Source organism: Actinoplanes palleronii (assembly GCF_016862315.1).
GTDB lineage: Bacteria > Actinomycetota > Actinomycetes > Mycobacteriales > Micromonosporaceae > Actinoplanes > Actinoplanes palleronii.
Genome location: NZ_BOMS01000086.1, coordinates 1 through 46,011 on the forward strand (window position 1 = coordinate 1; position 46,011 = coordinate 46,011).

The 46,011-nt window shown below is 72.8% G+C and carries 39 protein-coding genes and 1 riboswitch; of the genes, 15 read left to right on the forward strand and 24 right to left on the reverse strand.

Annotation, left to right across the window (positions count from 1 at the left end):
• Nucleotides 1-69: 69 nt before the first annotated feature.
• The 3 genes from Apa02nite_RS27300 to Apa02nite_RS51975 all read right to left on the reverse strand — a co-directional run bounded on the left by Apa02nite_RS27300 (nucleotide 70) and on the right by Apa02nite_RS51975 (nucleotide 4,620).
• Nucleotides 70-417, reverse strand: a complete 348-nt coding sequence (locus tag Apa02nite_RS27300) for an MmcQ/YjbR family DNA-binding protein (RefSeq protein ID WP_203827515.1) — start codon at nucleotides 415-417, stop codon at nucleotides 70-72.
• Between the two features lie 38 nt (nucleotides 418-455).
• Nucleotides 456-779 (reverse strand): hypothetical protein, encoded by a 324-nt coding sequence (locus Apa02nite_RS27305; RefSeq protein ID WP_203827516.1) that lies wholly within the window; start codon nucleotides 777-779, stop codon nucleotides 456-458.
• A gap of 1,015 nt (nucleotides 780-1,794) precedes the next feature.
• Nucleotides 1,795-4,620 carry a helix-turn-helix transcriptional regulator gene (locus Apa02nite_RS51975; RefSeq protein ID WP_203827517.1) on the reverse strand — a complete coding sequence of 942 codons (2,826 nt, stop codon included), beginning with the start codon at nucleotides 4,618-4,620 and terminating at the stop codon, nucleotides 1,795-1,797.
• A gap of 116 nt (nucleotides 4,621-4,736) precedes the next feature.
• Here Apa02nite_RS51975 and Apa02nite_RS27315 point away from each other — a divergent pair, with 116 nt between their 5' ends.
• A complete protein-coding gene (locus tag Apa02nite_RS27315; RefSeq protein ID WP_067684348.1) occupies nucleotides 4,737-4,985 on the forward strand; it encodes an SCO4226 family nickel-binding protein in 249 nt (82 codons plus the stop codon).
• A gap of 56 nt (nucleotides 4,986-5,041) precedes the next feature.
• Here Apa02nite_RS27315 and Apa02nite_RS27320 read toward each other — a convergent pair whose 3' ends face one another.
• A complete protein-coding gene (locus Apa02nite_RS27320) occupies nucleotides 5,042-6,061 on the reverse strand; it encodes an intradiol ring-cleavage dioxygenase (RefSeq protein WP_239164607.1) in 1,020 nt (339 codons plus the stop codon).
• A gap of 184 nt (nucleotides 6,062-6,245) precedes the next feature.
• Here Apa02nite_RS27320 and Apa02nite_RS27325 point away from each other — a divergent pair, with 184 nt between their 5' ends.
• From Apa02nite_RS27325 to Apa02nite_RS27335, 3 genes are read left to right on the forward strand one after another with little or no spacing between them, the layout of a single operon-like run.
• Nucleotides 6,246-6,782: an ArsR/SmtB family transcription factor gene (locus Apa02nite_RS27325; protein WP_203827518.1), complete on the forward strand. Its 537-nt coding sequence runs from the start codon at nucleotides 6,246-6,248 to the stop codon at nucleotides 6,780-6,782.
• A 19-nt stretch (nucleotides 6,783-6,801) separates the two neighbouring features.
• Nucleotides 6,802-8,061: an MFS transporter gene (locus Apa02nite_RS27330; protein WP_203827519.1), complete on the forward strand. Its 1,260-nt coding sequence runs from the start codon at nucleotides 6,802-6,804 to the stop codon at nucleotides 8,059-8,061.
• A 5-nt stretch (nucleotides 8,062-8,066) separates the two neighbouring features.
• A complete protein-coding gene (locus tag Apa02nite_RS27335; protein WP_203827520.1) occupies nucleotides 8,067-9,317 on the forward strand; it encodes an ABC transporter substrate-binding protein in 1,251 nt (416 codons plus the stop codon).
• 321 nt (nucleotides 9,318-9,638) lie between these two features.
• Here the strand turns inward: Apa02nite_RS27335 and Apa02nite_RS27340 are convergent, their stop codons facing one another.
• From Apa02nite_RS27340 to Apa02nite_RS27350, 3 genes are all read right to left on the reverse strand, one after another.
• Nucleotides 9,639-12,389 carry a putative bifunctional diguanylate cyclase/phosphodiesterase gene (locus tag Apa02nite_RS27340; protein ID WP_203827521.1) on the reverse strand — a complete coding sequence of 917 codons (2,751 nt, stop codon included), beginning with the start codon at nucleotides 12,387-12,389 and terminating at the stop codon, nucleotides 9,639-9,641.
• An 87-nt stretch (nucleotides 12,390-12,476) separates the two neighbouring features.
• Nucleotides 12,477-13,121 carry a response regulator gene (locus Apa02nite_RS27345; RefSeq protein ID WP_203827522.1) on the reverse strand — a complete coding sequence of 215 codons (645 nt, stop codon included), beginning with the start codon at nucleotides 13,119-13,121 and terminating at the stop codon, nucleotides 12,477-12,479.
• Between the two features lie 8 nt (nucleotides 13,122-13,129).
• Nucleotides 13,130-14,200, reverse strand: coding sequence for a sensor histidine kinase (locus Apa02nite_RS27350; RefSeq protein ID WP_239164608.1), 1,071 nt, complete (start codon nucleotides 14,198-14,200; stop codon nucleotides 13,130-13,132).
• 124 nt (nucleotides 14,201-14,324) lie between these two features.
• Here Apa02nite_RS27350 and Apa02nite_RS27355 point away from each other — a divergent pair, with 124 nt between their 5' ends.
• On the forward strand, nucleotides 14,325-14,846 hold the full coding sequence (locus tag Apa02nite_RS27355) for a hypothetical protein (RefSeq protein ID WP_203827524.1): 522 nt from the start codon (nucleotides 14,325-14,327) through the stop codon (nucleotides 14,844-14,846).
• 27 nt (nucleotides 14,847-14,873) lie between these two features.
• Here Apa02nite_RS27355 and Apa02nite_RS27360 read toward each other — a convergent pair whose 3' ends face one another.
• From Apa02nite_RS27360 to Apa02nite_RS27380, 5 genes are all read right to left on the reverse strand, one after another.
• On the reverse strand, nucleotides 14,874-15,839 hold the full coding sequence (locus Apa02nite_RS27360) for a DNA polymerase domain-containing protein (RefSeq protein WP_239164612.1): 966 nt from the start codon (nucleotides 15,837-15,839) through the stop codon (nucleotides 14,874-14,876).
• Nucleotides 15,839-16,249 carry a hypothetical protein gene (locus Apa02nite_RS27365; protein ID WP_203827526.1) on the reverse strand — a complete coding sequence of 137 codons (411 nt, stop codon included), beginning with the start codon at nucleotides 16,247-16,249 and terminating at the stop codon, nucleotides 15,839-15,841. Before Apa02nite_RS27365 ends, Apa02nite_RS27360 begins: the two co-directional genes overlap by 1 nt.
• Before the next feature lie 29 nt (nucleotides 16,250-16,278).
• Entirely contained in the window at nucleotides 16,279-16,617 is a 339-nt protein-coding gene (locus Apa02nite_RS27370; protein WP_203827527.1) for a hypothetical protein, read from the reverse strand.
• 84 nt (nucleotides 16,618-16,701) lie between these two features.
• On the reverse strand, nucleotides 16,702-17,079 hold the full coding sequence (locus Apa02nite_RS27375; protein ID WP_203827528.1) for a DUF2809 domain-containing protein: 378 nt from the start codon (nucleotides 17,077-17,079) through the stop codon (nucleotides 16,702-16,704).
• A gap of 32 nt (nucleotides 17,080-17,111) precedes the next feature.
• On the reverse strand, nucleotides 17,112-17,546 hold the full coding sequence (locus Apa02nite_RS27380; protein ID WP_203827529.1) for a TIGR03618 family F420-dependent PPOX class oxidoreductase: 435 nt from the start codon (nucleotides 17,544-17,546) through the stop codon (nucleotides 17,112-17,114).
• Between the two features lie 34 nt (nucleotides 17,547-17,580).
• Between Apa02nite_RS27380 and Apa02nite_RS27385 the strand changes: the two genes are divergently transcribed.
• Nucleotides 17,581-18,459: a TIGR03619 family F420-dependent LLM class oxidoreductase gene (locus tag Apa02nite_RS27385; RefSeq protein WP_203827530.1), complete on the forward strand. Its 879-nt coding sequence runs from the start codon at nucleotides 17,581-17,583 to the stop codon at nucleotides 18,457-18,459.
• Between the two features lie 33 nt (nucleotides 18,460-18,492).
• Nucleotides 18,493-19,119, forward strand: coding sequence for a carbohydrate-binding protein (locus tag Apa02nite_RS27390; protein WP_203827531.1), 627 nt, complete (start codon nucleotides 18,493-18,495; stop codon nucleotides 19,117-19,119).
• 18 nt (nucleotides 19,120-19,137) lie between these two features.
• On the opposite strand, the gene Apa02nite_RS27395 is transcribed toward Apa02nite_RS27390, so the two are convergent.
• The gene (locus tag Apa02nite_RS27395; protein WP_203827532.1) at nucleotides 19,138-19,536 is read right to left on the reverse strand and encodes an Hsp20/alpha crystallin family protein; all 399 of its coding nucleotides are present in this window, start codon (nucleotides 19,534-19,536) and stop codon (nucleotides 19,138-19,140) included.
• 204 nt (nucleotides 19,537-19,740) lie between these two features.
• Between Apa02nite_RS27395 and Apa02nite_RS27400 the strand changes: the two genes are divergently transcribed.
• The 4 genes from Apa02nite_RS27400 (at nucleotide 19,741) to Apa02nite_RS27415 (ending at nucleotide 24,874) form a co-directional block, all read left to right on the forward strand.
• On the forward strand, nucleotides 19,741-22,263 hold the full coding sequence (locus tag Apa02nite_RS27400; RefSeq protein ID WP_203827533.1) for a family 78 glycoside hydrolase catalytic domain: 2,523 nt from the start codon (nucleotides 19,741-19,743) through the stop codon (nucleotides 22,261-22,263).
• A 9-nt stretch (nucleotides 22,264-22,272) separates the two neighbouring features.
• Nucleotides 22,273-23,451 carry a DNA polymerase IV gene (gene dinB / locus Apa02nite_RS27405; protein ID WP_203827534.1) on the forward strand — a complete coding sequence of 393 codons (1,179 nt, stop codon included), beginning with the start codon at nucleotides 22,273-22,275 and terminating at the stop codon, nucleotides 23,449-23,451.
• Nucleotides 23,452-23,476: 25 nt separating this feature from the next.
• Nucleotides 23,477-24,229, forward strand: coding sequence for a precorrin-6A synthase (deacetylating) (gene cobF / locus Apa02nite_RS27410; protein WP_203827535.1), 753 nt, complete (start codon nucleotides 23,477-23,479; stop codon nucleotides 24,227-24,229).
• Between the two features lie 186 nt (nucleotides 24,230-24,415).
• The gene (locus tag Apa02nite_RS27415; protein WP_203827536.1) at nucleotides 24,416-24,874 is read left to right on the forward strand and encodes a carboxymuconolactone decarboxylase family protein; all 459 of its coding nucleotides are present in this window, start codon (nucleotides 24,416-24,418) and stop codon (nucleotides 24,872-24,874) included.
• Between the two features lie 48 nt (nucleotides 24,875-24,922).
• Here Apa02nite_RS27415 and cobN read toward each other — a convergent pair whose 3' ends face one another.
• Nucleotides 24,923-28,483, reverse strand: a complete 3,561-nt coding sequence (gene cobN, locus Apa02nite_RS27420; protein ID WP_203827537.1) for a cobaltochelatase subunit CobN — start codon at nucleotides 28,481-28,483, stop codon at nucleotides 24,923-24,925.
• A gap of 37 nt (nucleotides 28,484-28,520) precedes the next feature.
• Nucleotides 28,521-28,662: riboswitch (cobalamin riboswitch) on the reverse strand.
• Between the two features lie 76 nt (nucleotides 28,663-28,738).
• Between cobN and Apa02nite_RS27425 the strand changes: the two genes are divergently transcribed.
• From Apa02nite_RS27425 to Apa02nite_RS27440, 4 genes are all read left to right on the forward strand, one after another.
• Nucleotides 28,739-29,965 (forward strand): ferredoxin-like domain-containing protein, encoded by a 1,227-nt coding sequence (locus Apa02nite_RS27425; RefSeq protein ID WP_203827538.1) that lies wholly within the window; start codon nucleotides 28,739-28,741, stop codon nucleotides 29,963-29,965.
• Complete coding sequence (locus Apa02nite_RS27430; RefSeq protein WP_067684304.1) at nucleotides 29,965-30,582, forward strand: precorrin-8X methylmutase; 618 nt, start codon at nucleotides 29,965-29,967, stop codon at nucleotides 30,580-30,582. Before Apa02nite_RS27425 ends, Apa02nite_RS27430 begins: the two co-directional genes overlap by 1 nt.
• On the forward strand, nucleotides 30,579-32,117 hold the full coding sequence (locus Apa02nite_RS27435; protein ID WP_239164609.1) for a precorrin-2 C(20)-methyltransferase: 1,539 nt from the start codon (nucleotides 30,579-30,581) through the stop codon (nucleotides 32,115-32,117). Before Apa02nite_RS27430 ends, Apa02nite_RS27435 begins: the two co-directional genes overlap by 4 nt.
• A gap of 184 nt (nucleotides 32,118-32,301) precedes the next feature.
• Nucleotides 32,302-33,885, forward strand: coding sequence for a cellulase family glycosylhydrolase (locus Apa02nite_RS27440; protein WP_203827539.1), 1,584 nt, complete (start codon nucleotides 32,302-32,304; stop codon nucleotides 33,883-33,885).
• Here Apa02nite_RS27440 and Apa02nite_RS27445 read toward each other — a convergent pair.
• The 10 genes from Apa02nite_RS27445 to solA all read right to left on the reverse strand — a co-directional run bounded on the left by Apa02nite_RS27445 (nucleotide 33,825) and on the right by solA (nucleotide 45,952).
• Nucleotides 33,825-35,030, reverse strand: a complete 1,206-nt coding sequence (locus tag Apa02nite_RS27445; RefSeq protein WP_239164610.1) for a glycosyltransferase — start codon at nucleotides 35,028-35,030, stop codon at nucleotides 33,825-33,827. The two genes, Apa02nite_RS27440 and Apa02nite_RS27445, sit on opposite strands and share 61 nt — an antisense overlap.
• The gene (locus Apa02nite_RS27450; RefSeq protein WP_203827540.1) at nucleotides 35,005-36,246 is read right to left on the reverse strand and encodes a glycosyltransferase family 4 protein; all 1,242 of its coding nucleotides are present in this window, start codon (nucleotides 36,244-36,246) and stop codon (nucleotides 35,005-35,007) included. Before Apa02nite_RS27450 ends, Apa02nite_RS27445 begins: the two co-directional genes overlap by 26 nt.
• On the reverse strand, nucleotides 36,243-37,505 hold the full coding sequence (locus Apa02nite_RS27455; RefSeq protein WP_203827541.1) for a lipopolysaccharide biosynthesis protein: 1,263 nt from the start codon (nucleotides 37,503-37,505) through the stop codon (nucleotides 36,243-36,245). The genes Apa02nite_RS27450 and Apa02nite_RS27455 overlap by 4 nt, the downstream gene beginning before the upstream one ends.
• Entirely contained in the window at nucleotides 37,499-38,698 is a 1,200-nt protein-coding gene (locus Apa02nite_RS27460; protein ID WP_203827542.1) for a hypothetical protein, read from the reverse strand. The genes Apa02nite_RS27455 and Apa02nite_RS27460 overlap by 7 nt, the downstream gene beginning before the upstream one ends.
• Entirely contained in the window at nucleotides 38,695-40,674 is a 1,980-nt protein-coding gene (locus Apa02nite_RS27465) for a putative glycosyltransferase family protein (RefSeq protein ID WP_203827543.1), read from the reverse strand. The genes Apa02nite_RS27460 and Apa02nite_RS27465 overlap by 4 nt, the downstream gene beginning before the upstream one ends.
• Complete coding sequence (locus Apa02nite_RS27470; RefSeq protein WP_203827544.1) at nucleotides 40,671-41,849, reverse strand: glycosyltransferase family 4 protein; 1,179 nt, start codon at nucleotides 41,847-41,849, stop codon at nucleotides 40,671-40,673. The genes Apa02nite_RS27465 and Apa02nite_RS27470 overlap by 4 nt, the downstream gene beginning before the upstream one ends.
• Nucleotides 41,846-42,691, reverse strand: coding sequence for a glycosyltransferase family 2 protein (locus tag Apa02nite_RS27475; RefSeq protein ID WP_203827545.1), 846 nt, complete (start codon nucleotides 42,689-42,691; stop codon nucleotides 41,846-41,848). The genes Apa02nite_RS27470 and Apa02nite_RS27475 overlap by 4 nt, the downstream gene beginning before the upstream one ends.
• A gap of 142 nt (nucleotides 42,692-42,833) precedes the next feature.
• Nucleotides 42,834-43,610 (reverse strand): L-type lectin-domain containing protein, encoded by a 777-nt coding sequence (locus tag Apa02nite_RS27480; protein ID WP_067684468.1) that lies wholly within the window; start codon nucleotides 43,608-43,610, stop codon nucleotides 42,834-42,836.
• Nucleotides 43,611-43,694: 84 nt separating this feature from the next.
• Nucleotides 43,695-44,816 carry an aromatic ring-hydroxylating oxygenase subunit alpha gene (locus Apa02nite_RS27485; protein ID WP_203827546.1) on the reverse strand — a complete coding sequence of 374 codons (1,122 nt, stop codon included), beginning with the start codon at nucleotides 44,814-44,816 and terminating at the stop codon, nucleotides 43,695-43,697.
• Entirely contained in the window at nucleotides 44,813-45,952 is a 1,140-nt protein-coding gene (solA, locus tag Apa02nite_RS27490) for an N-methyl-L-tryptophan oxidase (RefSeq protein WP_203827547.1), read from the reverse strand. Before solA ends, Apa02nite_RS27485 begins: the two co-directional genes overlap by 4 nt.
• Nucleotides 45,953-46,011: the final 59 nt, after the last annotated feature.

The following is a 46,011-nucleotide window of genomic DNA, read 5'->3' on the forward strand; positions in this document are numbered from 1 at the left end:
GGAGGCGACCGTTACTTCACACGCTCGGAACCCGCCGTGAACGCCGGCGGGGCGAGCGGCTATGGGGAGTCAGGCGAGGCGGGGCAGGTAGGCGGACCAGACTTTCTTGGGGACGGTCATGCGCCACGCTTCGAGGACGAGCTCGGGCATCTCGTCCTCGTCGAGGTGGGACAGGTGGGCCTGGACCCAGTTGAAGCGCAGGTCGGACTCGCGGGGCAGGTGGAAGGTCCGCGGGTTGGCGGCGATCAGGGCGTCACGCTCCTCCTTGGGAAAGCCGAAACCCATGATCGTCTCGTCGCGGGAGAAGGCGACATAAACGATTTTGCCGACGCGGAACTTCACTCTGTCCCGGATCAGGTGTTCCTCGCTGCGTGGCAGATCCCGGGCGATCCGCCGGACGTCATCGACGGTGACCATGCCGGAAATCTAGACCCGGGGTCTGACAGAAACCCGGATCAGAGACCTCGCGGACGAGGCACCGGCGGCCGCCCGCCCGGTTCCGGCGACGATGGCGACGTGGGCCGGGCGGAGGACGGGGCGGCGTTCGCCGGCGCGGGGGCGGCGTCGTCCGGGCCGATGACCTTGGCGCGGGCCACCCGGTCGGCGGCGAGCTTGTAGGTGGCTGCCCGCACCAGTTCGTCCGGCACGGTGTGGCGTCCCGAGCTCTCCACCTCGACCACCGGCTCCGACGGGTCGACGGGTTCGCTCGCCGTCCCGGGATAGAGCGCGGGAACCGGCTCGGCATACCGCCAGCCCGCGGCCTGCCTGCCCGGCTTCACCTCCGGCTCCCGCTGCGCGGGAAGCGGCCCGGACCGCACGGAAGGCTGGCCGGCGTCCCGAAGCCCCGAATGAAGACCCGAACGCGGAGCCGACTCCCACCCGGAGACCGGCGCGGAGTCCGAACCGGAACGCGGGGCAGAGGACGGAACGGAATGCGGGCCGACGAGCGGAGCGGGATGCGGCGCGGAGTCCGGGCTGGGATGCGGAGCGGAGAGCGGCGCGGAAGCCGGGCCCGGGAGCGGCGCGGAAGGCGGGGTGGGGAATGGCGGCTCGGTAACCAGGTCCTCCTGGCCTGCCCAGCGCGGATCCGGCAGCTCCGAATAGTTCACCCCGCCGTCCGCGGGCGGCTCCGGGACGCCCGGCACGACATGTGTCGGCGCGGGGAAGCCGACCTGCGGAAGTGCCGACGCCCTCGGCCCCGGCCGGGCAGCTGCTCTGCGACGGCCCGGCACCGGCGCCAACTCTGCTGCTGCCGCCGCGGCCGAACCCCCCGTTCGCGAGAGCGCTTCCCCCGCCGGGGCAGCCGCCGCCCAGGACACTGCCGGAGACACCCCGGAGGCCGCAGACGGCGGCACCGGCACAGAATCCGCGGGAGACACCGCAACCCCGGACGGAACGGAGGCCGGGAAGGTCACCGCGGACGGGATGGAGGCTGCGGGAGGCACCGGAGGCGGGGATTCACTCGTACGGGAGACACCCGTCCGTGAGCTTCCCGCCTCGCCACCCACCACCGCGGACGCCCGCACCGCCCCTCGCCGCCGCGGCCCGGCGACCCGGGCCGCCAGGCTGAACACGCTGCGCGCCGCGTGGTCGTAGCCGCTCTGGTACGCCTCCTCACGCTCCTCACCCCCCTCCCGGCGCTCGTGGAGCCGCCCGGCCACGTACCCCACGCACGCCACGAAGACCGTGAGCAGGATGAGCAGAATGACGGAGTTGCCGGGCGCGTTCATGCCGCGAATTGTGCCGAGCTTGATCGACCGTTAGCTATGGCCCGTTTGACGTACCCCGATGGAATTAACTCGAAAGATCACTGGCGAGCCAGCCGGCGATCTGGGTGCGCCGGGCCACCCCCAATTTCGTACGGATGTGTTCGACGTGCGCGGCCACCGTCCGCGGTGAGATCACCAGCTGCCCGGCGATCTCCCGGTCGGTCCGGCCCGCCGCGACCAGGCGGGCCACCTCGAGCTCCCGCGCGGTGAGCACCCTGGGCTGCGCGCCGGCGTTCCCGGTGCCGTCCAGCCACACCGCGGGCGGCTCGGCACTTCCGAAGGCACTTCCGAAGGCACTTCCAGAAGCGCTTCCGAAGGCACTTCCAGAAACGCTTCCGGAGGCGCTCCCCAAGGTGCCCCCGAGCGCCGCACCCCACGCCGCGCGCGCCGCCGTGACCAGCGCCGCCGCCTCACCCGGCCGCCGGGACCGGTGTGCGCACCGCGCCTGGTCGAGCAGCACCGCGGTGCCCTCCCAGAACCGGCGCCGACCGGCCCAGAACCCGGCCGCGGCGTCCAGGGCCAGACGCGCCTTCCCGGTCTGTCCCTCCGCCAGGCTGATCAGCCCCCGGGCGTGGTCGAGCGCGCCCAGGGTGCCCGGGATCCCCCGCTCGACGAGCAGCTCGGTGACCCGGGCGAGCCACTCGCGGGCCTGCGTCGGACCCGACCCGGCGAGGTACGCCCGGGTGCCGGTCACCACGTACGGAAAGAGGTAGGAAGCGTCCCGGACAGCGGCCGAGGCCGCGTAGCCCGCCTCGCACCGGGCGATCGCCGCGTGGTGGTCGCCGTCGAGAACCGCGAGTTCGGCGAGGCCCCACCAGGCCGGCGAGACCCGCTGCAGCTCACGCATCGACCCGCCGAGCTCGGCCGCCTCGGTCAGCGCGGCCCGGGCGGCCGGCGGGTCGGCGCCGAGCGCGGTGTAGCCGAGCACGTGCAGCGCGGTGATCCGGGTGGTGATGCCGCCGCGCCCGTCGGCCAGCGCGGCCTGGGCCTGTGCCCGCGCGCCCGCCACGTCACCGGTCGCCCAGCGGACGTGGGCCAGGTGCGCGGCCATGTAGTGCCGGTCGTTGACCAGCTCGGCCCGTTCCGCGTAGGCGATGCCCTCGGCCAGCCACCGCTGTGCCCGCGGATATTCGACGAGCACCGAGGTCGACGAGCCGAGCATCCGGTACGCCCGCGCCGCCGACCGTTCCCGATCAGCCGCCACGGCCCTGGTGATCACGCTTTCCAGGAGCGCGCACCCCTCGTCCAGCCGGCCCAGGAAGAGCAGCACCGAGCCGACCGTGGCGTCCAGGTCGTGATCGGCGGCCGAGCTGAGCGCGCGAGCCCGTACCCCGTGCTCGAGGGCCTCGGTGAGCCGCCGGTCCAGCATGTACGCCGCCGCCAGCGCCGCGTGCAGCCGGGCCAGCACCCCGCTGTCACCGGCCGCGAGCGGCAGCCCGGCCCGCAGCGCCGCGGTACGCCGGTCCAGCCCGTCGCCGAGCAGGTGCCGGACCGCCACCCACTCCGGGAGCAGCGCGGCCGCGGCGAGCCGGTCACCATCGGCGAGCCGGAGCCGGGACGCCTCCGCGTACGCCCGGTCGGCCGCGGCGTTGTCGTCGATCGCGGCCAGCTCGCCGGCCAGCGCGGTCAGCACGGTGGCCCGGTCGCCGGCCGGGTCCATGGTGCGCAGTGCCCGCCGGTACAGCCCGGCAGCCTCCTGGTGCGCGGAGAGCGCGGCGGCCTCCTCGGCGGCGGCCATCGCGGACGGGAACGCCTCGCCCGGACGCTGCGCCCGCTCGAACTGGTCGCTCACGAACGCGGCCGCGAAACCCGCCGCCCGTGCCGCCTCGGCCGCCCGCCCGTGCAGGTCACGTCGCCGCAGCGGTGGCAGGTCGGCGTAGAGCGCGTCGCGGATCAGCGCGTGCCGGAAGTCGTACCCGGTGCCGTCGCCGCGCGGCTGCACGAAGAACCGGTCGCCCAGCTCCCGCAGCGCCGCGTCGATCGTCTCCGGCGGGTCACCGGTGATCGCCACGATCAGGTCCAGGTCGAACGACCGGCCCAGCACCGACGCGGCACCGGCCAGCCCCCGCGCGTCCGGGCTGAGCTGCTCGGCGCGGAACAGCACGGCGTCGGCGAGGGTGTCCGGCACACCGGCGGCGGCCGCCAGGAACTCCTCGACGTGCAACGGGATCCCGTCACTGCGGTCGAAGAGACCCGCATGGGTACGACCGGAGATCGCCTCGGCCAGCGCCGCGGTGTCGGCCCGGCTCAGCCTGGGCAGCCGGGACTCCTCGGCGAGCCGCTGGGTGAGCAGCCGGGCCCGCCAGGAGCGCAGCGGCACCCGCGGGTACAGCTCGTCGCTGCGGTACGTGCCGGCCAGCAGCAACGGCAGCTTCCGGGCGCGCGGCGCGAGCCGGGCCAGCAGGTCGAGGGTCAGGTCGTCGGCCCAGTGCAGGTCCTCGAGGGTGATCAGGATCGGCCGCGCGGCGACCTGCTCGATCATCTCGACCAGGTCGGCGACCAGCAGCCGGCGGTACCGGTCCGGGTCGCCGTCGGCGCTCTCCCGCAACCGCCCGGTCATCCGCTCGCCGATCGCCGCGGTCGCCGGGTCCCGGCGCAGCTCGGTGCCGAGATCACCGGCCAGCGCGCCGGCCACCTCGGTGTCGCCCGGCGCCGCCGCCGCGCCGATCACCGCGAATCCGGCGACGGCCGCCCGCCGGCTGATCTCGCGCAGCAGCCGGGTCTTGCCGATGCCCGCCTCGCCGGCCAGCAGGAGCAGTCCGCCCTCGCCGCCGGCGGCCGCGGCCAGCCGCCGGTCGGCCAGGTCGAGCAGGTCGTGCCGTCCGATCAGGACTCCGCTGGTGAGCGCCACAGCGGAACTTTAGGAGCCGCCGCCGCGCTTCCTAGGTGTTATGACCGATGTCCGACGGCGCGGCCGGGAGCACGCTGAGCGAGTCGGTTACCACCGCACCACCGGGAGAGTTATTGATGGCGAAGTTCATGGACGTCCACGACGGGTTCTTCGGCGTCACCGCGGAGCAGTTGAACGCCGCGCACGACGCCGACCTCAAGATCGAGGGCGAGGAGGGCGTGCACTTCGAGCGCGCCTGGCTCGACCCCGAGGCCGGCAAGGTGTTCTGCCTGAGCACCGGGCCCAGCAAGGAGGCGGTGATGCGGGTGCACGAACGCGCCGGTCACCCCACCAGCCAGGTCTTCGAGCTGACCGCCGAGGTCTGAGCGCCGGCGGGGTCTCGGGTTTGCTTGGGGGCCGGCCCGAGACCCCGCTGGCGTTCTCACCAGGAGAACGGGTTCCACCAGTGGCGGTCCTTCTTCTTCTGCGGCTGACGCGGTTTCGGCACGGCCGCGGTGGTCGTCGCGCTGGGACTGACGGAGGCCGACGCGGACGACGACGCGCTGGCGCTGGGACTGACGCTGGGACTGACGGACGGAGCGCCGGACGGCGGCGCTCCCGACGGCGGGGTGCCTCCGCCGCTCTCCTCGGTCCCGCTCGGATCCACCGCCGCCGTCAGGGTGGCGACGAACCCCGCCGTGACGCTGCCGGTGACCGTCGCCAGCTCCCGCGCCGCCGAGTCCTCGCCGAACACGTTGTCGGTGGCCAGGGTGATCTGACCGAGGTTGGTGACGCTCTGGCTGTAGCCGTCCGTCGCGTACACCAGATCCGCGACGTCCTCCGGGATCGCGATCTGCGACGTCTTCACGATCGGTCCCGCGCCGCTCGTCGCGTTCGCCACCGACGAGTACACCTCGAAGTGGATGTGCGGCCACCGCCCCGAGTAGCAGGCCGGGAAGATGCTGGTGAAGGTCGCCGTCCCGGTGTCGTCGGTCTCCTGGATGCCGCGCAGGTAGTTCTCGTCGGTGATCCCGGTCGAGTAGAGCGAGTAGTTGCCGTCCCGGTCGCAGTGCCAGGCGTAGACCGCCGCGCCGGCCAGGGGCGTGCCGGCCAGGTCGACGAGGGTCAGCGCGAAGGTCAGCGGGATGCCCTCGGCCACGGTCGTCGAGGTGCCGAACGACGACCGGATGTCGCTGCGGACGATGCCGGACTCGGTGCGCACGTCGACGCCGTTGGAGCCGTCCGCCGGGTACGGCCCGGCCGTCTCCGACTCGACCTCCTCCAGCGCGGCCAGCGCGGGAGAGGCGGTGCCGAGCAGCGTGCCGGTGGCCATCACGGCAGCGCCGGCGCCGCCGATCAGGGTGAGCATCCGGCGCCGGTTCATCGTGCCGAGGTCGAACGCCAGGCCCTTGTCGTGGACTTCACGGACGTACGCCGCGTTGTCCAGGTGTGGCTCAGTCAAGATTGCCGCCCTCCTGAGTGGATTGGTGTCCGGGAGAGAAGACCATCGACGGTTGTGCACGCACTGTCGGTGACCTATGCGCGGGGTAAGGCCGCCGTGGACAGCTTTGTCAACAATCGCGCCGACGACGCCCGCTGAGTAAAGAACTGTTGCGCAACAGCTCTTTACCTAGCATGCTGGGTGCATGACCGAGATCAGGGACGAGGCCGTTCTCAAGGCGCTCGCCCACCCCCTGCGCCGCCGCCTGCTCGACACGCTGCGGGTCGACGGGCCCTCGATGCCGAGCGCGCTGGCCCGCGCCACCGGCCAGGCCGTCGCGAACGTCAGCCACCACCTGCGGGTCCTCGCCGACGCGGGGCTCATCCAGGAGGCGCCCGAGCTGGCCCGCAACCGCAAGGAGCACTGGTGGCGGATGAACGACCCCCGGCTGAGCTGGAACCCGGCGCACTTCCCGCAGGAGGCCGCGGACGCCGCCGAGGCGATCGGGTTCCAGCGGCAGATCGACCTGGTCAACACGTGGCTGGGCAGTCCCGCGTCCCATACCGAACCGTGGGTGACCAGCGCGTTCGCCAGCGACGCCTGGCTGCGCCTGTCCCCCGAGGAGCTGACCGAGCTGGGCGACGAGCTGCTGGAGCTGATCGGCCGCTACCGGGACCGGCCGGAGCGCGAGGACCGCGTGCCGGTCTTCGTCCTGGGCCGAGGTTTTCCCGCCCGACCGTGATCACTCGAGGAGGCATGTGATGAGCACCGGCATCACCACCGACCCGGATTTCCGCAAGCTCTGGGGCGGCCTGACCGTCAGCCAGCTGGGCACCTCGGTCGCCTCCGTGGTGACCCCGCTGATCGCCCTGCAGGTGCTGAACGCGAGCGCGTTCACGGTCAGCCTGCTCACCGCCGCGGCCTGGCTCCCCTGGCTGCTGATCGGCCTGCCGGCCGGCGCCTGGGTGGACCGGGTGGCCAAGCGCCCGGTGCTGCTGGCCTGCGACGCCGCGAGCGTGCTGCTGGTCGCCAGCGTCCCGGTGACCGCCTGGCTGGGCCGGCTCACCGTCGCCCACCTGCTCGTGGTCGCGCTGCTGACCGGGGTCGCGTCGGTGTTCTTCGAGGTCGCGAACACCGGGTTCCTGCCGGCCATGTTCGAGTCCGGGCAGCTGGTGCGGGCGAACGCGCTGGTGCAGGGCAGCACCTCGGCCGTACAGATCGGTGGTCCGGCGCTGGCCGGCGCGCTCGCCGCGACCCTCGGCGCGGTCACCGGCCTGGTCGTCGACGCGACCAGCTTCGCCGTCTCGTTCCTCGGGCTGGCCCTGATCCGCCGCCCGGAACGCCCGGTCGCCCGCGCGCCCCGCAAGCACCTCGCGCACGAGATCCGCGACGGCGTCCGCTGGCTGCTGCACGACCGCTACCTGCGGAACCTCATGCTGCAGGGCGCCACCGCGAACCTCGCACTCACCGGATACGGCGCGCTCACGGTGGTCTTCCTGGTCCGCGACGTCGGCGTCGGCGCCGGCACCGTGGGGCTGCTGATGTCCGCTTCTGGTCTCGGCGGCGTCGCCGCCGCAGGAGCAACACCGTTTCTGGTACGACGGTACGGCGCGGCCCGCGCCATGCTCGCCTGCAAGCTCGCCGCCGGGGTGTCCGCGCTGCTGATCCCGTTCACCGGCCCCGGGCCCGGCCTGATCGCGTTCGTCGCCGGCACCGCCCTGGTCGCCGCGTTCGTGGTGGCCGGCAACGTGATCGCGGGCAGTTTCCGGCAGGCGTACGTGCCCGCCGAGCTGCTCGGCCGGGTGTTGACCGCGATGCAGTTCGTCAACCTGGGCACGATTCCGGTCGGCGCGGTTCTCGGCGGGGCGCTGGCCACCGCGTACGGATCACGGGTGGCCATCGCCGTGATGACCGCGACCTACGCGCTCTCCGGTCTGATCCTGGTCGTCGGCCCGTTCCGGAGCCGGCGGGATCTCCCCGTGCTCGACGGCGGCGCTTCCTCCCGTTCGGTAATAGTCTGAGCATCATGCGAATGGTGGCCGTTCTCGCCGTGGCCGCGGTGCTGGGCGTCGCCGCCTGCGGCTCCGGGGGCGACGACGACGTGACCGCACCCAGCACCGTCGAGGTGTTCACCTGGTGGGCCGAGGGCGGCGAGAAAGCCGGACTCGACGCGCTGGTCGCCCGGTTCGGCGCGGACTGCCCCGGCCAGCGGTTCGAGAACGCCGCGGTGGCCGGTGGCGCCGGGGTGAACGCGAAGCAGGCGCTCGCCGACCGGATGGCCCGCAAGGACCCGCCGGACACGTTCCAGGCGCACGCCGGCGCCGAACTGACCGAGTACATCGACGCCGGCCGGGTCCAGGATCTGACCGGCTATTACGACGCGTGGGGTCTGCGCGCCGTCCTGCCCCGAGGCCTGATCGACGACCTGACCGTCAACGGCAAGATCTATTCGGTCCCGGCCAACATCCACCGCGCCAACGTGATCTGGACGAACCCGGCCGTGCTGGCCCGCGCCGGGATCACCGGCCCGCCGAAGGACCTGCCCGCGTTCATGACCGATCTGGCCCGGCTGAAAGCCGCAGGCGTGGAGGCACCGCTCGCCCTGGGCCGCGACTGGACCCAGCTGATGCTCCTCGAAGCGGTGCTGATCAGCGACCTGGGTGCGGAGAAGTTCGCCGGGCTGTTCACCGGCGCCACCCCGTGGACCGGTGCGCCGGTGACCACGGCGATCACCGACTTCGTCCGCCTGCTCGGATATGCCAACCTGGACCGCGACAGCCTGGACTGGCCGCAGGCGGAGCGCCTGCTGATCGACGGCAAGGCCGGGTACCAGCTGATGGGTGACTGGGAGGCGGCCGACCTGACCGCCAAGGGCCTGCCCGGGTACGGCTGGTTGACGTTCCCCGGCAACGGCACCACGTTCCAGTGGCTCGCCGACTCGTTCACCCTGCCCACCGGCGCGCCGAACGCGACCGGTACGACCTGCTGGTTGAAGACGGTCGGCTCGGCCGCGGGGCAGCAGGCCTTCAACACCGCGAAGGGCTCGATACCGGCGCGCACCGACGTGTCACCGGCCGGGTTCGCGCCGTACCAGCGGGCCGCGATGACCGATTGGAAGACCGCGGTGCCGGTGCCGTCGTGCGCACACGGCTCGGCCTGCTCCCAGCCCTGGCAGAGCGCGATCAACGCCGCGTTGACGGCGTATGCCACCGGCCACGACGCGAGCACCCTCCAGGCCGACCTGGCCACCGCCGCCGACCAGTTCGTCCGCCCCTGACCTGCCCGGTGCGACGCCAGCGCCGCGCTCCCCGAGGCAGCCACGCGCGTCCCGACCGCAGCTGGCCCTGACGGTCCTTAAGCCGGCCCATAACGGCCGCCACGGCCAGCCCGAGCTTCTTGGCTGGGCCTCACGGCCCTTGAGGCGGGCCGATAAGGGCCGTGAGGCCCAGCCGGGGCCGGGAGCGGACCGGCTACCGGGACCGGCCGCGGCCTGGGCGGTGACCAAACAGAATCGCCCGGCGCGCGCCGGGCGATCCGAGGCACCCGCTGCGTCGCGTGCGCCGCCCGGGACTCTGCCCAGGTCGTACAAAAAAGGGGTTTACAGCATGGCTTCCAGCGGGGTGTCGGCGCCTTCCATGAAGAGGCGACCGGCCTCGGCGGCCGGGACCGGGCGGGAGAAGTAGTAGCCCTGGGCGAACCCGCAGCCCATCTCCCGCAGCGCGGCCAGCTGGCCGAACTCCTCGATGCCCTCGGCGACCGTCGCCATGCCCAGGCTCTTGCCGAGGCGGACGATGGTGTCGGTGAGGGCGGTGTCACCGGTGAGGACGCCGCCGAGGCGCTCGACGAACGAGCGGTCGATCTTCAGGGTGTCGATCGGGAAGCGGCGCAGGTAGGCGAGCGAGGAGTAGCCGGTGCCGAAGTCGTCGATGGCCAGGGTGAGGCCGAGGGCCTTGAGCCGGACCAGCTGCTCCAGGTTGGCCTCGGTGTCGGTCATCAGCACCGACTCGGTCATCTCCAGGCAGAGGCAGTCGGCCGACATGCCGGTTTCGGCGAGCACCGCGACAACGGTCTCGGCGAAATCGGTCTGGTCGAACTGGCGGACCGAGACGTTGACGGACATCTTCAGCGGGCGGCCGCCGGCCTCGGTGCTCCACTCGACCGCCTGGCGGCAGGCCTCGTGCAGGACCCACTTGCCGAGCGGCACGATCAGGCCGGTGGCCTCGGCCAGCGGGATGAAGTCGAGCGGGTTGATCATGCCGCGGGTCGGGTGCGGCCAGCGGACCAGGGCCTCGAAGCCGATGACCTCGTTGGTGTCCAGATCGATGGTCGGCTGGTAGTGCAGGCGCAGGGCGTTGCGCTCCAGCGCGTCCCGCAGGTCGTTCTCGAGTTCGAGGCGTTCGACCAGTCCGTCCCGCATGTCCGGCCGGTAGCTGGTGAAGACGCTGCCGCCGGCCGCCTTGGCCGCGTGCATGGCCAGGTCGGCGTTGCGCAGCAGTTGCTCGGCGCCTTCCACCGGGCCGTCGGCGAGGTCGGCCTCGCCGAGCAGCGTCGCCACGGCCAGGCCGATGCTGGCCCGGATGTGGATGCTGCGGTGACCGACTTCGATCGGCTGGTCCAGGTCCGCGAGGATGCGGCGGGCCACGTTCTCGGCCTCGTCGGTGGAGGCCGACTCGATCAGCACCGCGAACTCGTCGGCGCCGAACCGGGCGACCACGTCCTCGGCCCGCACGCAGGCCTTCATCCGGTCGGCGACCTGCACCAGCAGCTGGTCGCCGGCCAGGTGGCCGAGGCTGTCGTTGACCCGCTTGAAGCCGTCCAGGTCGAGGTGCAGCACGGTCAGGTCGGTGGTCCGGGCCAGCGCCGCGGCGGCCCGGTCGCGGAACAGCGCGCGGTTGCCGAGCTGGGTGAGCGAGTCGTGGTACGCCTCGTGCACCAGCTGTTCCTGCAGCTCCTTGCGGTCGCTGATGTCCCGGGTGTTCAGCACGTAGCCGGCCACGTGCGGGTCGTCCACCAGGTTCGTGATGATCACCTCGGACGGGCGCTTCCGGCCGTCCTGGTGGGTGTGCACGACCTCGAGGGTGACCGTCGAGTACGGCCGGGCCGCCACCTGCCGCATCGCCCGGGCCAGCCGCATCGCCACCTCGTCGTCGACCAGTTCGATGTAGCGACGGCCGACGAACAGCTCGTGGCCGTACCCGAAGACCCGCTGCATCGACTCGCTCTGGAAGGTGATCGTCCCGTCCGCGTCGATCACCGTGACCACGTCCGAGCTGTGCCGGATCAGCGCGTGGAACTGCTGCTCCCGGGCGTAGAGCTCGGCGGTACGGTCCTCGACCCGGGCCTCCAGCGTGCCGGTCAGCTCCCGGTTCTCCAGCAGCGTCAGCACCTGCCGGCCGATCAGCAGCAGGATCAGCAGCGACCGGGTGTACGCCACGAACGGGCTGCTGTGCCCGGACGTGATGTGGAACAGCACGCTGGCGAACAGGGCCGCGCCCACCGCCACGTACGGCAGCATCACCGCGCCGAACCGCATCCGGGGGCTGAACTCGCTCTTCAGCGGCTCGGCGTCCTTGGACCGGGCTGCGCCGACGATGACCAGCCCGAAGCCGAAGATCCAGCCGAGGTCGATCACCGAGCCGGACTGGTAGTCGTGGACCATCCGCAGGTAGGCGTAGCCGATGTCGGAGATCGCGAAGGCCGCCACGCCGAGCCCGACGAACATCAGGTCGGCCGAGCAGCGGTAGAGCGCCCGCCGCTGCGGCAGCATGTAACCGATCATGGTGGCGATCACGATGTCGCCGAGCGGGTAGAGCAGGGTCAGGTAGAAACCCAGTCCGTCGTCACCCGGCTGGATCCGCGGATCGACCACGAACACCCAGCCGACCAGCACCAGCGACGCCGCGACCAGCAGGCCGTCGAGGACGCTGCGGGCCCGGTTGGCCAGCGGCTGCGAGGCGCTCGGCAGGATCAGCAGGCCGATCGGGATCAGCAGCAGCAGGCCGAGGTAGCCGACGTCGGCCGGGGACGGGATGTCCAGGTCGCCGCCGTGCGGGAAGGTCTGCGCCAGCGTGTAGGCCTGTCCCGCGCCCCAGCTCAGCAGCCCGGCGGCGATGACCATCCAGCCCCAGCGGCCACGGCCGGTGAAGAGCCGGCTGCGCCACAGACAGGCGCCGGCCGCCGCGGTCGGAAGGACGACGAGCGCCCAGGTGGATACGTCGTTAGCGATGTCAGGACCGCCTACCTCGGCGCCGAGCATTACGGCGAGAACTACGAGGACCGAAAAGACGGCGAGACACACCCGGAGCCACCGGCGGATGTCCACCGGTCCTTCCGCGTTGTTGAGAGTCATCTCGACGCCTCCGCCCTCAAATTGTGATCAACCGGGGCTATCGGGTCGCAACGCTGCGGTATGAGGAAGAGGCCGGGAGCAAAGCGGTTACACCAGGCCGTCCTGGTACGCGACGATCACCAGCTGGACCCGGTCGCGGACGCCGAGTTTGGCGATCGCCCGGGTGATGTGGGTCTTCGCGGTCAATGGACTGATCACCAGACGGGCGGCGATCTCGTCGTTGGAGAGCCCGGTGGCGACCAGGGCGACCACCTCGCGTTCCCGTTCGGTCAGCGCGGCCAGCCGATCGCCGCGCTCGGCCGACCGGACCGGCCGCTGGGCGAACTCACCGACCACCCGGCGGGTGACGCTCGGGGAGAGCAACGCGTCACCGGCCGCGACCACCCGGACGGCGGCGCGCAGGCCGTCCGGGTCGATCTCCTTGGTCAGGAAGCCGCTGGCACCGGCCGCGAGGGCGGCGAAGACGTACTCGTCGGTCTCGAACGTGGTCAGAATGATGATCTTGGAGGTGGCGAACTCGAGGATCTTCCTGGTCGCCGCGATGCCGTCCATCCCGGGCATCCGGATGTCCATCAGGATCACGTCCGGGCGCAGGCTCCGGGCGGTGCGGACCGCCTCCTCGCCGGTCGACGCCTCGCCGACGACCTCGATGTCCCGGCCGCGGCGCAGCAGACTGCGGAAACCGGCCCGGACCAGGTGCTGGTCGTCGGCGAGAAGCACGGTGATCGGCATGGGTCTCCCTATCCCCGCAGGGGGAGGCTGGCTCGGACCGCGAAGCCCCTGTCCCCCGGACCCGCGGTGAGCGCGCCGCCCAGCGCGGCCACCCGCTCCCGCATGCCGGAGATCCCGTGCCCGTCGACGATCGGCGCCGCGCTGCCCGGGCCGTCGTCCTGCACGTCGACCAGGACCCGGTCCGGGGCGTACCGGATGGTGACCGTGGCCCGGGTCGCGCCGGCGTGCCGGACCGTGTTGGTCAGCGACTCCTGCACCACCCGGTAGACCGCGGCGGCGACCGGCGCGGGCACCTCGACCGGGTCGCCGAACTCGTTCAGCGACACCGCCAGCCCGGACGCGCGGATCTGCGCGACCAGCCCCTCCAGGCTGTCCAGGCCCGGCAGCGCGCCGCTGCGCAGCACACCGACCAGGGTCTTCAGGTCGGTCATCGCCCGGCCGCGGACCTCCTGGGCGAGCCGCAGCGAGGCCCGCGCCTCGGCCGGGTCGTCGTCGAAGGCGTCGAGTGCCACGTTGAGGTGCACGCCGACCACCCCGAGCGTGTGCGAGACGACGTCGTGCAGGTCCCGGGCGATCTCCACCCGCTCCTCGACGTGCCGGTGCAGGCTCTCCTGGGACACCCGCTGGGCCAGCTCGTCCCGCCAGCGCCCGGTGTTGCGGTAGGCCACCGCCGCGGCCAGCGCGGCGATCAGCCACAGCCCCTCGCCGCCCAGCCGGGAGAACACCCACGCGGAGGTGTGCTGCTCGACCGCACCGTCCCAGGCGACCCCGAAGGCGAGCAGGATTACGGAGGTGATCACGGCGGTGCGCAGGTGACCGGTGAGCGCGACGACGACCAGGGCGGCGGTGGCCGGCCAGACCCAGCCGGACTCGATCAGGTGAGCGGTGTGCCAGGCGCCGACGATCGACACCGACATGACCAGGGTGGTGCGGGGCCAGCGGCGGGCGGCGAACACCAGCCCCGCCATGGTCACCGCTAGTGAGACGGTCATCACAGTGTCGGCGTCACCGCCGGTCATGGCGAGCCCGGCGGGCACGCCGAGCAGGGTCGCCAGCGCGGCGAGATAGATGAAGTTCATGGTCAGGACGCTAGGGGCCGGGGCCGGTGCGGCGCGTCGTCCGGCCGTTGTCACCCGCATGGACTCCTCCCGCGTACGAGCTACACCATTCGATGTATGCGGTCTCGCTGGTTAAGGTAGTCCCGTGACCGCCGCGGAACTGCTCGCCGCCTCCGGACGCTTCACGATCGCGCCCGGACTGACCGATCGTGAGGTCGCCGACCTCGAGGCCGAGTTCGCCTTCACGTTTGCCCCCGACCACCGAGAGTTCCTCAAGGCCGGCCTGCCCACCGGCATCGGCTGGCCCGACTGGCGCGGCGGCGACCGCCCCTCGCTACGGTCGGCGCTGGCCGGGCCGGTCGAGGGTGTGCTGTTCGACGTGGCCGAAAACGATTTTTGGTACGAGGGGTGGGGCGCCCCGCTCGGCGACCGGGTCAGCACCGCCCGCGCGGGCCTGATGATCGCGCCGCGGATGATCCCGCTCTACGCGCACCGGTATCTGCCGGCCGTCATCCCCGGCCACCCGGTGCTGTCGATCTACCAGAGTGACGTGCTCTGCTACGGCGTGGACATCAGCGACTGGGTGAACCGCGAGTTCGGCCTCGGCGAGCCGGCCAACCGGCGGGTGCGCCCGACCGTGCCGTTCTGGAGCGCCCTGGCCTCCTGAGCGGGGTTGGCCGCGCCGCCAGGCGCCTCAGCTCTCCGCCGCGTCCCGCTTGGCCTTGGCCCGGCGTTTGCCTTCGTGCATGGCCTGCACCCGGGCCACCGGAATGGTGTGCCCCTCCTCGATCAGCCCCGCGCTCAGCTCCTGCGCCGCCGGCATCCCCGCCACCCACGGATCCCGGTCGCCCAGCAGTTCCGCCGCGTTCAGGATCGTGAAGTCGCCGGGTGTCACGTCGTCCAGGTCGTCCCAGCCGAGCGGGAACGACACCGGCACCCCCGGCCGGATCCGCGGGCTGTAGGCCGCCGCCACCGTCGCCCCACCGGCCCGGGTCGCGTCCAGGAACACCTTGCCGTTCCGGTCCTCCCGGATGAACGCCGTGGTGGCCAGCTCCGGGTCGATCCGTTCGGCGCGGGCCGCGACGGCGCGCTGCGCGGCGGCCACGTCCTCCGGCGCGGGATCACCGGCCAGCGGGACGAAGACGTGCAGCCCCTTCGAACCGCTGGTCTTCACCGCGCCGCTCATCCCGGCGTCGGCGAGCGCCTGCCGGACCAGCCGGGCGGCGCTGACCGCCACGGCGAAACCACCACCCTCCGGCGGGTCCAGATCCATGATCAGGTGGGTCTGCCGGTGCGGGGTCGCCGCCAGGGCCAGCGCCGGATGGAACTCGACGGCGCGCTGATTGCCGAACCACAGCAGGGTGCGGCGGTCGTTGCCGAGGGCGTAGCTCACCTCGCGCTTCGACGCCTCGGCCCACACCGTGGTGCGCGGCACCCAGTCCGGCGTGTATTTCGGCAGGTTCTTCTGCATGAACCGGTCCTGGCCGCGCAGCACCCGGATCACCGAGAGCGGCCGGTCCCGCAGCACCGGGATCAGCCGGTCGGCGACCACGTCGAGATAGTCGATCAGGTCCCGCTTCGTCGCACCCGCACCCGGGAACAGCTCCTGATCCAGATTGGTCAGCGGCACACCGTCGCGCTCATCGGCCATGCCGTCCATCATCCCCCGGGGCAGCGGGTGTCGCCGCCGCTGAGCTCCACACAATGTCGCGCGGGTGTCGTCGCGACGACCGGCGCCGGTTTCTCCACCAGCCCGGTCTCCCGCAGCCCGCTGAGCGCGATGAGTCCGCCGGCGACCAGGCCGGCCAGGCTGAGCACGGCGCAGACGGTCGCGTAGATCTTCCGCTGGTGGCGTACCCCGATCCCGGTCGCGGTCAGCGGTGCGGCGACCAGCAACACCGCGCAGGCCAGCAGGAACCAGCCGCCCCGCACCGGATGCGCCGGCTCGGTGTCGGCAAAACTGAACAGGTCCCGCAGCGCGAGCAACGACAACACCGCCCCGCCGACCCCACCGCCCACCAGCAGCCCGGTCATCCAGGCAGCCGGATCCCGCTCCCGAGTCCCTCTCACGCCGCCGACTGTAGATCCCCCGCTTCACTTCAGGTCGCGGCGAACCTCGCGGCGATCTCCCGGTGCCGGGCCACGGCTTCCCGCCCGTCCTCATGCTGGACGGCCACTCCCGGCATCCGGAACATCGTCTCCAGCTGCTCCGCGAACACCCGATGCTGCTCGCTCGCGAACTCCCGGCACGGCAGGCACGTCACGCTCCGCGGATGCGGCGAGGTCATCACCCGCGCCACCCGCTGCCCGCACCCGGTCTCCACCTCCGCCGGCAGGTCCCCGACCAGCCCGAACGTGGCCGCCAGCAGGTTACGAACATCCGCACCGGAGCGCACGAGACCCACCTCGACGTGCACATGGGGATCGATGCCGCTCACCCCCGCAGCGTCCCACAACCCCAAAGATCAAAACCACTTTCCGGTACGACCGGAGCCCGCCCCGCCCAGTCACCGCCGGAGGGGTCAGCGGGCGCGGCGGTGGAGCCAGGTCAGGAGCAGGGCCGGCGGGACGATGCCGGCCAGGTACCAGAACAGGTCGGCCGGGTCGAAGCTGACGCCGAGGATCAGGCGGGCCGCCAGGCTGCGCGCGGCGAGCGCGGCCGGGATCGGGCTGAGCTGCAGGAACTCGACCGCCCAGCAGTACCCGGCGGCGATCAGCGCGACCCACCCGGACGCCAGCCGGGGCCACAGCGCCACCACCCCGGCGAAGACGGCCGCCGCGTACAGCGCGGTCCCGGACGCCTGCTCGACCAGGCCGTTGCTCAGCAGCGGGCTGCCGGTGAAGCGCCGGATGCCGAATGCCAGCACCACACAACCCACCGCCGCGACGAGTGCGGTCACCCGCCGTCCGAAGTCCGCAACAGGCTGGACGGTCAGGGGTAGACCCGGGTCGGGGTGATCAGGACGGCGGCGCGGCGGTCGTCGGCCATCGTCCGGTCGTACGCGGGCCAGTCGTCGTGGGTGCCCCCGGCCGCCGTGAAGATCTCGCGGAGCAGCAGGCGCAGGCGTTCCGCGTCGAGCCACGGCTGCGGGTCGTCCGGGCCGGCCAGTTGTGCCCGCCCCTCCACGGTCGCGTACCGCCAGCCGCTGCGGAAGGCCACCGCCAGATCCGGTCGCTCCCGCAGGTTGCGCAGCTTCACCGGCCCGTACGTGACGAACGCCAGCACCGGGGTCCCGTCGCCGGGATGGCTGATCAGACCGGTGTTGACCAGCGTGGACTGCACCGTGAGATCGGCGCGCGCGGTGGACACCACGGCCAGCCCGGTCTCGCCCCGGCTCAACTCCCAGGCACCTTCGAGTGTGGTCACCCGGCCCACGCTACCCGGTGACTAACCTGCCCTCATGCTGATCAGTTTCGGGTGCCCGGTGTCCGGCGCGTGGGCCCAGCCGGAAACACTCACGTCGATCGCCCGGCAGGCCGAGGAGCTCGGTTATCACGGGCTCTGGGCGTTCCAGCGGCTGCTCGCCGGCCGTGATCAGGACCTGGCCCCGAGCTATCAGAGCGTGCTGGACCCGATCGTCGCGCTGACCTGGGCCGGCGCGGCCACGTCCCGGATCCGGCTGGGCGTCTCGGTGATCAACCTGCCGTACCTGTCGCCGGCCTACCTGGCGAAACAGGTGAGCAGCCTGGACCGGCTCACCGGCGGCCGATTCGACCTGGGCCTGGGCACCGGCTGGTCGGAGCCCGAGTTCGTGGCCACCAACGCCGACCCGCGTCCGCGCGGCCGCCGGACCGAGGAGTACCTCGCGGTGCTGCGCACCCTGTTCACCGGCGAGGAGACCGCGTTCGAGGGCGAGTTCTACCGGGTGCCGCCGAGCCGGATGCTGCCGCGCCCGGTGCAGCCCGGCGGCCCGCCGATCCTGCTCGGCGGGACCGCGGAGGTCGCGTTGCGCCGGGCCGGGCGGATCGCGGCCGGCTGGGTGAGCAGCAGTCGCGCCAGTCCGGCCGAGGTCGAGCGCGGGGCACGGATCGTCCGGCAGGCCGCGGCCGAGACCGGCAAGAACCCCGATGACGTACGGGTGGTGGTCCGGGCCGCGGTCGACTCCGGGACGGAGTCCTGGGATCAGATCCGGACACGCGCCCGGCAGTACGCGGACGCCGGCGCCACCGAGCTGTTCTACGAGCCGAACTGGGACCCGCGGATCGGTGGCCCGGATGCGGATCCGGACGCCGCCGCCACGCTCGGTAGTGAGATGCTCGTCAATCTCGCACCGGTGTGATCACCGGCGGATCAGGGTGTTTACCCTTGCCGGGTGGACCAGCCCTCTCCGTCCGTCTACCGGACCCGCGCCTGGACGAACCGCAACCGGGCAGTGGCCGGCGCCGCCGGTCTCGGCCTGCTGTTCGTCGGCTATCTGATCGGCCGCTGGCAGGACACGCCCGCCGAGACCCCGGTGCCCGCGTCGATGGCCTCGACCGTGCCGTCCGCCGCGCCGACCACCCCGTCACCGGCGCCGACCACGCCCGCGCCGACCCCGGTGAAGTACCCGCTGCTGCAGGCCGAGTCGGCGAACGAGCTGAAGGGCCTCGAGGCGCAGGACACCGAGGACGAGGGCGGCGGGCAGAACGTCGGCTGGATCAACCGGGGTGACTACCTGCGATTCGACAACTTCGTGTTCGGCGAGGTGCCGGCGACGAAGGCGAAGATCCGGGTGGCGTCCGACGCCGGGGTGGCCGGCCGGGTGCAGATCCGGCTGGACGCGGCGGACGCCGCCCCCGTCGGTGAGCTGTCGGTGAGCAACACCGGCGGGTGGCAGAACTGGCGTACCGACGTCGCGGCGCTGACCCCGGTGACCGGGACGCACACGGTCTACCTCACGTTCACCGCGGGCGACGACAGCGAGTTCATGAACGTCAACTGGATCCAGTTCGAGCACTAGGCCGCGGCGGGCCGGTGCTCAGCGGGCCGCGGCGACCTCGGCCTGGCGGGGCTGGCGCTCGTCGACGACCGGGATGCTCAGGGTCAGCACGCCCTGGTCGTAGCGGGCCTCCAGGCGGTCGGTGTCCAGCAGGTCGGCGAGCTGGACGTCCCGGCTGAAGCCCACCGGGCGCTCCGCGATCACGTACTGGACGTCGGCACCGGCGGCACACTTGCGCTCGGCGCGGATCGTCAGCACCTTGCCCTCGACGGTGATGTCGATCGACGCGGCGTCGTAGCCGGGCAGGTCGATGTCGATGAAGAAGTTGGCGTCGTGGCGGTACGCGTCGATGCGCGCGCCCGCTGTCCGGGTCGAGTTCTCCAGGACCCGGGCGGTGAGACGCTCGAGGTCGCGCACGGTGGGGGTGGTGAGCAACATGGGTGGTTCCTCGATTTCACGTGAGCGTGGGTGACTCGATTCTAAAAACCGAGATTTCCAGGACGCGATTCCCTCGCTTTTTGTGACCGCCGTCGCGTTTTGTCCCCTCAGCAACGGGAACATTTGGGGCCCTTTGCGAGGTGAACCCGACGGGAAGATCGGGAAGTGCTGGAGCGGGTGATCGACCTCTCATAGGGTCGCCGCATGAAGCCGCGGGTCGAGCACCTCGAGGAAGCGTTCGGGATCGGCGAACGGTCGCCACGGTTGTCCTGGCGGCTCCCGCCCGGCGCCGACGCGCAGTCCGCCTTCCGGGTGCGGACCACCGACGGCCAGGACACCGGCTGGCTGCCCGGCACGGACCACGTGCTGGTGGCGTGGCCGTTCGCCGCGCTCGGCCCGGCGCAGCGGGTCACCTGGCAGGTCCGGGTCCGCACGTCACTCGGCGAGAGCCCGTGGTCGGAGCCGTGCGCAGTGGAGACCGGGCTGCTCTCCCCCGCCGACTGGAGCGCCCGGTGGATCCGCCCGGCCGAGGACAGCGTCGCGCCGGCCGGGCAGCGCCCCGGGCACGAACTGCGCGGCGAGATCGTCTGCGCCGGGCCGGTGGGCTCGGCCCGGCTCTACGCCACCGCGCACGGCCTCTACGAGGCCTTCGTCAACGGGGTCCGGGTCGGCGATCAGGAGCTGACCCCGGGTTTCACCCAATACGCTTCGCGTCTCCAGACCCAGACGTACGACGTGAGCGCCCTGCTCCGGCCCGGCGTCAACGAGATCACCGTGCTGCTGACCGACGGGTGGTTCCGGGGGCAGGTCGGCCTGCTGCGGGCCGCCGACCAGTGGGGTGCGGCGACCGCCTTCCTGGCCCAGGTGCACGTGGACGGCCGGGTCGCCGGGGGCACCGGGGACGGCTGGACCAGCCGGGTCTCGGCAGTGCGGGCGGCCGACCTGATCGAGGGCCAGCACGCCGACCTCGCCGCCGGGCCCGGGCCCTGGTCTCCGGCCCGGCTCGCGCCGGAGCTGGGCTTCGACGGGCTCGTCGGCGCGGTGGCGCCGCCGGTGCGCCGGATCGAGGAACTCCGGCCGGTGGCCATCACCACGCTCGCGCCCGGCCGGCGGGTGGTGGACCTGGGCCAGAACATCAACGGGTGGGTGCGGCTCACCGGCCCGGCCGGCGCCGAGGTGACCCTGACCCACGGGGAGGCGCTCGGCGCGGACGGCGACGTGGACATGACCCACCTGGCGCCGGCGCTGCCCTTCCTGCCGCATCCGCTGTCGGCCGGGCAGGTGGACCGGGTCACCTTCGCGGGTGCCGGCGTCTTCGAGCCGCGGCACACGACACACGGCTTCCGCTACGTACGGATAACTGGTCTTGCGGATTTTTCGGCCGACGACGTGACCGGCGTCGTGGTGCACTCCGACCTGACCAGGACCGGCTGGTTCAGCTGCGACGACGAGCGGATCGAGCGGCTGCACGAGGCGGCCGTGTGGAGTTTCCGGGGCAACGCCTGCGACATTCCGACCGACTGCCCGACCCGGGAACGGGCCGGCTGGACCGGGGACTGGCAGGTCTTCGTGCCGGCCGCGGCGTTCCTCTACGACGTGGCCGGGTTCAGCACCAAGTGGCTGCGCGACCTGGCCGCCGACCAGTGGGACACCGGGGTGGTCGCGAACATCTCGCCGACCCCGCCGGCCGAGGGACGGCACGGGCCGCTCGGCGGATGGAACGGGTCGGCCGGGTGGGGCGACGCCGCGGTGATCGTGCCGTGGGAGGTCTACCGCGCCTACGGCGACGTGCGGCTGCTCGCCGAGCAGTGGGACTCGATGCGGGCGTGGCTCGGGTTCGTCGAGCGATCCGCGGCCGCCGGTGCGCACCCGGACCCGCACCTCTGGGACTCCGGCTTCCACTGGGGTGAGTGGCTGGTGCCCGGTGACGTGATCGGGGACATGGCGACCTACCAGGCGCGGGACTTCACCGACGTGGCCACGGCCTACTTCTACCGCTCCGCGTCCCTGATGGCAGAGATCGCCGCGGTGCTCGGCCACGACCCGGCGCCGTACGCGGAACTCGCCGAGCGGGTCCGGGCCGCGTGGCAGGCCGAGTTCGTCGCGGCCGACGGCCGGATCCGGCCGGACACCCAGGCCAACCTGGTCCGGGCGCTGGCCTTCGGACTCGTCCCGCCGGAGCACACCCGGGCCGCCGCGGACCGGCTCGCCACGCTGATCCGGGACGCCGGGACGCATCTGGCCACCGGGTTCCTGGCCACCGCGGACCTGCTGCCGGTGCTGGCCGAGCACGGGCACGCCGCCCTCGCCTACGACCTGCTGGCCCAGGACACCGAGCCGTCCTGGATGACCATGCTGGATCGCGGCGCGACAACGGTCTGGGAGTGGTGGGACGGGGTGAACGCCGACGGGGTGGCGCGGGACTCGCTGAACCACTACTCGAAAGGGGCGGTGATCGGCTTCCTGCACCGTTACACGGCCGGGATCCGGTGCCTGGAGGCCGGTTATCGGCGCTTCCGGATCGCCCCGATTCCGGGTGGCGGGCTCACCCGGGCGTCGGCGACGCACGACAGCCCCTACGGCCGGATCCGCTCCTCCTGGGAGATCACCGACGGCGTCCTCCGCCTGACCGTCGAGGTGCCGCCGGGGACGTCTGCCGAGGTCGTCGTGCTGTCGACGACAGAGGACGTCGGCCCGGGCACTCACCTCTTCGAACATGCGTACTAATATGGCGTCGTGATCCTGCACGCGGACCTGGACTCCTTCTACGCGTCGGTCGAGCAGCGCGACGATCCTGCGCTGCGCGGCCGGCCGGTCCTGGTCGGCGGCGGCGTGGTGCTGGCCGCGTCGTATGAGGCGAAGGCGTTCGGCGTGCGCACCCCGATGAGCCTCGGCCGGGCCCGCGCGCTGTGCCCGCAGGCGGTGGTGGTGCCACCCCGGATGGGGGCGTATGCCGCGGCCAGCGAGGCGGTGTTCGCGGTGTTCCGAGACACCACGCCGATCGTCGAGCCGATCTCCATCGACGAGGCGTTCCTCGAGGTCGACGGGCTGCGGCGGATCAGCGGCACGGCCGAGCAGATCGCCGCCCGGCTGCGGGCCGAGGTGCGCCGCCGGGTCGGTCTGCCGATCACGGTCGGTGTCGCGGCGACGAAATTCCTGGCCAAGGTCGCCAGCGGCGTCGGCAAACCGGACGGGCTGCTGGTCGTGCCGCCCGGGCAGGAGCTGGCCTTCCTGCACCCGCTGCCGGTCGAGAAACTCTGGGGTGTCGGCCCGAAAACCGCGGCCAAGCTGCGCGAACGCCAGATCCACACGGTCGGGCACGTCGCCCGGGTGGGTGAGGCCGCGCTCGTCGCGATGCTCGGCGCGCACGCCGGCCGGCACCTGCACGCCCTGGCACACAACCACGACCCGCGCCGGGTCACCACCGGCGCCCGGCGCTCGTCGATCGGGGCGCAGTGCGCGCTGGGCCGGGGCCGGCGCTCGTTCGCCGACGTGGAGGCGGTGCTGGCCGCCCTCGTCGACCGGGTCACCCACCGGCTGCGCGGGGCGAAACGGGCCGGGCGGACGGTCACGGTGCGGCTCCGCTTCGACGACTTCGCACGGGTGACCCGGTCGCGCAGCCTGCTCAAGGCCACCATGCAGACCGGTGCGGTGCTGCGGGTCGCGGTCGACCTGCTGCGCGAGGCCCAGCCGATGATCGACCAGCGCGGCCTGACCCTGGTCGGCGTCGCGGTGAGCAACCTGGACGGTGAGGGCAGTGTCCAGCTCGAGCTGCCGTTCGAGCCGCCGCGGGCGGACGGGCTGGACGCCGCGGTCGACCGGGTCCGCGACCGTTTCGGCGCCGCCTCGCTCCAGCGCGCCGACATGATCGGCCGGACCCTGCACCCCTCGGTGCCCCTGCTCCCCGACCCCTAGGGCCCGGTGAGGCAGACTGCACTGCGTGCGGAAGATCTACGTGATCGGGATCGGCGCGGGCGACCCGGACCATCTGACCCTGCAGGCGGCCAAGGCGATCGGCCGGACCGACGTGTTCTTCCTGCTGGACAAGGGCGAGACCAAGCAGAGCCTGGTCGACCTGCGGGAACGGATGATCCGCGGGTATTCGACCCCGCGCCGGCGGATCGTCGAGGGCCGCGACCCGGACCGCGACCGGGCCCCGGCCGACTACACCGGGACCATCGCGGACTGGCGGACCCGCCGCTCCCAGGTGATCGAGGACCTGATCACCGAGCACCTGAAGGACGAGGAGACCGGGTCGTTCCTGGTCTGGGGCGACCCGTCGCTCTACGACTCGACGATCGCCATCCTGGACGAGATCCTCGGCCGCGGCGCGATCACTTTCGAGTACGAGGTGATCCCCGGCGTCAGCAGCGTCTCCGCCCTGGCCGCCAAGCACCGGATCGGGCTGAACCGGGTCGGGCAGCCGTTCCAGGTGACCACCGGCCGGCGGCTGGCCGAGGGCTGGCCGGAGGGCGCCGACGACGTGGTCGTGATGCTCGACGCCCAGCAGGCGTTCACCGGCCACCCGGACGCGGAGATCTACTGGGGCGCCTACCTCGGCACCGAGGACGAGCTGCTGGCCTCGGGCCGCGTCGCGGACGTCGCCGACGAGATCCTCACCACCCGCGCCGAGGCCCGCGAACGCCACGGCTGGATCATGGACACCTACCTCCTGCGCCGCCACCCCGACTGACCCCGCTGTTCCCGGCTGGCTGTCAGGGGTGCCTCACACCCCCGGAGACACCCCTGGAGACCAGCCGGGCACTACCGGGCGGCGGTCGCCGGCACACGTGAGCCGGGCCACATCTGTCACATCCGCGCGCCGCCGCGCGTCACCTCCTCGACGGAGCAACACCGACGGATGTGACGGGAGACGACGATGGAAGCACGGATCACCAACCCGGCCGGGCTGCTGCCGGACGCGGTGCAGGCGGTCAACCTGCTCTACAAGGCGGCGCACTCGGCCGGCGTGCCCAGCACCATCCTCGAGCTGGTGCACCTGCGGGCCAGCCAGATCAACGGGTGCAGCCCGTGCGTCGACTCCGGCGCCCGGGCCATGCGGAAGAGCGGCGAGTCCGACGACCGCCTGTTCACCGTGCCGGTGTGGCGGGAGACGCCGTATTTCACCGAGCCGGAGCGGGCCGCGCTGGCCCTGGCCGAGTACGCGACCCGGCTGGCCGACCGGCCCGACCCGGTGCCGGACGAGATCTGGGACGAGGCGGCGAAGCACTTCGCCGAGAAGGAGCTGGCGGCGATCGTCCTGTGGATCGCCACCACCAACTTCTTCAACCGGATCAACGCGGCCACGAAGCAGCCGGCCCCGCAGAACTGGGGCTGACCCGCACCACCGAGCGTGTGACGTCCGGGTGCGGAGCGCACCCGGACGTCACACAGCCGGCGACACGCTCGCCGGGCCGGAATCCTCGAGGTCGCCCTCGGTCTCCAGGTAGAGCTGCTGGAGCGCCGCCAGGGTCGCCGGCTCCGGCGAGTCCCACAGCTTGCGCTCGGCGGCCTCCAGCAGACGCTCGGCGATGCCGTGCAGCGCCCACGGGTTCGACTGCCGCATGAACTCCTGGTTCTCCGGGTCCAGCGCGTAGGACGCGGCGACCTGCTCGTACATCCAGTCGGTGACCACGCCGGCGGTCGCGTCGTACCCGAAGAGGTAGTCGACGGTGGCGGCCAGCTCGAAGGCGCCCTTGTAGCCGTGCCGGCGCATCGCGGCGATCCAGCGCGGGTTGACCACCCGGGCGCGGAAGATCCGCGCGGTCTCCTCGGTCAGGCTGCGGGTCCGCGTCGCGTCCGGGTTGGTGGAATCCCCGATGTACGCGGCGGGAGCCTTCCCGGTCAGCGCCCGCACCGTGGCGATCATGCCGCCGTGGTACTGGAAGTAGTCGTCGGAGTCCATGATGTCGTGCTCGCGGGTGTCGATGTTCTTGGCCGCGATGTCCATCCGCCGGTACGCGTTCTCCATGTCCGCGCGGGCCGGTACCCCGTCCAGGTCCCGCCCGTACGCGAAGCCGCCCCACACCGCGTACACCTCGGCCAGGTCGGCGTCGTCGCGCCAGTTCCGGCTGTCCAGCAGCGGGAGGATGCCGGCGCCGTACGCTCCCGGCCGGGACCCGAAGATCCGCATGGTGGCGCGCCGCCAGTCGCCGTGCTCGCCCTGGTCGCGCAGTGCGTGCTCGCGGACGTAGTTGTCCGGCTCGTCGAGCGCCGCGACGAGTGTGAACGCGTCGTCGAGCATCGCCACCACGTGCGGGAACGCGTCCCGGAAGAACCCGGAGATGCGCACCGTCACGTCGACCCGCGGCCGGCCCAGCTCCTCGCGGGCGATCGGCTCGAGGCCGGTGACCCGCCGCGACGCCGGGTCCCAGATCGGGCGGACCCCGATCAGCGCCAGGATCTCGGCGATGTCGTCACCGGCGGTGCGCATGGCGCTGGTCCCCCACGCGGACAGCCCGACCGATTTCGGCCAGTCGCCGTAGTCCTTGCGGTACCGCGCCAGCAGCGAGTCGGCCATCGCCTGGCCGGTCTCCCAGGCGAGCGAGCTGGGGATCGCCTTCGGGTCGACCGAGTAGAAGTTGCGGCCGGTGGGCAGCACGTTGATCAGGCCGCGCAGCGGGGAGCCGCTGGGACCGGCCGGGACGTACCCGCCGTCCAGGGCGTGCAGCACGTTGGTCAGCTCGTCGGTGGTGCGGGCGAGCCGGGGAACGATCTCGGTGGCGGCGAAGGACAGCACACGCAGAACATCCGGATTATCGGACAAATCCGAGAAATCGGCAGTGGGCCAGCCGCGCTCCTCCATCGCGATGATCAACGCGCGCGCCGTCGCCTCGACCGCGTCGGTCTCCGACGTCGACGCGTCCTCCGCCAGGCCCAGCGCCTCCCGCAACCCGGGCAGCGCGGCCACCTTCCCGGCCCACATCTGCCGGGCCCGGAGCATCGCCAGCACCAGGTTCACCCGGGCCTCGCCGACCGGAGCGGCGCCGAGCACGTGCAGCCCGTCCCGGATCTGCACGTCCTTGACCTCGCACAGCCAGCCGTCGATGTGCATGATGAAGTCGTCGAACTGCTCGTCGTCCGGCCGGTTCGCCAGGCCCAGGTCGTGGTCCATCTTCGCGGCCTGGATCAGCGTCCAGATCTGCGCCCGGATGGCCGGCAGTTTCGCCGGGTCGAGCGCCGCGATGTTGGCGTGCTCGTCGAGCAGCTGTTCGAGGCGGGCGATGTCACCGTACGACTCGGCCCGCGCCATCGGCGGGATCAGGTGGTCGACGAGGGTCGCGTGCGCGCGCCGCTTGGCCTGCGTGCCCTCGCCCGGGTCGTTGACCAGGAACGGGTAGATCAGCGGCAGGTCACCGAGTGCCGCGTCGGTGCCGTCCGACGCGGACATCCCGACGTTCTTGCCGGGCAGCCACTCGAGGTTGCCGTGCTTGCCCACGTGCACCACGGCGTGCGCGCCGAAGTCGTCGGCCAGCCAGCGGTACGCGGCCAGGTAGTGGTGGCTCGGCGGCAGGTCCGGGTCGTGGTAGATGGCGACCGGGTTGGCGCCGAACCCGCGCGGCGGCTGCACCATCACCACGATGTTCTCGTCGCGCAGCGCGGCCAGCACGATGTCGCCGTCGTGGGTGTAGAGCTCGCCGGGCGGCGGTCCCCAGTGCTGCACGATCCGGTCGCGGAAGTCCTCCGGCAGCGTGTCGAAGAACGCCTGGTAGGACGCGCCGGAGATGCGCACCGGGTTGGCCGCCAACTGCTCCTCGGTGAGCCAGTCCGGGTCCTGCCCGCCGGCCGCGATCAGCGTGTGGATCAGCCCGTCGCCGTCGTAGGAACCGAAGTCACCGATCCGGTAGCCCTGTCCGGCAAACGCCGCCAGCAGCGCCACCGTCGAGGCGGGGGTGTCCAGGCCGACCGCGTTGCCGATCCGCGAGTGCTTCGTCGGATAGGCCGACAGCATCACCGCGATCCGCCGCTCAGCCGGCGGGGTGTGCCGCAGCCGGGCGTGCGCGACCGCGATCCCGGCCACCCGCAGCGCCCGCTCCGGGTCGGCCACGTAGACCGACAGCCCGTCCCGGTCGATCTCCTTGAACGAGAACGGCACCGTGATGATCCGGCCGTCGAACTCCGGGATGGCGACCTGGGTCGCGGCGTCCAGCGGGCTCAGCCCGTCGTCGCTCGCCTGCCAGGTGGCCCGCGAGCTGGTCAGGCACAGTCCTTGCAGGATCGGCACGTCCAGGTCGGCCAGCACGCCGACGTCCCACGCCTCGTCGTCGCCACCCGCGCCCGCCGTGGCCGGCTTGGTGCCGCCGGCCGCCAGCACCGTCACCACCAGCGCGTCCGCCTTGCGCAGCTCGGCCAGCAGCTCCGGCGCGGCGGTCCGCAGCGAGGCCGTGAAGATCGGCAGTGGGCGGGCGCCCTTGGCCTCGATCGCGTCGCAGAGCGCGTGCACGAACGCGGTGTTGCCGGCCATGTGGTGCGCGCGGTAATAGAGCACCGCGACGGTGGTCCGCACGTCGGCGGCCACTTCCGGCCGGGGCAGCAGGCCCCACTGCGGGCTCTCCACCGGCGGCGCGAACCCGTTGCCGGTGAGCAGCACGGTGTCCGAGAGGAAGTCGTGCAGCGCCACCAGGTTGTCCGCGCCGCCCTGTGCCAGGTAGGTGTGCGCGTCGGCGGCGATGCCGGCCGGGACCGAGGAGAGCTTCATCAGGTCGGCGTCCGGCAGCATCTCGCCGCCGAGCACGAGCACCGGGAGGTCGCCGCCGAGCAGCGCGTCCAGGCCCTCTTCCCAGGCCCGGCGGCCGCCGAGGATCCGGACCACGACCAGTTCGACCCCGTCGAGCAGGGCCGGCAGGTCGTCGACTCCGGTGCGGGCCGGGTTGGCCAGCCGCCAGGCCGAGCCGCTGGCCCGGGCGCTGAGCAGGTCCGTGTCGGACGTCGACAGCAGCAGAAACACGCGTGCGCTCCCCTCGGGGTCCGCGCCCCGGGTAGTGGTGAGAAAACGGCGACCGGAGTTCCTGGCTCCCGGGCTCGGTGCAAGCCCGGTGACAGTGGCGGGACCGCGCCGGACTCGCACCGGCTTCCTCCGCGGCGTCGCCGCTCGATTTCGTCTGTTCCGGTACACGGTACTGGAGGCCCGGAACCGCTCCGGTTGTGATGCTGCCGACCCGAGGATGTGATCGCGCCGGAGCCCGCCCGTAGTATCCGGGCCGTGACACCCCTCCGTCAGTCCGACACCGACGCCTGCCCCGGCGCGCTGCGGCTGCATGCCGCCGCCGACGGGCTGCTGGCCCGGGTCCGGCTGCCCGGTGGCTCGCTGACCGGCGCCCAGCTGCGCTCGCTGAGCGCGCTCGCCGCGGAGTTCGGCGACGGTCGCCTGGAGCTGACCTCCCGGGCGAACCTCCAGATCAGAGGCCTCCAGCAGGACCACGCGGAGACGGTGGCGGTCCACTTGCGCGCCGCCGGTCTGCTGCCGTCGACAACCCACGATTCTGTACGGAACATCGCCGCGCCACCCCTCGCCGACATCGGCACCCGTCACCTGGTGACCGCTCTGGACGCCGCCCTGCTCGCCGAGCCGGCGCTCGTCGCGCTGCCCGGCAAGTTCCTGTTCGCGATCGGTCACGTGCCGCTCGCCGCGGACGTCGCCGCCGTGCCGGACGGTCCCGGGTTCGCGATCCGGTTCGCCGGCCACGACACCGGCCTGCGGGTGGCCGCCGGCCGGGTGGTGGCCACGCTGATCGCCGCCGCGCACGCGTTCCTGGCCGAGCGTGCGGCGCAGCGCGACGACCGGGCGGCCGGGGCGGCCTGGCGACTGCGGGAACTGGCCGACGGACCGGCGCGAGTCTCGGCCCGGGTCACCGCGGCGACCGGGGTGACCGCGGTGGACGTGCCCGCGGCGACGCCGGTCGAGACGGTGGAGCCGAGCTCCCTGGTCGGCGTCGTGACCGGGAGTGGTCAGAGCGCTGCCGGCGCGTTGGTGCCGCTGGGCCGGCTCGAGAACGTACAAGCAAAGGTGTTGTCGGACGCGGAGCGTCTGGTTGTCACGCCGTGGCGTGGGGTCCTGGTGCCGGACCTCACCGAGGCCGCGGCCGCCGCCTGGACCGACCGGATGGCCGCGACCGGCCTGGTGGTCACCGCGACCTCGCGCTGGACCGGGGTGAGTGCCTGCGCGGGCCGGCCCGGATGCGCGAAATCGCTCGCCGACGTGCGGGCCGACGCCGGGAACGCGACCCGGTTCGTGGCCGGGCTGCCGGCGCACTGGGTCGGCTGCGCCCGGGCCTGCGGAAGCCCCGCGGGCCGGCACGTGCGGGTCGAGGCGACCGATTCCGGCTATGCCGTGAGCCGCCGGGACGACCCGGACACGGCAACGAGGACATTCCCGGCGACGAGCGACGCGGCGCTGGGCGAGACGGTGGCGGGGGCGAGGAGAGCCTGATGGAGTACGAGAAGGACGGCGCGGAGATCTACCGGCGGTCGTTCGCCACCATCCGGGCCGAGGCCGACCTGGCCGGGCTGCCCGAGGACGTCGCCCGGGTGGTGGTCCGGATGATCCACGCCTGCGGCATGGTCGACCTGGTGCGGGACGTGCGGTTCAGCCCCGGTGTGGCGACCGCGGCCCGCAAGGCGCTGCTCGGCGGCGCGCCGATCCTGTGCGACGCGCAGATGGTGGCCTCCGGCATCACCCGGTCCCGGCTGCCCGCCGCCAACGACGTGGTGTGCACACTGCGCGACCCGGCCGTACCGGAGATCGCCCGGACGATCGGGAACACCCGCAGCGCCGCGGCCATGGACCTCTGGGGTGACCGCCTCGGCGGCGCCGTGGTGGCCATCGGCAACGCGCCGACCGCGCTGTTCCGTCTGCTGGAGATGGTCGCGGCGGGCGCGCCGCGACCGGCCGCGGTGCTCGGCATCCCGGTGGGCTTCATCGGCGCGGCCGAGTCCAAGGACGCGCTGGCCGAGTCCGGACTGGAATACCTGATCGTGCGCGGGCGGCGGGGTGGCAGCGCGATGACCGCGGCCGCGGTGAACGCCCTGGCCCAGGAAGCGGAATGAGCAAGATGACGAACGACGTACGCCCCGGCCGGCTCTACGGTGTCGGGCTCGGTCCCGGCGACCCGGAGCTGATCACGATCAAGGCGGCCCGGCTGATCGCGGCGGCCGACGTGATCGCCTACCACGCGGCGCGGCACGGTCGCAGCAACGCCCGCGCGATCGCGGCCGGTCACCTGCGGGCCGACCACGTCGAGGAAGCCCTGATCTACCCGGTGACCACCGAGACCACCGACCACCCCGGTGGTTATCAGGGCGCCATCGACGATTTCTACGAGCAGGCCGCGGCCCGGCTCGCCGCGCACCTGGACGCCGGGCGCGACGTGGTGGTGCTGGCCGAGGGCGACCCGTTCTTCTACGGCTCCTACATGCACATGCACAAACGGCTGGCGCACCGCTACGAGACCGCGGTCGTACCCGGCGTGACCTCGGTGAGCGCGGCCTCGGCGGTGCTCGGTCGGCCGCTGATGGAACGCGACGAGGTGCTCACCGTGCTGCCCGGCACGCTGCCGCCGGACGAGCTGGCGCAGCGGCTGGCCGGCACCGACTCGGCCGCGGTGATGAAGCTGGGCCGGACGTTCGACGGCGTACGGTCGGCCCTGGAACAGGCCGGGCGGCTGGACGACGCGTTCTACGTGGAGCGCGCCACCATGGCCGAGCAGCGGGTCGGCCGGCTGGCCGAGGTGGACCCGGCGACCGTGCCGTATTTCTCGCTGGCCCTGCTGCCGAGCCCGGCGGCGACCGCGTTCGTCGACGGTCCCCCGGCGGAGCCGGCGGAGCAGCGGCCCGGCGGGGTGACAGTGGTCGGGCTGGGTCCCGGCGCGCGGGAGTGGCTCACCCCGGAGGCGCGGGCCGCGCTGGCCGGCGCCGACGACGTGGTCGGCTACACCACCTATGTGGATCGGGTGCCGGTGCACCCGCGGCAGCGGCGGCACGCCTCCGACAACCGGGTCGAGGCCGAACGCGCCGCGTTCGCGCTGGACCTGGCGAAGCAGGGCCGCCGCGTGGTGGTGGTGTCGTCCGGCGACCCGGGGGTGTTCGCGATGGCCGCCGCCGTGCTGGAGGTGGCCGAGGACCCGCAGTGGAAGGACGTACCGGTGCGGATCGTGCCGGGGCTGACCGCGGCGCAGGCGGTCGCCAGCCGGGCCGGCGCGCCGCTCGGGCACGACTTCTGCGTCATGTCGCTCTCCGACCGGCTCAAGCCGTGGTCGGTGATCGAGAAGCGGCTGGCCGGTGCGGCCGCCGCCGACCTGGTCATCGCGCTCTACAACCCGGCCTCGCAGACCCGCAAGGAGCAGCTGGTGCGGGCCCGGGAGCTGCTGCTGGAGCACCGGGCGGCGAGCACGCCGGTGGTGGTCGGCCGGGACGTCGGCGGGCCGGAGGAGTCGGTGCGGGTCACCACGCTGGGCGAGCTCGACCCGGCGACCGTGGACATGCGCTGCCTGCTGATCGTCGGCTCGTCGCAGACCCGGGCGGTGACCCGGGGCGACGGCGACACCGTCGTCTACACGCCGCGGCACTACCCGCAGCCCGCCTAGCCTGCGCACAGCCGTGGCCGACCATCGGCTACGAACGGGGAAATGAAGCCGGTGCTTTTGTCCACTCCCGGATCGCAACGGAGGGCAACCGCACTGCACGGCGAGTTAACTGACGGCGGTGCCGGCGCAGCCGAATGAAGAGGGGCCACCCGAAAAGCACCTTCAGCAAAGGGCCCCCCACCTGATGACTCGCCATGGTCGCCGCGCCGCTGTCCTGGCTTCCTCGCTGCTCCTGTCGGTGTTCGCACAGACCGGTGTGGCGTCGGCGGCGGCCAAGAAGCCCGCCCCCGCGCCGGCCGCGACGAAGAAGCCCACCGTCACACCCCCCACGAAGCCGGCCACCAAGCCGGTGGTGAAGCCCACGCCGTCGAAGGCCGCCGGCCCGGTCAAGGAGGCCGCGCCGACCCTGGCGAACCGGCTGGCCGCGGTGCGGACCGCCAAGACGATCAACTACTACCCGTCGAACGCGGGCTGGTCGGCGATGTGGACCCACTTCGACGCCGTGAAGATCGAGGCGGACCTGACCAAGGCCGCGGCGCTGGGCGCGGACACGGTCCGGGTGATCGTCTTCCCGACCGCGTTCGGCTACCCCACGCCGAAGGCCGACTACGCCACCAAGCTGAGCAAGTTCGTCAGCATCGCCGACGGCGAGGGGCTCTCGGTCAAGCTGACCCTCTTCGACTGGTGGGCCGGGTACTCGGACGCGGCCGGCAGCGCCGCGTGGGCGAAGGCGGTGCTCGCGCCGTACGCGAACGACCCGCGGGTGCTCTCCGCCGAGCTGCAGAACGAGTTCGACCCGACCGACGCGGACGCCGTGGCCTGGGTCCGGAAGCTGATCCCGGGTGTCCGGGCGGCCGTGCCGACGATGCCGCTGACGCTCTCCGTCTCCGGCACCACCGGCCAGGCCGGGCTCACCCGGATCCGCACCGCGCTCGCCGGCACCCCGCTCGACTACCTGGACTTCCACTTCTACGGCAACTCGGAACGGGCCCTCGCCGAGATCCGCAAGGCGCAGGCCGCGGCCGCTCCCTACCCGATCGTGATCGGCGAGACCGGGCTCAGCACGGCCACCGGCAGCGAGGGTGAGCAGGCCGCGTACCTGGCCCGGGTGTTCGAGGCGGCCAAGGTGGCCGGCATCGGCTCGGTGGCGCCGTGGACGCTCTCCGACTTCAGCGCCGGCGCGATTCCGGCCAACTCGGCGGTCTCCAAGATCCCGGCGCAGTACAAGTTCGGCCTGTACCGGGCGGACGGTTCGGCGAAGCCCGCGGCGGCCGTGGTGAAGACGTACTGGACCGGTCAGGCGATCACCAGCGCCAGCGTGCTGGACCTGGGCTTCGAGGCGGCCGCGGGCAACTCGCCGTGGCGTCCGTACCTGGCCGAGGACGGCGCCGCGGTCCGGGCAAGGGACACCGCCCGCACCGGGACCTGGTCGGCGAAGTTCTCCGGCACCAACCGCAGCGACACCGGCCTGCCGTCGGTCCGGACCGCACCGGTCACCCCGGTGCAGCCCGGCCAGAAGTGGCACGCCGAGGCCTGGGCCAAGGGCCAGAACGTGACCGGTACCAGCGAGATCGCGCTGAGCTGGTTCGACGCCGGCGACAAGTGGCTGGGGCAGGCCTCGTCTAAGCCGGTCCCGGCCGGCACCAGCGGCTGGACCCGGCTGACCGTGGACACCACCGCGCCGGCCGGTGCGGCCAGCGTCCAGCTTCACCTCAAGTCGGGCGACAACAAGGGCGCCGTCTGGTTCGACGACGTGACGCTCTCCTGATCGATCCCGATCCGGGTGAAGAGGCGCTGATACGCGTCGAGGGTCCGCTCCCAGGAGGACGGATCCGCGTGCCGCCGGCCGGTCAGGCCGGCGGCACTCTTGATCCCGGCGGCCAGTTCGCCCGGCTCGGCCGGCGGGACGAAAACCGTTCCCGGGTACGGCCCGGCCGCCTCGACCAGCCCGCCGACCGAGGTGACCACGACCGGCAGCCCGTGACTCATCGCGATGTGCAGCGGCCCGCTGGCCGAGCTGCGCCGGTACGGCAGCACCACCGCGTCGGCCGCCGCGAAGTACTCGTTCACCTCGGTGTCCGGCACGTACCGGTTGACGAAGGTGATCCGGTCCCGGGCCGGCGAGGACGCGATCAGCTCGGCCGGGCGGGTCCAGCCCTCCCAGGTCTCGCCGACCACGGTCAGGTGGTACTCCGGTCCGAGCGTCCCGAACGCCTCGATCAGGTCCTCGAGACCCTTGTACGGCCGGATCGTCCCGAAGTACAGCAGCCGGCACACCCCGTCCGGCCCTGGGGTGCGCGGCGTGTCCACCACGTGGTGGTCGAACGGCCCGTGCAGCGCGATCTCGGCCGGCACCCCGGCCAGGTCGTACGCGCAGGCCAGCGCGTCCCGGTCGTACGCCGAGTGCACCACCACCCCGGAGGTGCGGCGCAGCAGCGGGCGGATCGCGGCCCGGACGTACCGGGCCGCCCACCGGTGGCGCAGCTCCGCGGTGTCCTGCACCTCGTGGAACTCGACCACCACCCGGATGCCGAGCCGCCGCGCCGCCAGCGCCAGCGCCAGGTACGAGTGCAGCACCGCCCCGGTCCACCACTGCAGCACCAGCACGTCCGGCTGCTGCTCGCGCAGGAAGCGGGTGGCCCGCCGCACGCTCGGCACGGCCCACCAGTCGATGCCGTCGAAGACCCGGACGTCGTCGGCGTACCGCAGGTCGCTGAGCGGCTGACCGACCCGGTCCCGGCCCGGGTAGAGCCGGGCCGGCAGCAACCGCCGCATCAGGATCGTGCCGACGTCGTAGCGCTCCTGCAGCGCGTTGCTGAGCCGGCAGGTGTAGTAGCTGATGCCGGACAGGAAGTGCCAGCCGGAGCCGACCACCACCACCCGGGTCCTACTGGAATGCGGCGATGCAGGCACGGTAGACCTCCTCGATCTGCGGAACGACCCGGGCCGCGGTGAAGTCCAGCCCGCGCTGCTGGCCGGCCGCGCGCAACCGCGCGGCCAGGTCCCGGTCGGTGAGCACCCGCAGCAGCGCGGCGTGCAGCGCGACCGGGTCGCCGGGTGGCACCAGCAGGCCGGTCACCCCGTCGGTGACGACATCGGTGAGGCCGCCGGCGGCCGAGGCGACGAGCGGCGCGCCGGCCAGCATCGCCTCCACAGCGACCTGACCCATCCCCTCGTTCAGGGACGGGACCGCGCCCGCAACGGCGCCCCGCCAGGCGGCCATCACCTGCGCGTGCGGCACGTCGTGGCGGATCAGCACGCCGGGCGGGGGCGGCGGGGTGTCGTCGCGGCGGGTGCCGAGGCAGACCAGGGCCGGCGCCGGTCCCGGCCCGGCCCAGCCGGCCACCAGTTCCCGGTACGCGTCGAACAGCACGTCGATGCCCTTGTGCGGCCCGAGCGCGCCGACGAAGAGCAGGTAGTCGCCGGTCGGCAGCCAGTCCGGCCGGGGGGTGTCCCGGGCCAGGGCGTCCAGGCCGTCCGGCACCAGGCTGGAGACCACCTGGACGGGCAGATCGCCGGGCAGCCGCGCCTGGTCCAGGGCCTGCGCGACCGAGGTGGAGATCGCGGTGAGCGCGTCGATGCCGCGGTGCCGGTGCGCGTGCAGGCCGGTGGTGAGCGCGATCGAGCGGGGCCGGCCGTACTGGGTGGTCGCGCAGCTCATGCACTTGGCCAGGGCCGGGCCGGGGCAGCGGCCGCCGTCACGGGCGAACGTCTTGCGCACGCAGGTCAGCCCGAAGTCGTGCGCGGTGTGCACGTGCGGGCGGCCGATCCGGGAACGCCGCAGCGGCAGGTAGCTGTACATCAACCAGTCGTGGCTGTGCACCACGTCGTACTGCTCGGCACGCAGCAGCCGGGCGATCGCGGCCGTGGTCAACGGGTCGGGAGCGGTCGGGTGGAACGGCTTGCCGGGATCCTGGTTGATCAGCGGCAGCAGGGTGTTGGCGACGCTGCGGACCCGGTGCACCCGGACCCCGTTGATCGTCTCGTCGCCGGGCGCCCGGGGGGTGGCGAGGGTGAGCACGGTGACCTCGTGACCGCGCCGGACCAGCTCCTCGCTGCTGGTCGCGATGCTGCGTTCCAGGCCGCCGATCACCGGGGCGTACAGGTTGGACAGGTGCAGGATCTTCATCGGCTCTCTTTTCTGGAGCTCAGGACCACCGCGCCGACCAGCAGCGCGCCCGCCGTCTGGCCGGCCAGCCAGGCGACGCCGGCGCCGGTCACCCCGGCGCCGGGCAGCAGCAGCCAGGCCAGGCACAGGCAGCTGGCCGCGCGGACCGCGTTGACCCGGCGGCAGAGCCGGAACTCGCCCCGCGACCGCCAGTGCGCGACGGCCAGGTTGGTCACCGCGTCCGGGAGCGCGGCCAGCACCAGGATCTGCAGCAGCAGGCCGCCCTCGGCCGCGTACCCGGCGCTGAACAGGCCGAGGATCCGGTCGCCGGCGATCAGCAGCAGCGCGGCCGGGCCGCCGACCATCGACAGCACCACCAGGGCGGCGCGGCGCAGGCCGACCCGGGCCGCGTTGGTGCGTTCGGCGTAGAGCGCCGAGGAGACCGCCGGGGACACCATGAACAGCATCGACGCGGTCATCCAGGCCAGGTAGAAGTGCGCGTTGGCGCCCGGCCCGAGCACCGCGGTGACCAGCACCGGCAGCAGCGCGGCCGGGCCGGCCTGGGTCAGGTTGATCAGGTGGTGGCCGGTCAGCGCGGCGCGCAGGTGCGGCAGCTCACCGGCCAGCCCGGCCAGCCGCAGCCGGACGCCGGGCCGCAGCCGGCTCAGCCCGGCGGTCATCGTCGCGACGCTGACCAGCAGGATCGGGAGGGTCCAGGAGAGCACCACGGCGCCGGCCGACTGCGCCCCGGTGGCCAGGATCGCGATCAGCGCCAGGATCTTTCCCCCGGCGAGGAGCAGATTTCGTACGAACATGCCGTGCCCGGCGCGGTGTGCCACGTAGACGTTGTCCAGCAGCGTGGTGGCCGTGACCGCGACCGCGGCACAGATCAGCGCGGTGGCGCCGACCGGGCCGGCCAGGAAGCCGAAGTTGACCGCGACCATCGGGACCAGCACCGCCCCGGCGGCGGCCAGCGCCGCGGTAGCCGCGCAGCCGGCCGCCAGACCGCCGCTGACGATCCGCGACCAGGCGTCCGGGGCGCTGCCCGGCAGCCGCTGGATGAACATGTGCCCGGCGCCCAGGTTGGCGGCCATGCTGATCGCGGTGGCCGCCGAGATGAGCGCGGTGGCCGTGCCGATCTGCGGCTGCGGCAGCGCGCGGGCGGCGAGCATCCAGTACAGGTAGCCGAGCCCGCCGTTGGCCACCGTGGTCGCCATGATCAGCAGGCTGTTGCGGGCCAGCGAGTCGTTCAGCACCCGCCGGGTCGCCACGATCAGCACGCGGCCCGTCCGGCGGTCTTCGCTGCCCCGGCGGTCTTCGTTGCGCCGGTCTTCGCTGCCCCGGCGGTCTTCGTTGCGCCGGTCTTCGCTGCCGCCGCGCTCTTCGCTGCCGCGGCTGGGCTGGTGGTCGTCGCGGAGCGGGCGTAGAAGACCGTGCTCGCGCCGCCGACGCTGATCCCGACCGCGCGCAGGCAGCCGTCCGGTGGCAGCGGCGGGACCCGGACGCTCAACGCATAGACCTTTCCGGTCATCACGGTCACCGGGCGGGCCGCGACCACCGCGCCGCCGACCCGCATCCGCAGCCACTGGGTGTTGGTCGGCAGACCGGAATTGGTCACCCGGACCGGCACCGCGAGGCCGCGGGCCGGCACCGTCACCGGGTGGGTGATCCCGGCCGCCCAGCCGTTCAGCGCCACCGTCAGATAGCCGGGCAGCTCCGGGTGCGGCCCGCGCTCGACACCGCGGACCGCGATCGCGCCCACCACCAGGGCCAGCGCGATCGGGATCGTGACGGCAGCGGCGGTCCGCGACGGCGCGGCCGGTTCCTCGGCCTCGGCCGCCGGGAAAGCGGGCGCCTGCCCGGCGAGCCGTTGAACCGGCACACCCGGCCGGCCGCCATCACCGGCCCGACCGAACCGACCGCGGCCGGTCAGCAGGCTGAGCAGCTCCCGGCCTCGGCTGGCTCTCCGGGGTGTCTCCCGAGTGTCGAGACACCCCGGAGAGCCAGCCGGGTCCGGGAACCGCGCCGCGGTCCGGGAGTGGCTGGTTTCCAGGGGTGTCTCCCGAGTGTCGAGACACCCCGGAGAGCCAGCCGGGTCCGGGAACCGGGCCGCGGTCCGGGTGGTGGCGTGGCCGAGGAAGAGCCGGAGCAGACCGGCCGCGGCGAGCACGGTGGCCAGCAGCGCGGCGCCGGCGATCAGCGGGAGCGGCGCGACCCGCACGCCGAACGGATACAGCAGCAGCGCCAGCGCCGGCAGGGTGAGCAGGCCGGTCAGCACGACCAGGCCGGCCCGGACCGCCGGGAGGCCGGCCTCGGCGGGCCGGCCGGTGACCGCGCCCAGCCACAGCTCGCCGATCGCGAGCAGGGCCAGCAGGCCGGCCGGCAGCAGCACCGGCCAGGGCAGCCCGGCGGCAGGCAGCAGGACCGACAGGCCCGCGTACGCGACCACCAGCGGCCGGAAGATCGTCTTCATCGGTTTCCCTCGCGGGCCGGCCGGTCCCGGCGCGCGGTCCGGTCCAGGCTGCCGAAGTCGAAGCGGTAGATCGCCAGGTGCGGGCCGTCGTAGATCTTGATCAGCCAGGGCATCGAGTCGAACTTGGTCAGCTGGGAGCGATCGAAGGCCGGCACCCCGTCGTGGCGCAGCGGCTCGTTCGTCTCGAAGTAGATGTTGATGTCCGGCACCTGCTCGGCCATCCGCCGGTCGACGATCAGAAACCTGAAGCGCCAGTCGCGCAGCTGGGCGAGCAGCGCCGGCGAGATCGGCTGCCCCGGCTTCGCCCGGTAGAGGTCGTAGGCCGGGAAGCTCTCCGAGCCGGTGTTCGGGTGCTGCTCGCCGTAGGAGCCGAGGACCAGACCGGAGTAGCGGTCGGCGACCAGCCGGAACCCACCGCCCTGGGTGTCGCGCAGCCACTTCGCGGCGGCGAGCACCTCCGGGGTGGCCGCCCGGGTGTCCGAGCCGTAGACCGGCGGGCCGGGGAACCGGTAGGACGGGTTCATCCCGGCCGCGTTGTTGCCGACCAGCATCAGCGCGCACACCGCGAGCAGCCCGGCCCCGGCCGCGATCGGGCCGGCCGGGGCGAACCGGACCGGCAGCCGGGCCGGCCAGTGCCGGGCCCGGTCGAGCAGCGCCACGACCACCGGCGCGACCACGATGGCCAGGCCGAGATAACTGAACGCCCAGGAGCGGCGCGCGCCCTCGGCGCCGGCCGGGGTGAGGATCAGCAGGGTGGCCGGGAAGTACAACGCGCCGACCAGCAGCAGCGCGGAGGTGCCGGCCCGGGTGATCGGGTCGTCGGTGTACCGGCGGTGCCACCACAGGCCGAGCGCGGCGAGCATCCCGGCCAGCGCGACCCCCGGCGTGATGTACGCCGCAGTCTGCTCCCACCAGGGCAGCACCGACTTGCTGAACAGCTCCCGCCCGCCCTCGTCGCCCCCGGCCAGCCCGCTGATCTGGTCCAGCGCCCGCCCCAGGTACGGGTCCAGGTAGCTGCCGGTGCGCGGCGCCACGATGCCCAGCCATGCGGCCACGATCAGCGCGGTGCCGGAGGTGAGTGCCCAGGCCACCCGGGCCGGGGTGACCAGTTCCCGGGCCTGGATCGAGTGGATCGTGCAGACCACCGCGAGCAGGCCGAGGATCCCGGTCATCCACAGCGCGGTGAGGTGATGGGTGGCGGTGGTCGCGCCGGCGAGCAGCAGGGTGAGCCCGGCCCAGCCGAGACGGGACGGGACCGTGGTGGCGCGGGTGGCCCGGATCGCCGCGGCGAGCGCCCAGACCAGCACGCCGATGGCCAGCGACTCGTACCCGAGCTGGGTGTCGAAGAACAGGAAAGAGCTGTTCAAGCTGTAGACGATCGCGGCCGCCGCGGCGATCCGCGGGTCCGGCCAGAGCTGACCGGCCAGCACCGCGACGCCCAGGGTCAGCAGCACGTGCGCGGTGGTCAGCACGAACAGCGCGGCCTGCCAGATGCTCAGGCCGGTGAGCGAGGCCAGCGACGCGACGCAGGCGTGCAGGCCGGGGTAGTCGCCGATCACCCGGACGATCGAGTTGGCCTCGAAGAGCCGGCCGTCGGCCAGGATGCCGTGGCTCTGGCCCCAGTGGGCGTACTCGTCGTGGTAGAGCGGGCCGCTCGGGTGGCGCAGCAGTTTCGGCAGGTAGGTGAAGGCGCCGTAGCCGATCAGCACGGCCATCCGCAGCCGGGCCGAGGTGGCCCGGCGGATCGACCACCAGGCGACCGGCAGCGTGAACACCAGCATGCCGGCCCAGAACCAGCCGAACTGGCCGCCGGCGCCCCACTCGGCCCGGCGGTAGGCGATCACGATGGCGGCGGCGCCGGCCGCACCGGCCACGGTCAGGGTGACCGCGCACCAGATCGCCTCGGCCGCCGGGCGGGGCGCGCCGCTGCGCGCCCCGGTCAGTCCGGGCGCGGGCCGCTCGGTGACCGCGCTCATCGGCCTCCCGCTCCCGCGCCCGTTTCCGCACCCGTTTCCGCCGGACCGGGTCGCGCTTCCGGCCGCGGGCCGGGTGTGATCGCGGCGGTCGGTGCGGGCACCGGGATGCCGGTGATCGCGGCGTACACCTCGCGGGTCGCGGTGACCACGTCGTCCCAGGTCGGCAGCGGCGCCGAGACCGACGACCGGCCGGCCGCCGCGGCGTCGCGCAGCGCGTCGGCCAGGGCGTCCGGGTCCTCCGGGTCGGCCAGCCGCAGCCAGGCCGAGGCGCCGGCCAGCCCGGCCAGCTCCTGATGCGCCGGGATCGGCGCGGCGACGGTGGGGATGCCGGCCGCCAGCGCGTCGGCGACCGTCATCCCGAACGCCTCGTGCGCCGAGGCGGAGACCGCCACCGACGCCCGGGCCAGGCATCCGGCGAACGCGGCGTCGTCGAGCCGGCCGTGGAACACCACCCGGCCGGCCACCCCGAGGCGGCCGGCCAGTTGTTTGAGCGACGACAGCGCCGGGCCGTCGCCGACCACGTCCAGCCGGTACGACGGCCCGAGCGGGACCACCGCCCGGATCACCCGGTCCACCCGCTTGTAGTGCTCGAGCCGGCCGACGCAGAGGATGCCGCGCACCCCGGTCCGCCGGCCGGGCACCACCGGGCGCGGGTCGGTCCCGTTCGGTACGACCACCACCCGGCCGGCGACCTCGGGGAAGTCCCGCAGCACCAGGTCCCGCTCGGCGCCGGTGACACAGACGATCCGGCCGGCCCGGCTCATGATCCGACGTCCGAAAGGCCGGTAGATCGGGTGTATTGCGGCCCGAAGCCGGGTATGTCCGGTTCCGTGGTAGTGCGGGGTGAAAACCAGCGGAGTGCGGTGCCGGCCCAGCGCGGCGCCGAGCGACACCAGCGCGTGATAGCTGTGGGTGTGCAGGACGTCGTACTCGCCGGCGTTCTCCCGCACCCATCGCCACAGTGGCAGCGAGACCCGGTAGTCGCGGGCCGGCAGGGTCAGCGGGAACCGGCGGACCAGCACGCCGTCCACCATCTCGGTGGAACGGACGGCGTGCTGGGTGAGCACCTCGACGTCGTCGCCGGCCGCGGCCAGCCCGGCGCACAGGCGCCGCACGTGCGTCTCCACCCCGCCGATGTCGGGGTGGTAGGCGTTGGAGACGACGCCGATCCTCATCGGACAGCCCGCTCGGGGGCCCGCCGGAAGGTCCGCCGGCGGCCACGCGGCCACTCCCGGGCGATGGTGCGCAGCACCCGGATGCCGTCGGTGAACGCGTTCAGGTTGCTCACCCCGTGGATCCGGTCGTGCTCGAAGCTGGACACCTCCTCGATGGCCAGGCCGGCCCGCGCGGCACGCAGGTTGAGCAGGGTCTCGATCTCGAAGCCGTCGCCCCAGAGCCGCCCGTCCGCACCGGCCGGCGCGGGTGAGGTGCTGTCCAGGTCGAAGACGTCGAGGTGGCACGCCCAGAACGCGTTGTAGCCGTAGCAGAGGTCGCTGTAGGTCGTACCGAAAAGGACGTTGACCAGAAGGCTGAGCATCTTGTTGCCGGCCCGGCGCAGCCGGGTGATGTCGGCGCTGCCGCCGCCGGCCCGGAACCGGGAGCCCTTGGCGAAGTCGGCGCCGTCGCGCAGCGCCGCCACGAAGCTCGGGATCTCGCCCGGATCGGTCGAGCCGTCGGCGTCGATCATCACGATGATGTCGCCGGTGCAGGCGGCGAACCCGCAGGCCAGGGCGTTGCCCTTGCCACGCCGGTTCTGGGTGACGACCCGGATGTCCGGGCGCAACTGCCGGGCGACCGCGACGGTGTCGTCGGTGGAGCCGCCGTCGACCAGGATGATCTCGTCGACCTGGGGCAGGCGGGCGAAGACGTGCGGCAGGTTCCGGGCCTCGTTGAGCGCCGGCACCACCACGCTGATGATCGGATCGGAATCGGAATCGGGATCGGGTCGAGTCGGCGGCTCGACGGTGGTGAGTTCTGTGCCGGTCTCGGTCGGGAGCACACGGTCGACCGTGGGCATTGGTTGTCTCCGATCGGGCAGGGTGGAGGCGGCCCCGGCGGGCCGGGCGCTTGGGTTTCGGGTCACAGATGCCGGGCGGCTGCGGCGCCGGCCCGGGGATGTCGAGGAGGCCGGCACCGCTCGCGCGGCACCGGCCGGGTCGTCACGCCTTCGGCGCGTCGACCGTCCAGTCGTAGACGTCCTGGTGCGACTTCAGGTCGCCGGTGGCGCCGGTGAAGCCGACCCAGCCGTCCCGGACCCCGGTCCAGCGGGCCAGGTCGACGTCCTGGTCGAGCATCAGCTTCTCCTTGGCCAGCCGGTACGTCCCGCGGACGTAGACGCGCAGGTTCGCCGCGGCCGCGTCGTAGGTGATCCGGGTCAGGAACGGCTTGCCGTACAGCGGGATCGACGACTTGGCGATCTTGGTGTGCTTGTCCGGGTCGCCGCCCAGCACCACGGCCAGGGAGTTGCTGTCCGGGTCGGGAGTGTTCTGGTACGTGTCGAACTCGATCGCGACGCTCTTGCGCAGGCCGCGGTAGCCGAGGCCACCGCCCCAGCCGCCGAGCGCGCGCGGGCCGTGGCCCTGGGCCAGGAACGCGATGCCGTCCGCCCCGGGCCGGTTGTGGTGCAGGAACACCTTGAACGAGGTCTCGAAGGACTTCGTCAGGTCGACCCGTCCGGTGGACCAGGCGGAGCCGATCTGCTTGTACCCGCCGGTGGTCAACTGGATCACCCGCTTGCCGGTGCCGACCCGGGTGATCATCGCGGCGGTGCCGTTGAGCTCCAGGTCCTTCCCGGCGTCATCGGTGATCGGGTGGGTGGTGCGCACGGCACCGGGCGCGGCGGACGCGGCGGCGCAGGGCAGGGAGGCGAGTAGCGACAGCACGGCGGAAGCCAGCAGGCCACCCCGCGCCAGTCTCGACGTACGAGAGAGACGCACGACATGCTCCATTTCAGTCGATTTGCCCGACTTAGACCTGGCCTAAGCTAGGGCAGTCTCCGGAGCCGCGTGCGCGAGTCGTGGTTATTTACCCAAGACGGTTCCGCCGAGCCGATCGCGCACCCAATCGTGGAATGTCGCGATGTGATGCTCGCTCGGGACCAGCACGCCGCCCTCCGCATATGCCCGCGACGACATTCCCGGCTGGCAGCGCTCGCAGGCGGCGAAATCCTGACGATTCACCCGATCGAAGAGCTCCACCGACGGATCCAGGTCGGCGCCGGACTCCACCACGTCCGGGCGGAACAGCCAGTCGCACTCCACGATCGTGCGGTCCGCGGCCATCGGGTACATCCGGTGCATGATCGCGTGGTCCGGCACCAGGTTGACGAAGACCTGCGGGCGGATGGTGATCGCGTAGTACCGCCGGTCCTGCTCCGGGGTGATCGTGTCGATGGCCGCCTGACCGGCGCTGCCGTCCACGGTGAACCCGGCGACGTCCGGGCCGAACTCGGCGCCGTGGCCGACGTAGTACTGGGCCGCGTAGCCACCGGCGAACTCCGGGAGCACGTGCACCAGCTCGGGGTGGATGGTCGAGCAGTGGTAGCACTCCATGAAGTTCTCGATGATCAGCTTCCAGTTGGCCTTCACGTCGTACCGGATCCGGCGGCCCAGCCGCAGGCTGTCGAGCTGATAGCGGTCGATCGAGGCCAGGTCGCCGAGGCGCTCGACGCACGCGCCCATCACGTCGGCCTCGAACGACGGTGCCTCGCCGGCCAGGCAGACCCAGACGTAGCCGAGCCACTCCCGGACGTGCACCCGGCGCAGGCCGCGCTCGACCCGGTCCACGTCCGGCATCTTCACCAGGTTCGGCGCGGCCACCAGCGTGCCGTCGGTGTCGTACGCCCAGGCGTGGTACATGCAGCGGAACGTCCGCTTGACCGAGCCGGACTCCTCGGCGCAGAGCAGCGCACCGCGGTGCCGGCACACGTTCAGGAACGCCCGGGCCCCGCCGTCGCGGCCCCGGGTGATCAGCACGCTCTCCCGGCCCACGGTGACCGTGCGGAAGTCGCCCGGCGCGGCCACGTCCGATCCGCGGGCGGCACAGAACCACATCTTCTCGAAGATCTGCTCCTGCTCGGCCGCGAAGATCGCCGGGTCGGTGTAGTACCGGCCGGCCAGGGTGGGCTGCAACGACGCGGTCATGAGACGAACCTCCGGGGGTCGAAGAGGCCGATGTCGTACCCGGTGGTCCCGGTCGTCGCGAGGTCGGCCAGGACCTCGCCGACCACCGGGACGAACTTGAACCCGTGCCCGGAGAACCCGCAGGCCACGGTGACCGCCTCGTGCGCCGGATGGCGGCTGATCACGAAGTGCTCGTCCGGCGTGGTGCTGTAGAGGCACGGCTCGCCGCGCAGGTGCGCGCCGGGCAGGCTGGGCAGCACCCGGCCGGCCGCGGCCGCCATCTCGGCGATCTCCGGCGGGTGCACCCGGGTGTCCAGGTCCTCCGGTGTGGTCGGCGTGCCACGCCGGAAGAACGCGATCTTGGCGCCGCCGTCCGGGCCGTCGATCGCCGGGAAGCCGTAGACCTGGGTGCCGTCGGCGCTCTCCCAGATGTAGATCGGGTGCCGGTCGGGAAGGTACGGCTCCACCCCGCCGGCGGGGCGGAACCAGTGCTGCACCTGGCGCTCGATCCGGATCGGCACACCCAGGTCGTCGAGCAGCTGCGGCGCCCACGGGCCGGGCGTGATGATCAGCTGTCCGGCGGTGTAGACGGCGTTGCGGGTGACCACGCGTACCCCGTCGCCGGCCGGCTCCCAGGACAGCATCGGTTCCTGGAAGCGCAGCTCGGCGCCGTGCCGGTCGGCCAGTTCGAGCTGGGCCAGGACGGTGCGCTCCGGTCGTACGAAACCGGCCTTGGCCTCGTAGAGCGCCACCTCGTCCGGGTTCGGCGCCATGGTCGGGAACCGGCGGCGCAGCTCGGCGGCGTCGAGCATCTCGTGCTCCAGGCCCCACTTCTCGGCGCTGGCCCGCGCACCGGCCACCGTCCGGCTGTCCGGCAGGCCGACCATCACCCCGCCGGTCAGCGTGATCACGTCCCGCTCCGACTCGGCGGCCAGCCGGTCGAACAGCTCGTACGCGCGCAGCAGCAGCGGCACGTACTCGACACCCTCGAAGTACGACTGCCGGGTGATCCGGGAGCCGCCGTGGCTGGCCCCGCGGTCGTGCGCCGGGCCGTACTTCTCCAGGCCGAGCACCCGCTGGCCACGCTCCGCGAGGTGGTGGGCGGCGGCACTGCCCATGCCCCCGAGTCCGACGACGATCACATCGTAAGCGGGCATCTCAGCTCCTCAGCCGGTCGTGCTTCGGATCGAACAGCGGCTCGGCGGCCACCGTGGCC

Coding starts and splice junctions, on each gene's coding strand:
- solA (WP_203827547.1), bottom strand. CDS start 45,952: ATGCCCGCTTACGATGTGATCGTCGTCGGACTCGGGGGCATGGGCAGT.
- Apa02nite_RS27330 (WP_203827519.1), top strand. CDS start 6,802: ATGAGCACCGGCATCACCACCGACCCGGATTTCCGCAAGCTCTGGGGC.
- Apa02nite_RS27460 (WP_203827542.1), bottom strand. CDS start 38,698: ATGAAGACGATCTTCCGGCCGCTGGTGGTCGCGTACGCGGGCCTGTCG.
- Apa02nite_RS27325 (WP_203827518.1), top strand. CDS start 6,246: ATGACCGAGATCAGGGACGAGGCCGTTCTCAAGGCGCTCGCCCACCCC.
- Apa02nite_RS27470 (WP_203827544.1), bottom strand. CDS start 41,849: ATGAGGATCGGCGTCGTCTCCAACGCCTACCACCCCGACATCGGCGGG.
- Apa02nite_RS27440 (WP_203827539.1), top strand. CDS start 32,302: ATGACTCGCCATGGTCGCCGCGCCGCTGTCCTGGCTTCCTCGCTGCTC.
- Apa02nite_RS27465 (WP_203827543.1), bottom strand. CDS start 40,674: ATGAGCGCGGTCACCGAGCGGCCCGCGCCCGGACTGACCGGGGCGCGC.
- Apa02nite_RS27475 (WP_203827545.1), bottom strand. CDS start 42,691: ATGCCCACGGTCGACCGTGTGCTCCCGACCGAGACCGGCACAGAACTC.
- Apa02nite_RS27385 (WP_203827530.1), top strand. CDS start 17,581: ATGCTGATCAGTTTCGGGTGCCCGGTGTCCGGCGCGTGGGCCCAGCCG.
- Apa02nite_RS27430 (WP_067684304.1), top strand. CDS start 29,965: ATGGAGTACGAGAAGGACGGCGCGGAGATCTACCGGCGGTCGTTCGCC.
- Apa02nite_RS27300 (WP_203827515.1), bottom strand. CDS start 417: ATGGTCACCGTCGATGACGTCCGGCGGATCGCCCGGGATCTGCCACGC.
- Apa02nite_RS27415 (WP_203827536.1), top strand. CDS start 24,416: ATGGAAGCACGGATCACCAACCCGGCCGGGCTGCTGCCGGACGCGGTG.
- Apa02nite_RS27435 (WP_239164609.1), top strand. CDS start 30,579: ATGAGCAAGATGACGAACGACGTACGCCCCGGCCGGCTCTACGGTGTC.
- Apa02nite_RS27450 (WP_203827540.1), bottom strand. CDS start 36,246: ATGAAGATCCTGCACCTGTCCAACCTGTACGCCCCGGTGATCGGCGGC.
- Apa02nite_RS27400 (WP_203827533.1), top strand. CDS start 19,741: ATGAAGCCGCGGGTCGAGCACCTCGAGGAAGCGTTCGGGATCGGCGAA.
- Apa02nite_RS27395 (WP_203827532.1), bottom strand. CDS start 19,536: ATGTTGCTCACCACCCCCACCGTGCGCGACCTCGAGCGTCTCACCGCC.
- Apa02nite_RS27315 (WP_067684348.1), top strand. CDS start 4,737: ATGGCGAAGTTCATGGACGTCCACGACGGGTTCTTCGGCGTCACCGCG.
- Apa02nite_RS27485 (WP_203827546.1), bottom strand. CDS start 44,816: ATGACCGCGTCGTTGCAGCCCACCCTGGCCGGCCGGTACTACACCGAC.
- Apa02nite_RS27350 (WP_239164608.1), bottom strand. CDS start 14,200: ATGAACTTCATCTATCTCGCCGCGCTGGCGACCCTGCTCGGCGTGCCC.
- Apa02nite_RS27360 (WP_239164612.1), bottom strand. CDS start 15,839: ATGGACGGCATGGCCGATGAGCGCGACGGTGTGCCGCTGACCAATCTG.
- Apa02nite_RS27345 (WP_203827522.1), bottom strand. CDS start 13,121: ATGCCGATCACCGTGCTTCTCGCCGACGACCAGCACCTGGTCCGGGCC.
- Apa02nite_RS27340 (WP_203827521.1), bottom strand. CDS start 12,389: ATGACTCTCAACAACGCGGAAGGACCGGTGGACATCCGCCGGTGGCTC.
- Apa02nite_RS27335 (WP_203827520.1), top strand. CDS start 8,067: ATGCGAATGGTGGCCGTTCTCGCCGTGGCCGCGGTGCTGGGCGTCGCC.